Below are 56,410 nucleotides of genomic sequence, written 5' to 3'. Positions count from 1 at the left end.
ACCCACAGTTTCAAGCACTTGCAAAAGACGCAACAGCTCACATCCAATCAAGTGGCATAACAACAGTTGAAGAGCTAAATGCGAGTACTTTAAATGGTGTTAAATTTGAAGATTATTTCAAAACTCAGATCGCAACTATAGGTGAGAACCTTGTAGTTCGCCGCTTTGAGACTATTATTGCTGATGATAAAGGCGTAGTAAATGGTTATGTTCATTCAAATGGCCGTGTTGGTGTGCTTATAGGTGCAGCTTGCGAAAGCGCAGAAGTTGCAAATAAAGCAGCTGAATTTATAAGAAATTTATGTATGCACGCAGCTGCTATGAAGCCAAGTGTTATAAGCTACAAAGATCTTGATAAAGATTTTGTTGAGAAAGAATTTATCGCACTTCGCGCTGAGCTTGAAAAAGAAAATGAAGAGCTAAAACGCCTAGGCAAGCCACTTCACCACATCCCTGAGTATGCTAGCCGCTGCCAGATAGGTGAGGCAGAGCTTGCAAAAGCTACAAAAGCGATCGAAGAAGAGCTAAAAGCTGAGGGCAAACCTGAGAAAATTTGGGACAAGATCATCCCTGGTAAGATCGAGAGATTTTACGCTGACAACACAGTACTTGACCAACGCCTTACACTTTTAGGTCAGTTTTATGTAATGGACGATAAAAAGACTATCGAACAAGTTATCGAAGAGAAGAGCAAAGAGCTTGGCGGTAAGATCGAGATCGTAAAATACGTTCGTTTTGAGCTTGGTGAAGGCTTAGAGAAAAAAGTAGATGACTTTGCTGCAGAAGTTGCTGCTCAAATAGGCTAATGGAAATTTTAAGAGCGTCTAATCTAGGCTTTGCGTATGATTATACGCTCTTTAATAATATAAATTTAAATCTCAATCAAAAACAAAGCATCGCGATAACCGGCGTTAGCGGTTGTGGCAAATCAACGCTCTTACACATACTTTCAACACTTTTAAAACCAAATTTTGGCGAGGTCATCTATCAAGATAGATCGATCTATGAGCTTTCTCAAAACGAGCTTTTGGCCATTAGAAGGCTTCATTTTGGCATTATTTTCCAGTCACACTATCTTTTTAAAGGATTTAGCGCTTATGAAAATATCGAGCTTGCAAGCATCTTATCTGGCGAAAATATAGAAAAAAATGATCTTGAAGCGCTTAAAATTTCAAGTGCGATAAATCAAAAAGTTGGCGAGCTAAGCGGCGGCCAGCAGCAGCGTGTGAGTATCGCTAGAGTACTTACCAAGAAGCCAAAGATCATCTTTGCAGACGAGCCAACGGGCAACCTTGATAAGCAGACGGCAAATGAAGTGATGCAAGTTTTATTTGACTATATAAATGAAAATAGCGCTGCTCTTGTTCTAGTCACTCATGACAACGATCTAGCAGCAAAATGCGATAGCTCATGCAAGCTTGAGAACAAAGAGCTTGTGCAAATTTCTTAAATTTTAAAAACTAAAATTTATTATTTTATCTTTAATATTTTTATAAATTTTTCCAATTTAGATTTATCTCTATCTTTATAATATAAATTTGTATTAAAAAGCTTTACGTAATAGGTAAAATCAGGCAAACTTAAATTACTTGCCTGATTAATAAGAAAGTTTAGACTTATCCTGTCAAAAACCACCAACAGGTTTTGTATTATTCTTATCGGCCTTTTATTTTAAAAATTTCTCTTTCTATTTTGTAGGTTTATACTCATCTTTGAAGAATTTTTTTCTTAGTATTGATTTTTTGCTCTAGCATTTTCTTCTCATAAATTTTATATGTTGACTTCCAATATTCAAAGTAATTTATAAAGCCAGCGCTATGTCCTGCTTCATAGTGGCAACTTACAAATTTTAGTTTTTTGTCACTGTCAAGAATTTTTTATAGTGAGTATACATCTTTTGAGCTTGTGCTGATATTTTATTGCTACCTATCATATTTGTATGGCAGCTAGTACAGTCATTGTCACCGATCTCTTTAAATTTGCTAGGATTATCGCCTTGATTTTGGTGGCAAGCAATACAATCAAAGCTAGATGTTTGTGGTGAGGCTTTAGCTTATATTCGGCTCTTGGCTCGTTGGAGACTACTATTTTTATTACGTTTAGATCGTTATTTGTATGTCAGTACTAATCTCTATTAACAAAAAGTATGTCAATAACTACTAATGCATTATTCTAAAAGAATTTATAAGTAAATAGTCGGACTTTATATCACTAAAGAAATTTTTGTACTTTATGATGAGCCAGTAGGACTTTAAATTTCCTCTTTGATTTTTTTGTAAAGCTCTAAAATCTCATCTTTTTTAATAATAAAGCTATTTTTATTTGCTATTAGATAAGCTGAGCTTTGCATGATATCACCAGCGATCTTTAACCCATTTTGCTTCATGGTTGAGCCAGTCTCGACTACATCAACTATTACATCGCTTAGCCCAACTAATGGTGCAAGTTCGATCGAGCCATAAAGCTTGATGATCTTTACAGCTACGGCTTGTTTTGTAAAATAATTTCTTGTTATATTTGGCATTTTTGTGGCTATTTTTAGCTCTGGCTGGTTTAGATCTAGTTCAGAGTCGTTTTTTATGCCAATACAAACTTTGCACTGTCCGATTTTTAAATCCAGTAGCCTTACAACGTTTGGCTTGTGCTCTTCAAGTACGTCAAGCCCCACTACACCGATATCAGCTGCACCTTCAGTGACGTAAGTTGGGATATCTTGGTTGCGAACCATTAAAAATCTAAAATTTCCTTCTTCAAGGATTAATTTTCTATCTTCAAATAAAAAACTTGAACCAAAAATTTTTCTAAAAATTTCTAGTGTTGCCTCAGCTATTCTTCCCTTTGGTAGTGCTACTGTTATCATATTATCATATCTTTCTTTTCAGTTATTAGCTTTTGCATGGCACGAAAAACTAGCATCTTGTCGCAAATAGCATTTTTAAAAAATTTTGACAAAAAATCGCCATCTCCACCAGTAAAATAGACTTTTTTATCGCCGGCTAGTTTATCTAGTAGAGTTATTATCGGTTTAATAATGCCATAACTCACAGCATCGGCTGTTTTTTGTGGTAGTGCATCTATGTCAATTTGTGAATTTATAGTGATATCAAGTCGTGGCGAGATGCTTTTATAGGCATTTAGCATACTTGAAATGCCTGGCAAGATATATCCTCCAAGGTGAATAGAATTTGCCATAATGTCAACCGTTATGGCACTTCCAGCATCAACGATTACGCCATTATTTATAGAGTAACATGCTGCGATTCTATCTACTCCTAGACCTTGATATATCGTATCAATAGTAAAAAATGGTTCTAGATCCACAAACATCTTATTATCTTTTAAAATATTTAAAATTTCATCATTTACGGATATAAAATATACTTTTTTTTCTGGCTTATAGCTTTTAAACTCAGAAATTTTCATACGTGAGATTTTGCCATCTTCTAAAAATGTAGCGTTAGTATTGCCTATATTACACAAAATCATAACATCGCCAATTATTATCTTGTAGTTCTTTTAAGGCTTTAGAACAAATTTCTGAGCTATAAAATATAGTTTTTTTTCTTAGGCTTGTTTGGAATTTCATCTCTATTTTTTTAGAAATTTCTTCAAGCTCCAAAGCCTCTTTGCGTAGTAATCTACTTTTTGCTGTTCTTAAAAAGACAAGATTGTAAAAGCTCTTATTGTCCACTCCCCAAAAGATATCAAGCGTCTTTTTTGTGCTAAATTCACTTGTATTAAGTGCTTTGATATCTTTTAAAAGGATTTTTTTGGCTTCAAAAAGCTCCCAAATTTTTTGGTTCATTGCCCTAAATTAACAAGTTCATTATCATAATAAAAGGCACCATTGCCCATAAAGCTTTTATCTTTTATCTCATCGCTAAATTCATAAATTTCAGCTCCACTGAGGTCTAAATTTGTCTTTATAACGTAGCCTGTTTTTTCGATTACGTAAAGCTTATTATTGATAATAGTAGCTGCTGAGAAGATGGCAAATTTGAAATTAACTTTATTTTGCTCTTTTAGCATAAGATTTGTTCTTACGATCGTACCATCTTTTTTAAAGATATAAATTTCATCGTTATTAACTAATACATCTTTGATCTCGCCGTCATAATAAACTGTCTGGTTTGGATTTATAACGATTAGTTTTTTCGCTGTTGCTGCAATTAGATTATCGCCCTCAACGCCTAAAAATATGATGTTGTTAAAGAAATTTTCAGAGCTTACGACCACGTCACGTAAAATTCTACCAGTCTCTTTTTGTACTATATAAATTTTGCCATCTAATGCCGGATAAACGATAAGTGAGCTCATAAAAAATGGTGCTACGACCCTTGAATCAACTGCTGCTATATTAGACGAGCTATATTCCATTATTGTTGTTGCGGTATTTATGTCTATTAGATAGATGTGGTTTGCCGCGCTGATAGCTGCTAACAGGTTTTGATCAAGAGAGGCAGCAACGATTGCTGTTGGAAATTTATTGCTATAAACGCTGTGTCCGCTAGGATCTGTCACATTTAGATCGCCATTTATACTAGCTGAGATGATAAGGCCGTTGTTTTCATTTAAGAAATTAAAATTTTCAGGCAACTTAATGTTTGTATTTAGGCCGTTTTTGGTGATAATATTGCCGTTATCAAGAGTGGCACCATTTGCATTTGTTGATTTGATATAAGATGGCATATCTTTTGACAAAGAAATTTTGCCAGAGGTTTGAGCTGGCTCGAAATATTGTCTTTTTGTGCCACATCCGCTTAAAACTAAAGCCAAGGCAAAAGCCAAGAAAAGAGTAATTTTTTTCATTATTTTATTCCCTGATAGTGTTTTAAATTTTTAACTAAAGTTTGAAGTTGAGAGTCGAGTGAAATTTTATTAAACTCATCATTTGCTTCTTTGATTTTATTTTGTTTTAAAAGCTCAAAACCTTTTAAAAGTGTGCTATATTCGCTTAAAATTTGAGTGTTTGCATTACCATTTTGTGAAAGAATGATATCTTTTACTATAGGATTTACTTTTAAATTTGCAAGCTCACTAATGCCATTTGTCTCATTTTTATCAAGCTTTTGCTGAAGTGAAAAAAGTGCATATAAATTTGGTTCTTTTTCTTTTAAAATGCTTAAGGCATTTGTATCATTTGGATTTAAAATGAGCTTTGAGTAAACCAAATTTGCATCTTCAATTCTGTTATCATTTATTATTTTGTTCGAATAAAATCCAATAATTGCAATGACGGCAACAATAATGGCAATTATCATAAATTTTTTATACTTTCTAAAGAAACGCTCACCTTTGATCATGCTTTCTAAAAACTGTTCTTGAGCACCAATCTCTTGTTTTATCTGTGTTAGATCTTCTTTTATAGCCAACGCTTTTCCTTTATTTTTAAAAAATTTTAATTCGCAGATTTTAACATAATTAAATTAAAACTATCCCAAAATTAAAGCTTGAATGTGATATAATGGCTCAAAATTAATTAATAAGGTTACTTACATAATGCAAATAGATGATACTCTTTTAAATAAATTAGAAAAACTTTCTGCCTTACAAATCAGTGATGAAAAAAGAGAAGAAGTAAAAAAACAACTAAGCGAGATTGTATCTTTTGTTGATATTTTAAATGAACTTGATCTAAGTAGCGATGAAGCTGTAGTTAGCTCTATAAAAGGTGGCACGCCTTTAAGAGAAGATGAGCCAAGACCAAGTGATGTGATTGATACGATCTTGAAATACGCTCCTTCACGTGAAGGGCATTTTTTTGCTGTACCAAAAATAATAGAATAATGGTAAAAATATGGATCTAATCGAACAGCTTCAGGCAAAGAATTTAAGTGTAAAAATACCAGAAGATAATAGCCTTAATAATCTTGCTAGCGGTATAAAAACACTTTTAAAAACTGTTGTAAGTGATAAGGCAAGCGATCTTCACCTTGTTTCAAGATCTGAGCCGCAAATAAGAGTAGACGGTGCTTTAAAGCCCATTGATTTTGGCATATTAAGTGGCAAGGATATAGAGAATTTATGTTTTGCTTTGATTACTGATGAACAAAAAAGTGAACTTGAGAATAATAAAGAGCTTGACTTTGCGATTGAGCTTCCAGATATTGGCCGCTTTCGTGGCAACTATTACTATACCATGAATGGCGATTTAGCTGCCGCTTTTCGTATAATCCCAATCAATATCCCATCTCTTGATGAGTTAAATGCCCCACAAATTTTTAAGCATATTATTAAGCGTGAAAAAGGTCTTATTTTGGTTACTGGACCGACAGGAAGTGGTAAATCAACAACTCTCGCAGCCATGCTTAATGAGATAAATTTAAATTATAGAAAGCATATTATTACAATTGAGGATCCAGTCGAATTTGTGCATAACAATAAAAAAGCTCTATTTTCTCATAGAAATATCGGCACTGACGCAACTTCTTATTCAAGGGCTCTAAAATCTGCGGTTCGTGAAGATCCAGATATCATACTTGTGGGCGAGATGAGAGATAGAGAAACGATTTCAACGGCTATTACGGCGGCTGAGACCGGACACTTAGTCTTTGGTACGCTTCACACAAATTCAGCCATTCAAACTATAAATAGGATCGTTGATAGTTTCGATGGAAGTGAGCAATTACAAGTAAGAAATATGCTTAGTGTTTCGCTAACTGCTGTCGTTTCACAAAGCCTGATCCCAAAGATAGGCGGTGGAAGGTGTGTGGTGCATGAAATTTTAATAAACAATATGGCTATCTCAAACTTGATACGTGAAAACAAAATACATCAAATTTACTCTCAGATGCAGCTAAACCAGCAACAAACTGGTATGAGTACGCAAACTCAGGCTTTGATGAAAGTACTAAAAGAGGGTAAGATTACAAAAGAAAATGCGCTAGCTTATTCAACTAGCCAGCAAGAACTTCAAAATTTAATAGGAACTATATAATGGATTTAGTAACGTGGTTTGATATTATTATTATTGCTCTTGTCTTGATGCTTGGCATAAAAGGCATATTAAATGGACTTATCAAAGAAGCTTTCGGACTTATCGGACTTATCGGTGGCTTAATTATAGCTAGTAGATTTTCAGATCTATCTGGTGAGTTTATAACTAAAAATATATATAAATTTGAAAATCCTTCATTTTTACAGTTTGTCGCATTTATCTCTCTTTGGCTAGTTTTTTGGCTAGTTTGCTTGCTAGTTGGTAAATTTTTATCAAAAATAGTTTCAGTAAGCGGACTTGGTTTTTTGGATAGACTTGGTGGATTTGTTATGGGAAGTGGAAAAATTTTCTTAACATTTTCGGCAGTAGTTGCTGTAATATCTGGCACTTCGCTAAATAATATAATTGCTCCTTATTTTGCGAATAGTAAAGTTTATCCGGTTTTGATAGAAACTGGCAAATGGATAACAAATCTTGATGTAAAAAATATCAAAAGTGAGTTAGATGAGATAGTGGCAAGACCAATGGATACAAATAAAACTGACGCATTTATCTCAATGGATGCAAATGCTAGTGTAAATACCGACTCTAATATCACAAAAGGGGAATAAAATGATAGAAAATTTAGAATATGATGCGTTGCTTGAGAAATTCAAAAGAGTGCTTCGCGACAATGGTTTAAAATACACGAAACAGCGTGAAATTTTACTAAAAACACTATACAACAATGGCGAACACTTTACTCCAGAAAGACTTTATCTTTTTATAAAAGAAACGCACCCTGAGCTAAATATTGGTATCGCAACTGTTTATAGAACACTAAATCTACTTGAAGAATCAGAAATGGTGACATCAATCAGCTTTGGTTCACAAGGCAAAAAATTTGAGCTTGCCACAAAGCCACATCACGACCATATGATATGCAGAAAGTGCGGCCTTATCATAGAATTTGAAGATCCAATGATAGAAAAAAGACAAATCAGTATCGCAAAAGATCATGGCTTTAAACTAACTGGTCACATGATGCAGCTTTATGGAATTTGTGAAAAATGCTCAAAAAATAATATAAAGGGAAAGTAAGGTGATATTTGACAACCAACATGAGATTCAACGACTACAAAGCATAGACGAGCTAAGAAATTTAGGCATTAATCCATATCCACATTTTCTTAGAAGAGATATGAATATCTCTAAATTTAGACTAAAATTTAACTATATTAATGATACAGAAGAGAAAAAGGCCGAAGGTCAGCTAGTAGGTCTTGCGGGTAGAATAAAACTCATTCGTGATGCTGGGAAAGCGGTCTTTGCAAATATCGAAGATGAAGATGGAAATTTACAAATTTACTTTAGTAATAAAACACTTGATCCAGAGTGGTTTAAAATCGTTAAAAAATACGTAGAGATAGGCGATATCGTCTATGTTAGAGGTTATGCATTTATAACAAGAACTGGCGAATTTTCTATGCATGTAAGCGAGCTTAGCCTTGCTTCAAAGTCGATAAGCCCACTTCCTGAGAAGTATCATGGTTTAGTTGATGTTGAGACAAGATATCGTCAAAGATATCTTGATATGATAATGAACCCTGAAGTTAGAGCAGATTTTAAAAGACGCTCAGTGATTATTAGTACGATTAGAAGATTTTTTGAAGAAAAGGGCTTTTTAGAAGTTGAAACACCGATGCTGCACCCAATAGCAGGTGGCGCAAATGCTAAGCCATTTATCACTTTTCACAATGCTCTTGGAGTCGAGAGATATCTAAGGATCGCACCTGAGCTATACCTTAAACGCCTTATAGTAGGTGGCTTTGAGGCTGTTTATGAGATGAATAGAAATTTTAGAAACGAAGGTATGGATCTTACCCATAATCCTGAGTTTACAAGTATAGAGTTTTACTGGGCATACCATAACTATCACGATTTAATGGGCATTACAGAGGATCTTTTTAATGTCATTTTAGATAAGCTAGATATGGAAAAAGTTGTAAATTTTGATGGCATGGAGATTGATTTTAGTAAGCCATTTAAGCGAATAAGCTACAAAAAAGCTCTCGTTGAGATTGGCGGACTAGACGATAATATCATAAACGATAAAGATAAAATTTTAGCAAAACTAAGAGCTGATGGCCTTGAAGCAAATGAGAAGCTTGATCTTGGTCACTTACAGGCTGAGTTATTTGATAACTACGTAGAGAGTAAGCTTATACACCCAACATTTGTTATTGATTATCCGATTTCGATCAGTCCACTTTCAAGAAGAAGTGACGCAAATCCTGATGTGGCTGAGAGATTTGAGTTATTTATCGCTGGTCGCGAGCTAGCAAATGGCTTTAACGAGCTAAACGATCCAATCGATCAATACAACCGCTTTAAAGCGCAAATCGATGCTAAAAACGCAGGCGATGACGAGGCACATGAGATGGACGAGGACTATGTAAAAGCCCTAGGATACGGCATGCCACCAGTTGCAGGTGAGGGTATAGGCATTGATAGGCTCGTGATGCTTTTAACGGATAAAAAATCAATTCGCGACGTTGTACTCTTCCCAGCGATGAGGCCACTTAAAAATGAGATAAAGGAGAATGAAAAATGAGTTTGCAAAGCTATGATAAGGATATTTACGATCTAGTAAATTTAGAGCTAAAACGCCAATGTGATCACCTTGAGATGATTGCTAGTGAAAATTTTACATATCCAGAAGTTATGGAAGTAATGGGCTCAATCCTAACAAACAAATACGCTGAAGGCTATCCTGGCAAGAGATATTATGGTGGCTGCGAATTTGTAGATGAGATCGAGCAAATAGCGATTGATAGATGTAAAGAGCTTTTTGGATGTGAATTTGCAAACGTTCAACCAAACTCTGGCTCTCAGGCAAATCAAGGTGTTTACGGCGCTTTGCTTAATCCAGGCGATAAAATTTTAGGAATGGATCTAAGCCATGGTGGACATTTGACACACGGTGCAAAGGTCAGCAGCTCTGGTAAGATGTATGAGAGCTTTTTCTATGGCGTCGAGCTTGATGGCCGCATAAACTACGATAGAGTCATGGATATCGCAAAGATAGTAAAACCAAAAATGATCGTTTGTGGCGCAAGCGCATACACAAGAGAGATTGAGTTTAAAAAATTTCGTGAGATAGCCGATGCTGTTGGGGCGATACTCTTTGCAGATGTTGCTCACATTGCTGGTCTTGTTGTTGCTGGTGAGCATCAAAGTCCTTTTCCATACTGCGACGTCGTAAGTTCAACTACGCATAAAACTCTAAGAGGCCCAAGGGGCGGTATCATCATGACAAACAACGAAGAGTACGCTAAAAAGATAAACTCTTCTATCTTCCCAGGCATCCAGGGTGGTCCACTAGTTCACGTCATTGCTGGCAAGGCTGTTGGCTTTAAGCACAACCTTAGCCCTGAGTGGAAAATTTACGCTAAACAAGTAAAAGCAAATGCTAAAAAATTAGGCGAAGTACTAATAAAAAGAGGCTTTGATCTAGTGAGTGGCGGTACTGATAACCATCTAATTTTAATGAGCTTTTTAAATAGAGATTTTAGCGGTAAAGACGCTGATATCGCTCTTGGAAATGCAGGCATAACAGTAAATAAAAATACGGTTCCAGGCGAGACAAGAAGCCCATTTATCACAAGTGGTATACGTGTTGGTAGTCCTGCGCTTACGGCTCGTGGCATGAAAGAAGCTGAGTTTGAACTAATAGCAAATAAAATAGCTGATGTGCTAAGCGACATAAACAACACATCTTTGCAAGAGAAGACAAAAGCTGAGCTAGTTGAACTTGCTCATAAATTTATAATCTATGATAAAGCGACATTTTGATGCAAAGTATTGATACGGCACTTATAAAGATTATTACAACTCACTACTATATTAAGCGTGATACGATCGTTAATAAAATAGAATACAGAGGCAAAATTTTCTTTGATAAATTTGAAAAGATCAACGAGCCACTAACTTATAGTGTCATGAAAGAGCATGAAGAGGGCAAGGCTGTTATCGCGCACTCTTTAATAAATGCATACGATAAAGTTGAAAATATAGTCTTTGACTATAACGGCAGAACCCCAGATAGATTTTGGCATAAAGCACAGCTTCTTTTAAGAGAAGAGGGATTTATAAATTTTACAGCCTACGAGAGTAAGACGCCAGGACATCTGCATCTTTATGTGCATAAAGGCCACACCACGCTAAATGAGGCTTGCCAGCTAGCAAATATGCTCAACGCAAAGCTTTCACAGAAGCTGCCTAAAGAGTGGAGGATGTTTCCAAATATCGATATGCCAAAAGAATTTAACATACTAACTTTACCTTATAAACTCTATCAAAAAGAGCGCGGGGCAAGTTGGTCAAAATATATGTAATTAAGGATAAAAAGTGGAAAACGATGAGTTAAAAGATATTCTTTTAGAAAGAGATGATGACGCAAGAGGATTGAAGCTAAAAAAACTTCTTATATTTATAGCAGCTCTTATTATACTTTTTTTGATTATTGTAGTGGCTATGAAGCTAGTAAATTCAAGCGATCCTTCACAAGCGCAAAATGAAGCTGATTCAAGACTAGTGCTTCCTCCAGTACCAGCTGAGCAGCCAGTAGATAGACAAGCTCCGATAGCTGATACAAATTCAGACAATAAAAAAGGCGATACACAGCTCTTTGAGCAAGTACCGATCGTGCCTGAAAATAAGCAACAAGATGAATTTGAAGATATGATCAAAAAGCTAAAAGATAAAGAAAACAATAAGCCTGTTTCTAAAACTGAAGAGCCAAAAGAGATAGTTAAGCCTATCGAAAAGCCTGCTGAAATACCAGCAAAAAAAACTGAGACAAAGGTAGATGCTCCAGTTAAAAAAGTCGAAAAAGTAGCAGCTACTGATAAAAAGAGTGAGGCAAAACCAGCTAAGACTGAAAATAAAGTAGATAAAAAGATTGAAAAAAAAGCTGAAACCAAAATAGAAAAAACGGACAAAAAAGCTGAAGTAGCTAAAACTGAACCTGCCACAAAAGGCTCTTATGTTCAAGTATTTGTGACTAGTAAATTTAATCCAAATGCTGAATATATGAAGAAGATCGCTGCTAAGGGATATAGCTACAAGACTATAAAAGTTGGTGAACTGACTAAAATTTTAGTTGGTCCATTTGATGAAAAAACGCTTCAAAAAGCAGTAGGTGATATTAGAAAAGATATCAATAAAGACGCTTTTATCTTTAGAGCAAAATGAAAACATTCGCAGTCTTTGGAGATCCAATAGCTCACTCGGTATCTCCGAGGCTGCACAATAAAGCCATTGCAGACCTGGGCTTAAAAGCACTTTATGCAAGGGTCTTGTTAAAAGATGGTAGCGAATTAATCAATAAATTTAAATCCTTAAAATTAAACGGTGCAAACGTAACTCTTCCACATAAAGAGTGGGCTTTAAATTTAGCCGATGAAGCTTCAGATATAGCTCGTAAAATAGGCTCTGCAAATACGCTTGTGCTTAAAAATGACAAAATTTATGCATACAATACAGATGCGCCCGGGTTTTTAAAGGCAATAAAAAATTTTAAAGATGTAAAAAAAGCTATTGTTCTTGGAGCTGGCGGTACTGCAAATGCCATAACTTATGCATTAAAAGAACAAGGCGTTGATGTTTGCATACTAAATAGAAGCAAAGATAGGCTTGGGAAATTTAAAGATGAGTACAAATGCTTTAGTTGGGATAACTATGAAGAGCAAAAATTTGATCTAGTCATTAACTCGACCTCTGCTGGTTTAAAGGATGATTTTCTACCAGCACCTAAAGAAATTTTAAAAAGCATTTTTAAAGATGCTAAATTCGCATTTGATGTGATTTATGGTAAGCAAACACCATTTTTAGAAATGGCCAAGCAAAGCAGCCTTGGTGTAAAAGATGGTGCCGATATGCTTTTATATCAAGCGGTCTTAGCACTAAATTTATTTTTTAACAATACACTCGATGAGTCAAAGATAGAGCGCTCAATGAGAGAAATTTTCTATCTATAATAGCCGCCAGTATTTATTTTTGTAAAAATTTATGGCTTGTATAAAAACATTTTGATTAAAATTTTTATTGAAAGTAATTGGAGTAAATATAAAAAGCAGGGAAAATCCCTGCTAAATTTTACTATTCGTTTGTTTTGATATAAGCGTAGTCTGAAATTTTAGTCCATTCTCTTGCTTTTTTAAGGAAAGCTCTTTGAGACTCAACGATCTCTTTAAATAACGGATCTTTAGCACTCTCTTCATCAAGAAGCTCATTTGTGGCTTTTTTAAGAGCCGCGATTACTTCTGGTGGGAAAGATTTTACTTGGATGTCTGGATACTCGCTTTTCATTTTATCCCAGTACTCGACATTTGAATAAAATACTTTTGTATTTGCATCTCTTGCTACTTCTGCTGCAGCTGCTTCAAAGATCGCTTTTAGGTCATCTGGAAGCTTCTCGTATGATTTTTTATTAAAGAAAAATTGAGTTTCACCGTTTGGCTCTTGCCAGCCTGTGTAGTAGTATTTTGCCACTTTGTGAAAGCCAAGTGCCATGTCATAAGCTGGGCTTACCCATTCGACTGAGTCGATCGTTCCCATCTCAAGAGCCATGTAAAGCTCACCAGTTGGGATAGTGTTAATGTTAGCGCCAAGTTTAGCGTAAATTTCACCACCAAAGCCCGGAATTCTTATCTTTAAGCCTTTGATATCATCTAATGATTTTATTTCTTTTTTAAACCAGCCACCCATTTGCATGCCGGTATTTCCAGCTCTAAAAATTTTGATATTGTATGGATCGTAAACTTTTGCCTCAAGCTCCTTGCCACCGCCAAATTCATACCAAGCTGTTTGCTCATCAGTATTCATCATAAATGGAGTTGCTGTAAAAAATATAGTTTTAGCATCTTTGCCTTTATAATAATAGCTACTTGTGTAGGTAATGTCGTATTGACCACTTTTAGCAAAATCAAGCATCGCAAAAGGTGATTTATGCTTTGATGGATAATCAATCCTTAGCTCAAGTCTGCCATTACTCATCTTTTCAACTTTATCCTTTAGCTCTTTTGGTACATCACCAAGCACTGGCATAGTGCTCTCCCATGAGCTAGCAAGCTTTAGCTTATAAACTTTATCATCTCCCATAGCAACGCAAGCAACAGCTGCCAAACCAAGAGACGCTAATAAAAATTTATTCATATCTTCTCCTTTAAAATTTTGCCTATTATACAAAAAATTACATTATTAAAATGTGTTATAATCGCAAAAATCAAATTTATGGGGCATAAAATGATAAAAAAGACAAAAATCGTAGCTACTTTGGGGCCAGCAAGTGATAATGAAGAGACAATGGAAGCGATGGTAAAAGCGGGTGTTAATGTCTTTCGTTTAAATTTTAGCCATGGGACACACGAATACCATAAATCAAACATTGACAAGATAAGAAATATCGAAAAAAAGCTAAATAAGAGAATAGGAATTTTACAAGATATCTGCGGTCCAAAGATCAGAGTTGGCAAGCTTAGTGAGCCATTTTATCTACAAGCTGGCGATGAACTAAGTATTTACGCAGATGATATCGTAGGTGAAAAAGTCGAGAAGGGAGTATATAAAGTAAGCCTAAATCAGCCTCAAATTTTGCCAATGCTAAAGGTTGGCGAGTATGTCTATCTCTATGATGGCTCTATAAGAGCAAAGGTCGTTAGTGAAGGTAAAGAAATAGTAAAAACTATCATTGAAAATGATGGAATTTTAAACTCAAACAAAGGCGTAAATTTCCCAAATACAGCTCTTGGTATAGAGATCATCACACCAAAAGATAAAGAAGATATGAAATTTGGCGCAAAGCATGGCGTAAATTTTGTCGCTATTAGCTTCGTGCAAGATGCAAATGACGTAATAAAAGCAAAAAATATCTTAAAAGAATTTGGCTCAAGAGCTGCTGTTTTATCTAAGATCGAGAAATTTGACGCGGTTGAAAATATAGACGACATCATTGCAAAGAGTGATGGTATCATGGTAGCTCGTGGCGATCTTGGCATAGAAGTGCCATTTTATAGGGTTCCAACTATCCAAAAGCTCATCATCAAAAAAGCAAATGCAGCAAGCAAGCCAGTCATCACAGCAACTCAGATGATGCTAAGCATGGCAGAGCATGAGACTGCCACAAGAGCGGAGATCAGCGACGTGGCAAATGCCGTGCTAGACGGTACTGATGCTGTTATGCTAAGCGAGGAGAGCGCGATAGGTAAAAACCCAGTCGCGGTCGTGGAGGCGATGAGTAAAACGATCATCCAAACTCAAAGCATCTATCCATATAATAAATTTGATGAGTTTGACTTTTTTGACGAAACTGATATGGTGGCAAGTAGCGCCGCATCTCTTGCTGTTCGCATAAAAGCAGATGCATTAATCTCAATCACTGGCTCAGGAAAATCGGCTATAAAATTAGCTAGAAACCGCACAAACATTGACATCATTGCAGTCGCTCACGATGAGCAAACAGCACATATACTTACTCTCGCTTGGGGTGTTACGCCAGCACTTGTACTAGAAAAAACAAAACTTAGCTCACTTTTAGCAAACGTCATGAAAAAGGCGTATGAAGAGAGATATGTTGAACACGACAAGACCTATCTTGTCACTGCCGGTCACCCTACGGGCGTTGAGGGTAGCACGAACCTTATACGTATCATCAGGCGCGATCAGCTTGATTATTATTTGGAGCTTGCAACTGAGTAAATTTATATACTCTCTTGCAAATTTTAAAATTTTGCTTGCTCGTAAGAATTGACTGCTAAAATTTGTCTTTGCTTTTTGTTTAGCTCAAATTTTAGAGCCGAAATTACTCGCTCATGAAATTTTAAAATTTGTGTGAAATTTACTTGTAAAAATTAGGATATATAAAATTTATTTTGAAAGAATTTGTGACGTCAAATTTAACGTCACAAATTTAAATTTATTTTTTCTTTTTCTTCTTTGGCTCATCGCCTTTAAACCAGCTTTTTATCTTATCAAAGACGCTTTCATCAGTATTTGATTTGCCCGATTCTATACCAAAGCTAGCTTGAAGCTTATTTAAAAGCTCCTTTTGCTCATCGCTTAGTTTTTCAGGCGTTTGAATAGAAATTTGTGCTACGAGCCTACCTTTTTTACGCGAATTTACGCTTTTAATACCTTCATTTTCAAAGATAAATTGCTGCTTATCTTTTGCTCCAATAGGTAGTTTTAGCTCAGTTTCTCCTCGAAGAGTTGGAATTTTTATACTTTCGCCAAGTATAGCTTGCGTGAAAAAGACAGGAATTTCTAGATAAACATCGTCGTTGTGACGAATAAAATGCTTATCTTCTTTTACGTTTATACTTACATAAAGATCGCCTTGAATACCGTTTGTGCCGATATTGCCTTTGCCAGCTACTCTCATTCTCATACCGCTATCAACACCTTCAGGGATGGTAATCTTTACAGTTTGTTGCTGGATTTTATAAGCTTTTGCGTTACAATCAGGGCATGGCTCGCTTATTACTTCACCGCTTCCGTGGCAATATGGGCACTCTTGGACGATATTCATAAAGCCATTTCCGCGTGTTATCCTGCCACTTCCGCCACAGTGCTGGCATGTCTTACTCTTGCCATCTTTACTGCCAGTTGCATTGCATGTTGGGCAAGGCACTTTTTGATCAAATTTTATCTCTTTTTCGCAACCAAAAATAGCTTCGTTAAACTCCAAATTTATAGGAATTTCAAGATCGGCTGAGTATTTTTCAGAGTATCTTTTTCTCTGCCTAGAACTACTTGCAAAACCGCCACCAAAAAATGAGTCAAAAATATCTGAAAGATCAAAATCGGCACTAAATCCACCACCGCTACCAAATCGACCCTCAAGGCCTTCTTTGCCGTATCTGTCGTAGATAGAGCGTTTTTGTTCGTCGCTTAAAACTTGATAAGCTTCATTTATCTGTTTAAATTTTAGTTCAGCCTCTTTGTCGCCAGAATTTCTATCTGGATGATATTTTAAAGCAAGCCTTCTAAAGGCTTTTTTGATCTCATCTCCGCTTGCATTTCTTGAAATTTCAAGGATTTCGTAATAGTCAAATTCCACATTTTTCCTTGTTAATTAAGCTTATTTTAAATATGGGATTTTACCCAAAAAAGTTTAAATTTAAAAAAGAATTTACATTTTTGCCGTATAATCTCTACTATTTTTAATAAAAAGGATAATTCATGGTTAATGTTTTAATGATAGAAGACGATCCAGAATTTGCACAAATTTTATCTGAATATCTTGATAGTTTTAATATAAAAGTTACGAATTTTGAGGACCCTTATTTAGGGCTTAGCGCTGGGATAAAAAACTATGATTTGTTAATACTTGATCTTACTTTACCGGGCATTGATGGGCTTGAGGTTTGTAAAGAAATTCGCCAAAAATATGACATCCCTATCATCATAAGCTCAGCTAGAAGCGATATTAGTGACAAGGTTGTTGGACTTCAGCTTGGTGCTGATGATTATTTGCCAAAACCATACGATCCAAAAGAGATGTATGCTCGTATCACAAGTCTTATAAGAAGATATAAAAAGACAAATGAAGTACAAGAAGAGGTCGTTGATAGCGCATTTAGGATCGATGATAAACGTCACGAAATTTACTTTAACAATGAGCCATTGGCACTTACTCCAGCTGAGTATGAAATTTTAACTTATCTCATTAAGCAACACAGCTTTTCAGTATCACGCGAACAGCTAGTTTATAATTGCAAAAGCCTAAAAGATAAAGATTCAAAGAGCTTAGATGTTATTATCGGACGCCTTAGATCAAAAATCGGTGATAGCTCAAAAGCCCCAAAACATATATTTTCAGTAAGAGGCATAGGATATAAGCTTATCGGATGAAATATTCCATAACTACGAAGATAACTATTATCTTTGCCATAGCTTTCTCGCTGATGTGCTTGCTCTTTGTAACTTTTGCAAACATTCAGCAAGAAAGCGCTTTAGAAAAACTAAAGGATAGACAAATAAGTGCGATGAACTACCTTGTCGCACTCTATGAACGCGGAAATCCTCCAAGAGATTTGGAGCATTATTTTAAAAATTTTTACTTAGAGTATGTTGGAAATAAAAATTTAGCCACTTCAATAGCTACAAACGGGACTGTTGTTTTTACGCAGCACACACCTCTTGGAGTGGTGCAATCGGTTAATTATAAAGGCGATTTGTATTTGCTTATTAAAAATCCATCTTTTCAGCTGCTTCTTGAAAGTAACGACGCAAGACACGTAAATGACCCGCTTTGGGTCGCATTTTTGATAGTTTCAGCCCTTCTCATCTCACTTTATGTTTCCGTTCTTAGAAGTCTTTCACCACTTAGAAGGCTTAGTAAAGATATCAGAAAATTTGCCAGTGGAAATATGGAAATGGCGATGACGGCTAGGCTAAATGAAAACGAGCAAGACGAGATCGGACAGGTTGCGGTTGAGTTTGATAACGCTGTTTGCAAGATTAGAGAGCTCATCCGCTCAAGGCAGCTATTTTTACGTGCGATCATGCATGAGCTAAAGACTCCGATTGGCAAGGGCAGGATCGTCTCTGAAATGGTCGCAAATGAGACCCAAAAGATGAGGCTCATAAACGTTTTCGAGCGCCTTGAGATGCTAATAAATGAATTTAGTAAGGTCGAGCAGCTCCTTTCTAAAAGCTACGCATTAAACTACCAAGAGTGCCATTTTTCGCTTATTTTGGAGCAGGTGCAAGATATGCTAATGCTTGATAAATTTGAAGAGCGAGTGAGCTGTGATATCAGAGATGACGTCATTTTAAGAGTGGATTTTCAGCTTTTTAGTTTAGCGATTAAAAATTTGATAGACAATGCCCTAAAATACGCAGAGGATAAAAAGGCTATTTTGATCTGCGATAGCGAATTTATAGCGGTTAAAAATTTAGGCAAAAAGCTAAATCATCCGATTGACTACTACAAACAAGCCTTTGTGCGTGGTGACAAGGTAAGTGCGGGAAGCGGTATGGGGCTTGGACTTTATATCATTGAGCAAATTTGTCAGATGCAAAAATTTGAGCTTGTTTATGACTATGAAGACGGCTATCATGTATTTAAAATTTTACTTAGATCAAAGGCGAAGCGAGCATGAAAAGAGGCTTAGAGAAATTTAACGAGCTAACTGAGTCTTTTGCAAAGCTCCCTGGTGTTGGTAAAAAATCAGCCGCAAGGTTTGCCTATTTTGTCTGCATGCAAGATAGCTTTGCAGGGCTAAGGCTCGCTCAAAATATCGAAGATGCGGTTAGATTTATCAAGCGCTGTGAGCGTTGCGGTGGGCTAAGTGAAAATGAAATTTGTGATATTTGTAGCGACGAGAGCAGGGATAGTGAGGTTATATTGCTGGTTGAGAGTCCAAAAGACATCCTAGTCTTTGAGCAAAATGGCATCTACAATGGCCTTTACTTCGTGCTTGACGAGATCGACGAGGACGCCATAGAGAGGCTGCGAAGTGCGATCAAACAAAATGGCTCAAAAGAGGTTGTTTTTGCCTTTACGCCGGGGTTAAATTCAGACGCCCTTATGCTTTACGTCGAGGACAAGCTTGGCTTGAGTGAAATTTCATTTAGCAAGATCGCTCAAGGTGTGCCAACTGGTGTAAATTTAGAAAACGTCGACATGCTTTCACTTTTAAAAGCCTACGAAAGCCGTACAAAAGCCTAATTAAACTTTCTTTTAGTTATAATTTTGCCTAAATTTATAGAAATTTAGCCAAGGCTCAACCGCTGCTAAATTTAAAGGATATAGGTTGATTTTACTCATAGATAATTACGACAGTTTTGTTTTTAATGTTGAGCAATATGTAAAAGAGCTTACAGATGAAGAGGTTAAATGCGTTAGAAACGACAAGATCACGCTTGATGAGATCAAAAAACTAAACCCAAGCAAGATCATTTTAAGCCCAGGGCCAAAGCACCCAAAAGATAGCGGAGTTTGTTTAGAAATTCTAAAAGCCGACCTTGGCGTGCCGGTGCTTGGAATTTGTCTTGGACACCAAGCCATAGGGCTTAGTTTTGGTGCAAAGATAAAAAGGCTAGACGACCCACTTCACGGCAAGACCTCGTTTATTGATGTGAAAAATAAAGAGCCACTTTTTGCAGGGTTGCCTGAGCGCTTTGAGGTTATGCGCTACCACTCGCTTTATGTCGATGAGCTCCCAGCTAGCTTAAGTGCTGACGCGGTCAGTGATGATGGCGTAGTTATGGCACTTAGCGTTAAAGATAAGCCGATCTTTGGCATCCAGTTTCACCCTGAGAGCTACTTCACACAATACGGCAAAAAGATCGTTGAAAATTTTGTAAATTACAAGGCAAAAGAAGAGGCTAAAGAGCCTAAAATTCGCTCACTTAAGCCATATCTTATAAAGCTTCAAGAGAATATCCCGCTTGATGATAGCGACTTTGAACAAATTTGCGAGATAATAGCTAGCAAAGAGTACGAGATCGTGCAGCTCTCAGCCCTTTTGGTGCTAATTAGCGAAAAGAGCCTCTATCCAAAAAGCCTCGCTGCACTTGCAAAAAATATCCTAAAATACTCGCAAACTTACCGCGACGATACGCCTATGATCGATCTTTGTGGCACCGGAGGCGATGGCTTTAAGACGATAAATATCTCAACTACAGTTGCATTTATCCTTGCAAGCCTTGGTATAAAGGTCGCAAAACACGGCAACAAGGCAGTTTCAAGCAAATCAGGTAGCTCTGATGTGCTTGAAATTTTAGGTGTAAAAAGTGAAAAATCACTGGCAAAACAGCGTGAAAATTTAGCTAGTAAAAATTTAGCCTTTTTCCACGCTCCATTTTTCCATCCGCTAGTTGGTGAGGTGAGAGAGGTGCGCCAAAGACTTGGTATAAGGACCGTATTTAACGTCCTTGGACCGCTATTAAATCCAAATTTAAACCTTACAAACCAGCTAGTTGGCGTCTATCACAAGCCTGTCTTAAAACTCTACGCTCAGACGCTTAAAATCCTTGGCAGAAAGCACGCTCTAGTCGTTCGCGGAGATGACGGACTAGATGAGATCACGCTTTGTAGCGAAACAAGCGTTGTTGAGCTAAAAAATGGAGAAATTTTTGAGTACAGTATCACGCCAGAGCAGTTTGGCTTTAAAAGAGCGCTTCACAGCGATATCGAGGGTGGCACGCCTGAAGAAAACGCCAAGACATTGATCCGCACGCTAAAAGGCGAGGAGCAGGGGGCGAAATTTGACATCGTGGTCTTTAACGCGATGTTTGCACTCTACGCAGCTGATGGCGCAAAGAGCCCAGACGAGGCCAAAAAAATGGTGCTTGAGGCGATAAATTCTGGCAAGGCGTATAAATTTTATGAAGAGTTTATAAAGGCTGGGGCTAATGGCGCTAGTTAAAATTTGTGGCATCAAAACGCTAGATGAGGCAAGTGCGGTTTGTGCTTTGGATGTTGATTTTATCGGGCTGATATTTGCCAAAAGTAAAAGAAGGGTCGAGCTAAATTTAGCTAGGCAGATAGCGAAATTTGCTCACAGCAAGGGCAAAAAAGTAGTTGGTGTTTTTGCGGAGCAAAGTGATTGCGAGATAATGGAAATTTGCCAGTTTGTTGGTCTTGACGTGGCTCAGGTGCATGGAGTGGTGAGTGAAAATTTAGGTGCAAATTTAAAAGATATGGGGCTTGAGATTTGGCAGGTTTTTAGTGTGAAAGATAGCTTGCCAGAGGTTGATTTTAAGCATTTTGACATGGCGCTTTTTGACTGCAAGGGTGAAAATGCCGGCGGAAATGGCACTAGCTTTGAGTGGGAAATTTTAAAAGAGGCAGAATTTAAATTCGGTATGGCTGGGGGCATAGGCGAGCACAATATAAAAGAAGCGCTCAAATTTAAGCCATATCTAGTCGATATCAACTCTAAAGTCGAAAATGAAAACGGCATAAAAGATGCGCAAAAGATAGAGAGAATTTTAAATGTAGTAAAATTTAACAACACATTGGAGTGAATGATACAATGTTTAGTAATTTTTGTGGCATAAAAATTCAGGGAAAGTGCTTTCAAAGTGAAGTAAAATTAAATTTTTTTGAGAAAGAGTACCATAGATTTTGTTTAATCTATGGCAAAAACGGAAGCGGTAAAAGCACTATTTCTCAAGCTTTTGATACCGTCGAACAAAACAATCAATCTCTTATTGCTAGCCAAATTATAGACAAAAGCGGCGCAGCAGTAGATTTAACAAACGAAGATCAGAAAAAGAATATTTTTGTATTTAATGAAGAGTATGTAAATAGTAAAGTTAAAATTAAAAATAATGGTTTAGACGCGATAGTTTTACTTGGAAAAGCGAAAGATATAGATGAGAAGCTTGAAAAAGCAAAAAGGATTAATGAAAAATTAAAAGGAAGACAAAGTAAATATCAAGAAGATTTTCAAAAATATAGTGATATACAAAATACAGATAATCCTGAAAAATATAAGTATGACATAATAAAAAGCTTAAAAGATAACTTTGCCGAACGAGAGAAAAATATTTTAGGAAATACAAATAGAAATTTACAAAATAAAACAATAGAATTCGCAAAAAATATCATAGATCATTTTGAAACAGATGTAAGTACAGATGAGCTGAAAAATAACTTTGATGAAAAACTTAAATCCTACGAAGATATGCAAAGCGATTTAAATTTTTCGGAAGATATAAAAAAGTTAAATTTTGAAGAAATTAAGCAGCTTTTGCTACATCAAGTAGAACAAAAGCAATTAACCTCAAGAGAAGAAGAAATAAAACAGGCAATAGCAGAAGCAAGCCATTTGGTAACTAAAAATATAATGGAAAGTGATAAAGATATTTGTCCATATTGCTTTCAAAAACTAACAGACGAATATAAAAAAGAAATTTTATCAAGCTTAGAAACAATCTTTAATCCAGATATACAAAACCATCGAAGGAATTTGGAAAACAAGAAGCAAGAAATCCAGAATTCACTAAATAGTTTAAAAAATTTGCCAGATATGGATAAATTAGATAAAGATTTATTTGATGCCATAAAAATACAAATTAATACTTGCCAAACTGAAATCACTGAAAAACTAAATCAAAAGATACAAAATCCTTTCGTCGCCTTAAATTTAGATGTAAATTTTGACAACTTAGTTAATGAATTAAATCAAAATTTGGACCAGATTGAGCAAAAAAGACAAGTTTTTATGGCACAAAAAGATAGAGCAAACGAGCTAAAACAAGAGCTTGAAGAACTAAATAAACAAATAGCCTACTACGAGATAAAAGATGATTTTAAACATTATGAAGAAAAGCTAGAAGTTAAGAAGACTTTAGACAGTAATAGAGAGCATAATGATAAGCGACTAGGGTGTATAACTAGTAAAATTTCAAAACTAAATGCTCAAAATGAGCAGATAAATATAGCTCAAGATAAGATTAATGAATATCTAAAATATATATTTTTTAAAGAAGGTAGGCTTGAACTTAGCGAAAATCAAGGGCAATATGTCTTAAAATCAAACAGCAATAGAGTAAAAGCCAAAGACGTCTCGACCGGCGAGCGAAACGCTATTGCATTAAGCTATTTTTTTACCGAAATTTTTAAAGGCGAGAATAGTGAGGAATTTTATACAAAACCAAAATTTATAGTTATAGATGATCCGATTTCTAGCTTTGATTTTGAAAATAGAGTTGGGATGATGTCATTTTTAAATTACCAAATTCATAAAATTATGACCGGTTGCAATAAAAGCAAGATGATAATTTTAACTCACGATTTGATGAGCGCGTTTGATATGCAAAAGATTATTGGCTCACTACCACAAATAAAAATCAACGATAAAAATGAAGTAATTTTTATACAAAGAGAACTAAAAAATCAGAAATTAGTTGATTTTGGTAAAAAATATTCAGAATATAAAACTCTTTTGAACGAGATTTATGATTATGCAAATAACTCTATATCAGAAAATGTAAATATTGGCAATAACATGAGAAAAGTACTAGAAACCTTTGGCACATTTAATTATCAGTGTGGCATAGAAGATATCGCAAGAGACAAGACAATAGTAGTCAATTTAAGCCCAGAACAACAAGCATATTTTGAAAATTTAATGTATCGTTTGGTTTTGCACGGTGAAAGTCATGCAGAGGATAAAACAAAAACTCTTGATTTTTTCTCTTGTATTGGCGAAGATGAAAAACAAAAGACTGCAAAAGACATCCTTTCTCTTCTGTACTTACTAAACAAAGCACACCTGCAAAAGTATTTACAAAAAGAACAGGTAGAAAAAATAGAGCAGTGGGTTGGAAATTGTAGGATATCAAACAACAGAATAAATTAAAAGTAAAGGATAAAAATGAATAGCAAGGCGTATTTTGGAAAATTTGGCGGGCAGTTCGTGCCTGAGACGGTGATGTTTGCACTTGATGAGCTAGAAAATGCTTATGAGAGCATCGCAAAGACAAAAGAGTTTAAAGATGAGCTTGATGATCTTTTGAAAAACTACGTTGGCAGGCCTAGTCCGCTCTTTTTTGCAAAGCGCTTAAGCGAGCACTATGGACATGAAATTTACCTAAAAAGAGAGGATCTAAACCACACGGGCGCGCATAAGATAAATAATGCCCTAGCTCAAGCGCTGCTTGCTAAAAAAATGGGTAAAAGGAAAATTTTAGCTGAGACTGGAGCTGGTCAGCATGGCGTGGCAACAGCGACTGCAGCGGCACTTTTGGGCTTAGAGTGTGACGTATATATGGGCGCAACAGACGTTGCTAGACAGCAGCTAAATGCCTTTCGTATGCAGCTTCTTGGCGCAAAAGTGGTGAGCGTAGAAGATGGCTTAAAAACGCTAAAAGAGGCGACTACGGCGGCTATTCAAGCGTGGGTAAATGAGATAGAAAGCGCATTTTACGTCATCGGCTCAGCCGTTGGCCCGCACCCATACCCAAAGATCGTGCGTGACTTCCAAAGCATCATCGGCACAGAGGCCAAAGCTCAGCTTGTAGACTATGGTAAAAAGGCTGACTACGTTATCGCCTGCGTTGGTGGCGGCAGTAATGCTATTGGCATTTTTAGTGCATTTTTGGACGATGAGAGTGTAAATTTAGTAGGCATAGAGGCTGGCGGACTTGGTATAGAGACGCCTTATCACGCAGCTACGCTTAGCAAAGGCAAAACCGGCATCATCCACGGCATGAAAACGACCGTGTTGCAAGATGAGTATGGCATGATCTCGCCAGTTCACAGCATCTCAGCAGGCCTAGACTACCCAGGCATAGGCCCAGAGCACGCTCACCTAAACGATATCAAAAGGGTAAAATACGAAGCCGTGACCGACGATGAGTGCATAAATGCCTTGTATTTTCTAAGCAAGATGGAGGGCATCATCCCAGCCATCGAGAGCGCGCACGCGCTGGCATATCTAGAAAAGCTTTGCCCAAAACTCGATAAAAAAAGCGTCATCGTCGTAAACGTCTCAGGCAGGGGCGATAAGGATATAAACACAGTTATAGGCTACGAAAAAGGAAAAATTTATGGATAAGGTTAGAAGCGCATTTAGTGGCAAAAAGGCAAACATCGGCTACATCGTGGCTGGATATCCAAGCCTAGAAAAAACGAAGGAATTTTTAGAAAATTTGAACGAGAGCACGCTTGATTTAGTCGAGATCGGCATCCCTTACTCTGATCCGCTAGCTGACGGAAAACTCATCGCGCAAGCTAGCTTTGAGACGGTGCAAAATGGCGTAAATACAGACGTTGTCTTTGATATGCTTGAAGGCTGCAAGGCAAAAGTGACAAAGCCACTTGTATTTCTGGTTTATTACAACATCATCTTTGCTTACGGCGTTGATAAATTTCTAAAAAGATCAGTTGAGGCTGGAGTTAGCGGCTTTATCGTTCCGGATCTGCCTTGCGAGGAGTGCGAGGAATTTGCTCTAAAATGTAAGGAGCTAAAATTAAGCCTCGTGCCACTTATCAGTGTTACATCTGGTGGTAGGGCGGATGGAATTTTAAAATTTGGCTCAGGATTTATCTACGCTCTTGGCGCAATCGGCGTTAGCGGCTCAAAAAGAGCTGATGAAGATAGGATAAAAAATTTAGTTCTAGAGCTTAAGAAAAAGAGCGATCTGCCAGTGGCTGTTGGCTTTGGTATAAAAAACAAAGATGATGTTAATGAAGTAAAAAAATATGCTGACGGAGCGATAATAGGCACGCAAATAGTTAAGCTTTGTGCCGATTTTAGCGGTGAAAAGCTAGTAAAAGAGATAGATAAACTCTTTTAAAATGCTTAATAAATTTATAGCTAATTTAGTAAAGCCAAAGTATAATTGAAAATGCATTTCAAGTCTTAAGGAAGAGATATGAGAAAAGTTATAGATGAAGCTACAAGCTATCTTTGCAAGGATACTTTAGGGCTAGATTTAGAGTTTGGCAAGAGTCTAGGTAAAGGATTTTACGGAGCTAGCATACCAGTCTATAAGGGCAAGAGCGAGTATCATTTTTACCTATTTTTTAAAAAAGATACTTTGAAAATTTTCATGAATGCCTTTTTTGGTCACGAAGATGTTGATGGTGGTGATCTAGACGATCTTTGTAAAGAGATAGCAAATCAGATCATTGGCAAAGCTAAAAATTTACTAAATGAAAAAGAGCCAAATGCTTATAAACTTGGAACGCCTGAATTTTTAGGCGAAGTTGAAAATTTTGGCATCAAACTAAAAGATAAATTTGTATATAAAATAAAAAATAGAACATTTCAAATAGGCTATGACATACAATGAGCGAAGAAAGTGCGATAGAGACACTAGAGCAGTTAGGGCTTTTTAAGAGCTATGACGAGCTTTTGGATATCAGTGTTGACTTTATAGCTGAACTAGGAACTACCACGGTTAGTATAAATGAGCTTTTGAAATTTGAAGCTGGTTCGGTCATAGACCTTGAAAAGCCAGCTGGTGAGAGTGTGGAGTTATATATAAATAATAGAATTTTTGGAAAAGGCGAAGTAATGGTTTATGAGAAAAATTTAGCCATCAGGATAAATGAAATTTTGGATTCAAAGTCAGTTATTCAGTACTTCAAAAAAGAACTTTTATGAAATTTATACTATTTTTCTTACTTTTTGCAACTCAAATTTTAGCTTCAAACCTATTAACTTACAATATCTATGAACGTGCTGATAGAGTCGATATTATGCTTAGCTTTGATGCACCTTATGAAGGAAATATCTTTCAAAAGCGCGAAAAAGACACAACGTCTTTGATATTAAATTCGCTAAATTACGATCAAAGTACTAGCAAAGACATAAATTCAAAGATTATTCAAGAGCTTGAGATAGAGCCAAAGCAAAACTCACTTGTCTTAAATCTGCGCTCAAATGATGCTATTATCGTAAATGCTTCAAAGACGACTGATAGTTTTGGGCTCCGCATTCGTGTAACTCTAAAAAATGCAAAACCTCAAATACAAAATATGCCTCAAGCTAGTGCAAAAATAGAAACCCCTAGCACTCCAAAGATGGATGAAGAGCCTATGCTTAATATAGACTCAAGGTATTTTATAGTTTTAAGTGTGCTTATTGCGCTTCTTATATTTTTATATGTATTTAAAAGATATATTACTTCAAAGAGTAGTGATTTTGGTGGATTTAAAACACCTAGAAATCAGTCTCAAAATGATACAAAATCAATGAACTGGCTACTTAAAAATCAAAATAGTGGCGTAAATATCATCTATGAAAAATATCTTGATCGCACTAATAAACTAATGCTATTAAGCTATGAAAATAGGCGTTATTTAGTGATAGTTGGTAGCTCAAATGTAATGCTTGATAGCTTTGGTGAAGACAAGATACAAAATGAGCAGGATTTTGCTATGTTTTTCGAAGAGAACAAGAAAAAGCTAAGCTCATTTTTAGAAGAGCGAAAAAATAGTTTAAGTAACTATAAAGATAAAATGAGCGGAGAATTTTAGTAGTTTTAGCTAAAATTCTCATCCAATAATTAGGTCTTATTCTGAGTAAATTTTTAACCTTACTTGCTTAAAATTTTTATGCGTTAAAGCTAGTTTCAAAATTTATACAAACGAAATAGCAAAAATTTCAGGTTTTGTGATTTTTTTTATCTCTTCTTTTGCCATAGCAAATTCTTTTGCACCTTCTATTTTTAACGTGTGCCCACTAAATTCGAAGTTTAAATTTAGCCTTTCACAGGTTAGATCAAGTGCCTTTGCTAGTGAGAGTATAAAACTCAGCCATCTTATACACTCGGCTTTTGGAAGTAAATTTTTATACCGTTCAAATTCATAGATATTTTTCTTTCCGTTTGTGCCAATTACTACTGCAATCAATGCTTTTTGCTCATGCGAAAAGCCATAATTTAAGGCATTTAAGACTATATAGGCTGAGTTTTTATGATCGCCATAAAAGCCAATCTCTTGACCGACATTGTGAAGTTTTGCAGCAACTAAAAGCACTTCAAGATAGTTATCGCTTAGACCGTGAAGCTTTTTTAATACCATAAATATATCTTTTGCATACTTTGTGACCGATTTATTGCATGATAATATAAAACGATCTTGCAAACTTTTGATACTTGGATTAAAATTTTGCGGAAATTTAAGGCTAGGGCGTAAAAAATCTTTTAAGAACACTCCCTCTCTTACGCCAACCCCACTTGTTATAATATTTTTGGCATTTAGAGCTTTGGCGAGGGCCAAAAAGATATGTGCACCCTCTCTAATGGTGTCGTATCTATCTTTTTTTATAGGAAATTTATTTAGCTCAAGCACGCTAACATTTGCAATGCTCTCGATGTAGGCTTGCTCGTCGCTAAGCTTATAGCAAAAGCCATGAAGCGAAGAAAGAGGGTATGAATTTTTGCTCATTATAGCAGATGATATCGCTCTAAGAGAGCCACCAATAGCGATTATATTTTGGCATTTAAATCGCTCGTCTATCTGTTTTGCAACTTGTTCTAGAAATTTTGGCAATTTATTTAAGTTTTTTTTATCAAAAAAAAGCTCTTTTAATCTAACTGTGCCAATGTCAAGCGAGAGCGTATCTATTATTTTGCCTTTGCTTATTCTAGCAAGTTCAGTTGATCCGCCACCGATATCGATAGTGACGCATTCATCGATATTATGGAGTAAATTTTTGGCTGCGATCGCACCAAAAGTAGCCTCTTCTTTGCCGTCTATGACTTTTAAATTTATGCCAAGTTTTTTTCTTAAAAGAGAGATCAAAACATTTGCGTTTGGAGCGTCCCTAAGCGCTGAAGTACCAACACATAAGACTTTATTGCATTTGTAGCTTTTTATGATATTTGAAAATTCGCTAAAGGCTTTTAGCGCTTTTTCCATTGAGCTTTCGGATATTTCATTGTTTGAGCCATATCCACCTTCGCCTAGACGCACTTTTGTTTTATATTCAGCTAGTATAAAAAACGCTAAGCGTGACGTTCTCTCAAATATCGCCATTCGCATAGAATTTGAGCCAAGGTCGATTACTGCGGTTCTCTTTGCCATTTTTATCCTTTTATATTTAAAACTAGGCTTGCGACTGCACCGCTTCTATCGTTTCTATTTTTAATGTCTACTTCGCCACCAAGAGCCTGTGCTGCACCTTTAGCTAGAAACAACCCAAGTCCAGCACCACCTTTGTCGCCATATCTTTTAAATGGGGCAAATAAATCTTTGCTCTCATCTATGCCTATTCCTTCATCTATTACTTCGACGATAAATTTATTTTTTATAAGCTTAGAGCTAATCGTAATGGTGCTATTCTTTGGTGAAAATTTAATGGCATTTTGAACAAAATTTTGCACAATGTGTGTTAGTAAGCTAGTTTGTATTTTTAGATTTAAAATTTCTGGTTTTAGGTCTAGTTTTATATTTTTTTCATCATTTTTTGCAAGTATCTCATAGTTTTTTGCAAGTTTTTTTAAAAATCCTATGACATCGGTATTTACTGGCTCTTCAAACTGAGCTCCCTCTTGGCGGCCGATCTCAAGCACAGAACTTATCATCGCGTTCATGCCGTTTATAGCTTCATTATTTGATTTTAGAGCCTCGATATATTTTTCGCTCTCGCGTGGCTTTAAAAGTGTAACTTCATTTTTTGTTTTCATTACAGCCAGCGGTGTTTTTAGCTCATGTGCCACACCTACAAAAAGTTCTTTTTGGTATAAGACAAATGTTTGGATGCGAGAGATTAGCCTATTTATGCTCTGTCCAAGTGGTAAAAACTCATCTGGTAGACTTTTTATATCGATCTCATGAAGAAATTTTTCGTCTAAATTTGTAAGTTTGTGACTCAAAATTTTTATAGGTATTAAAAGCATTCTTGATAAAAATAGTGCATAAAAAAGCACCAAAAGTATCGCTGATACATTTACGATTATAATATCTATAAAAATTTCTTCTACTATATGAGCTTGAAGTGTAGTATCTTTTTCTAGGCTTAAATAACTGCTTTCATCAAGTTTTGTTATTAAAATAGTTTTACTTTGATCCTTTGATTTTTGTGTTACGATATATGTTTCTTTATCTTGTGGCTCGTCTGTTTTTATCGTTGCTAGAGTTTTATTTGGATTTTCTATCGTAAATGTTTTTGAATTTAAAGGATTGAAATTCTGAGGATTTTTTTTATAAGCTTCGGCTTGATAGTTTAGCTCATTAACTACATTTTGAAAAACGGTAACCCTTATATAGTGATAAAGCATTACCGAAATAACTACAATTAGCATCATAGCACCAGATGCTAATTGTAGTATAAATCTATTCCTTAGGCTTTTTTTGGAAAACAAAATCTATATCCGCGTCTTCTAACAGTTTCAATTGTTGAAATATTTAGCGGTTTGTCCATTTTTTGGCGGATTTGGTTGATAGCGACTTCAATGACGTTTGGAGTTACAAGCTCTGGCTCTTCCCAGATGGCATCAAGCAGTTGCTCTTTAGATACGATCTGATCTGAGTGTCTTGCAAGGTGAGTTAAGACTTCAAAAGGTTTGCCCTTAAGCTCAATATCACGACCCAAATATGTGATTTTTTCCTCATCTGGGTTGATGATGAGCTCATCGATTTTTATAATATTTGTACCGCCAAAGCGTAGTCTTGCTTCAAGTCTAGCTACTAAGATATCAAAATCAAATGGTTTTTTGATATAGTCATCAGCACCAGCTCTAAGTGCTTTTATTTCGCTTTCTTTGTCATCTTTTGCAGAAAGAACTACAACTGAAGTGCGTGGAGATTTATGTTTGATGATGTTTATAAGATCTATGCCATCGCCATCTTGGAGCATCCAATCAGTCAAAACCAGATCATAGTTTCTAATGCCTATATAGTACTCAGCATCTTTAAAATTTTCAGAGCTATCAGTTTGATAGCCAAACTCCTGCAAGCCCTCAGCAATCGTCTTATTTAGCGTCACTTCATCTTCAACTATTAAAATACGCATTTTGCTTCCTTAAACTAAAATTTATGGGCGATTGTATCATAAATTAAGCAATATTTCAAGATAGTTTAATAAATTTTTAAAAAATAGTGTTTATTTTTGCTCCAACAACTGCGTTTGGTAAAATTTCAGTTTTTAAAATTTCCATTTTAAGGCTAGTTAGTGAGCCAAATTTCTCTTTTAACGCTTTGCTAGTTTCTTCAAGCGACTCTTCAACGCTTTGAAACTGTCTTTCATTATAAAAATTTTTAACAAAGTCAATAATTAAAACATAATCAATAAAACCAGTTGAGCAAATTTCTAGATTCATTTGCACCTCTTGCTTAGCGACTCGCTCAAAATCAAGCATTCCGATGATCGTTTCAAATTTATAATCTTTAATGATCGTCGTCATCTCGCTTTTCATACGACTTTTTTCTCCTTACCGGATATTAAACGAATGATATTTGGTATGTGTTTATAAACCACCAAAAATGCGATGATTAGTATTGGAGCGTGTGTGTAAATTTCATCTAACTCTGGGTGGATTATAAAGCTTGATGCTATGAGAGCTATCAACGCGCAAAGCGAAGCAAGAGAGCTAATTTTTAAAAATTTTCCGACCACAAACCAAACAGCTAGAGCGATAATGATCTCAACTGGTAAGAAAAATGCGATCACTCCAGCTCCAGTTGCCACGCCTTTGCCGCCTTGAAAGCCCAAAAATATAGAAAAACAATGTCCAGCCACGCTTAAAACCGCCATAGTCCAAAGCACACTTTGACTAGCTCCTAAATATGAAGCGACAATAAGTGGCAAAACACCTTTTAAAACATCACAGACTATCGTTAAAATGGCTAGTTTTTTGGCTAATTTTGGATCTTTTTGTTTTAAAACTCTTAAAACATTTGTTGCACCGATGCTCTTGCTACCTTCGTTTTTTATATCAACATGCCCAAAAATTTTTGCAAGAATAAGACCAGACGGAATGCTTCCAAGTAAATAACTAATGGCATAAAGTATTAAATTTTGCATATTTTACCTTTTAAATTTAAAGAGAAATGATAGTAAAAAAATACTAATTGTTTTATAAATCATCTCCACAAAAGTACGACCTTTTCGTCATAGATATCGCTTTTCTTTGGTGAAATTTGTATTTCATTTATGTTGATATTTTTTATATCGTTTGCTTCTTTTAACGCATCGCACTCTTGTGCAAATTTCTCTTCAAGTTCGCTTATAGCTAAATTTATATCATTTACGCTTTGCTCGCTAAGTTTTACATCACTTCTTTCTTTTAAGACTCTATTTGCGCTTCTTGCACTCGATGCGATTTTACCCGCATTTTGACGAGATAAAAGCTTGTTGCCAAATATCGCTCCAAGTATGCTAGCGCCTATATTTATGGCAGCATCAAGCCCACTTGTGGTCATCTCTTTTTGCTCTTTATCAAGCTTTGTTAGAGCCTTGTTTAGCTTATCTTGTAAGCTTTTTCGTTCTTTTTCAAATTTTGCTGTGAGTTTTGCAGTTTGTTCTTCTAAAATTTCATTGCACTTATCTTGAAGCCTGATATAAAACTGCTCCTTTGTTTCATTTTTTTTTGAATAAATTCCCAATGCTTCAAAGGTGTTAAATTTGAAATTTCTATACAGATATTCTTTAAAATCTTTTTGGATATTGTCAAAATTTTTAGCTTTTAAGATGAAATTTGGCACAGCTGCAAAGCTTGCGTCACTTGGCTCATTTTCGCTTGCATCAACGTGCATGCCTTCGCTAGCCTCGCTCCAGTTTGGCTCTTTGTCATTTTCGCTAAGCTCGTAAAGGTAGCTTATTTCATAAACGCTATCGATGCCCTTTTTGGCGTCATAAATTCTTACCTTCGCACTTGCAAATAAATTTGGCGTGAGGCTTTTTGAGTTAGCATAAAGTTGCGTTATTTCATTTGAGATTATGGGCTTTATACTAAATTTCATCTCACTTTTATCGATCCTTGTATCAGATAAATTTTCTTTTTGCTCTTTCATCAAATTTGAAATTTGCTCACGGCTTAGCGGGCCTTTTAGATAGCTAAGTGCCCAGCGCGTGGAGATGACACTTAGTCCGTCTTCGTTTATATTTTTAACTAAAAAATTTCTCTTTGCCAAATTTGATATGAGATTTTCAAGCGAGGCTTTATCTAGGTTTGAGCCAGAGATACCACTTAGTCCACCTATAACGCGTGCTTTGTCCTGGGCTGTTTGGAGGCGGCCGATGAACCAAGTGCCGATGTTGCTAAGGCCTTTGTAGTCAAGATCTACTGGGTTTTGCGTGCTTAATACGCAGCCAAGACCAAATGCACGAGCTTGCTTTAAAAGTGTGAGCATAGGCATTTTTGATGGCGGATTTGCGTTTGGCGGAAAAAAGCCAAAAATTTCATCCATATAAAGGATCGCTCTAAGTGAGCTTGTGCCCTCGGTGCCGCGCATCCACGCGATGATCTCGTTTAGTAAAAGGGTGACAAAAAACATCCTCTCAGCGTCATTTAGGTGTGAGATCGTAAAGATATTGCACTTTGCTTTGCCGTTTTCGTCAAAGAGCATCTTTGAAATTTCTAGTCTAATGCCTTGAGTCCAACCTTTAAAACTTGGGCTTGCGATGAGAGCGTTTATTTTCATGGCAAGCTTTAGGCGCTCACTGCTTGGATAGAATGTATCGACGTCAAAAACGCCTATCTTTTTAAAAGGCGGATTTGCGATGAAATTTATGAGCTCTTCGATGCTGACATCTTTTTGCTCTTTAAATTTAGTATCAAATATGGTTGAGATGAGAAGCTGTTCTTTTGAATTCATGTCCTCGGAATTTATACCTACAAGAGATAATACCGAGGCCGCGAGCGAATTTATATAGTTGCTAAAAATTTCTTCGTCATTGATATTTGGGCAGGCAAAGTCGCTAAGTAGCGCCACGCCTATACCAGCTGAGCTTTTTGGGGTGTAGATGTTAAAGCTAGCGCTCTCTTTTAAAATTTTTACTCGCTCAAGATCTTGAAAACTCGACTCTATGCCGTTTTTCCAAAGCTCGGCTTGAGCAGCGGCAAATTCCTCTACACTTTGACCTTTATTAGCTACTTCTGCTTCATCTATGTATGGTAAAAAATCCTCCGGCCTCATCTGCGGAAAGGTGAGGGCCAAATTTGTGATATCGCCCTTTGGATCGATGATAATGGAAGGGATATTGTCTATGCAGGCCTCTTCTAAAAGCGTGATGCCAAGGCCTGTTTTGCCGCTACCAGTCATACCGATAATGGCTGCGTGAGTGGTTAAGTCCTTGTTTTTATAAAAAAATGGCTCTTTATCTTTTAGTCCGATGTAAAAAAGTTTTAAATTTTCTTGTATGGTTTTCACTAATTGCCTTATTCGTATAAATTTATACGTGAGCGAAGCTCGTCAAGCGTCTCTTTTATGCGCTTTTGCGTAAAATCTTTTATCGTTTCATCATCATCAATGAGTTTCATACAGTATCTAATGTAACCTTTATAGGTTATTTCAGTAACTAATTTTAGCCTTAAAGAAACTCTTTTTACTATTTTTTCAGACATCAAGAGATCAAAATTGACTTCTAATTCTTCGTTATCTTTAAAATTTGCAGATTGTGAACTTAATACACTTATGCCGCCTTCGGAAACATCATAAAGGCTACCTTCGATCTTGTCTTGTTTGCCTTTGATAATAGTTTTAGTAAAACGATTTGGTAAAATACGTTGGAATTTTCTTTTGTACGCATACATTGTTGTATTTAGCGAGAAATTTGAAAAAGTAACACTTTTATCTGTTATATTATAATTTATGATATCTGCACACAAAGGCTTTGAGAAAAAGCTATTTGGCAAAATAAAACCTTTGCCGTCTTGCTTCATAGCTAAAATTTGCATCATATCCACGCGAAAAACGACACTATCTTCTTTAACTTCTAAAATTTCAGCCTCATATTTTATATTTAGTCCATCATATAAATTTAAAAGCTCTGGCCTTACCTTGGCTTTTTTCATGCGAGTGAATGTATTGATCGGATCTTCATAAAAAAATGTTCCGGTTTCAATCATGTCTTTTACATTTGTTTCTTGCTGGTCTTTGGCACCACATAAAATTTCTTTGATTCTTGAAACGGCATTTACGAAATAACCTACGAAGGTGCTATTGTCGCAAGAGTGACTAAAATTTAAAGTCAAATTTAAAAGTAGGAAATTTATTAATTCGTCTCTTGCGTTTGATTTTGGTATTAGAATATTTAAATCATCTTGTAGCTGCGTAGCATTTGGCTTTTGAATAAGCAGTGTATCAAAGATGTTTTCAAGACAAATTTTTACCTGATCGTGCGGTACGATAAATGTTAGCTGTCTACAAAATTTGATACCATCGTCGATAAATTTATCTCTTAATTTAAGTATGCTATCTTCGCAATTTATTACAAGCTCTTGCCTGCCTTTAAAATCCATGTAGTCTCCGGAATGTTGTTGATTAAAGCCAAGGCTATGATATAAAAAGTTATATTAAAAAAGTATTTAAATTTATTTGGAGGAGAAATTTCTAGGTAAAGATACCTAGAAATTTCTATTGATTATAGTTTGCTTTCGTTGTGTGAAAGGTAGTCGGCAACACCTTCAGTGCTTGGTTTCATGCCAGCATCACCTTTATTCCAGCCAGCTGGGCAAACTTCGCCGTGCTCATTTGTAAATAGCATAGTATCAACCATTCTTATCATCTCATCGATGTTTCTGCCAAGTGGAAGATCGTTGATAACTGCATGGCGAACAGTGCCATCTTTATCTAGTAAGAATGAGCCACGAAGTGCTACACCAGCATCTTCTAGAAGTACGTCAAATCCGCGAGCGATTGATTTTGTCATATCAGCTACGATAGGGAAGCGAACTTTGCCAATACCGCCTTTGTTTACTGGAGTCTCTTTCCATGCAAAATGTGAGAATTGGTTGTCGCATGAAACCGCGATAACTTCGATACCACGTGACTTGAACTCGTCATATCTTTTGTCAAATGCGATAATTTCGCTTGGGCAAACAAAAGTAAAGTCCATTGGATAGAAAAATACAACCGCGCCTTTCTCGCCAATATTTTTATAAAGATTAAAATCATTTACAATTTGATTATTTCCTAAAACTGCTGCAGCTGTAAAATCAGGTGCTTTTTTTGTTACTAACATTTGTTCTCCTTAATAATAAATTTTATTGATTGCGAAATTATATCTATTCAAAATTAAATTTAGTTTAAATATATTTTAGAAATTTTTGTGTAGTAAATTTATTGTTATTGGTAAAAGCAGAAAATGGATTTTGTTAAAAGTTGTAAAAATTTGAATTTTTAAAAAATTATTGATGAGAATACTTGAAAGAAATTAGTAAAAGCGTTGCTAAAAATTTAGAAGATTACTTGCTGTAATTATTGTAAGTCGCTAAAATTTTTTCCACCAAATTTTAGAATCGCTGATCCCCATGTAAAACCGCCACCAAATGCATCAAGAAGTAAAACTGAACCATTTTTGATGCGGCCGTCTTCATAGGCATCATTCATAGCCATCGGAATTGAAGCAGAGCTTGTATTGCCATATTTAGCAACAGTTAAGACACACTGCTCATCCTTAAAATTTAATCTATTTTTTACTGCATCTATTATTCTTATATTTGCTTGATGAGGTATAAAAAAATCGATATCTTCGCTTTGCATTTTATTTGCATGCAGAATTTCTATTACGCTTTTGCTAAGTGTTTGAACTGCTATTTTAAAAACTTCATTTCCACTCATATGGATGAAATTTAGTCTATTTTTTAGTGTTTCCTCGCTGGCTGGAAATACACTCCCGCATCCTGGAGTTATTAAAAGTTCAGCTTGCTTACCGTCACTTGCTGTATGGATATCGATGATCTCATTTTCATTGCCACTACTAATTACAGCTGCACCTGCTCCATCACCAAATAGTATACAAGTGCTTCTATCTGTATAGTCAACAATAGAGCTTAATTTTTCGGCTCCGATAATTAATACATTTTTTTTGGCACCGCTAACAATGAGAGAATTTGCAAGCTCTAAAAGATAAATAAAACCTGTACAAGCCGCACTTATATCAAATGCTGTAACTCCATAGTTTAAACCCAAATTTGCAGCTATTTTGCAAGCAGTAGAAGGCATACAAAGATGATCTGGAGATATTGTAGCACAGATGATTGCATCTATTTGAGATTTGTCAAGTCCTGAGCGTTTTATGGCTAATTCACCAGCTTTTGTACCAAGGTCACTTGTTGTTTCGTTAGTTGCAATATGCCTTTGCTCGATACCTGTTCGCTTTACTATCCATTCATCACTTGTTTCAACCATTTTCTCAAAGTCAAAATTTGTTAAAATTTTTTCTGGAATGTAAGAAGCGATAGAAATCAGTGAAGCTTTTGGCATATTTTACCTTGCAAAGTGCGAAAGTTCTTCTTCGATAACTTTATTTATATTTGAATTAGCAAATTTTATTGCTTGAAAAATTGCATTTTTTATAGCTTTTGAATTACTTTTACCATGACTTATGATAACGCAACCATTTACGCCAAGAAGCGGTGCGCCGCCATATTCGTCATAGCTAACCTGCTTTTTAAGTGTCTTAAAAACTTTTCTCATGAGTACAGAGCCAGCTATAGCAAGAGGTGATTTTTTAATTTGTTTTTTGATAATTTTACCTATAGCATCTGCAACGCCTTCGCTAGTTTTTAAAAGAATATTTCCCATAAAACCATCACAAACCATTACGTCTATACTGCCATCAAAAATTTGATTACCTTCTGCATTGCCAACAAAGCTATCAAGTCTAGAAACTAATTTAAATGCTTCTTTGCTAACTTCATTACCTTTGCTTTCTTCTTCACCATTTGATAAAAGACCAACTTTTGGTTCTTTTCTACCTAAAATTTCTTTTGCATAGGCTTCACCCATTATGGCAAATTGAAACAAATGCTCGCTTCTGCAATCAACATTTGCACCAACATCTAAAACCAAAGTCGCAGATTCTTTTGAATTTGGCATAAGTGTTGCAATTGCTGGACGAGAAATATTTTTTAGTCTACCAATTCTTAGAGTAGCTAAGCTCATAGTTGCACCACTATGACCAGCAGAAACTACAGCATCAACTTCCTTATTTTTTAAGAGCTCAATTGCTTTGTAGATCGTACTATCTTTTCTTTTAAGCGCATCAGTTGCGCCATCTGCCATTGAGATAACTTCGCTAGCTTCTAAAAATTCGATATTTTTTAAATAAGACTGTGGAATGAGTGGTTTGATGACATTGCTATCGCCAACTAATACAGCTTTAAATTTTGTCTCTTTTAGTGCATCAATAACACCAGATATTATAGGATCTGCACCAAAATCACCACCCATAGCATCGATAGCAATGCGAATCATATTTTAATATTCACCTGTAGTTTTGTTTATGCGGTGAGGCATTTTCCAAGAACCATCTTTGTCTTTTACAGGTACTGGAAGTGTAACTTTATAATGTGTTCTGCGTTTTGCTGCACGAGAATGACTCACTCTTCGCTTTGGTACTGCCATTTTTACTCTCCTTTATAAATTTTTACATTTTTCACAATAGAAATAATCGCTTTTAAAAGCTTCTAACTCACTCTCAAAGACTTCTTTTAAATCAATATTGCCATCAAAAAATTCCATCGTATCGCTAAGCTCATTTTCGCTATCTTTATAAATACCGTCACTTAAATTTAGCTCTACATCTTGATCGATAGGTAACATAAATGCTTCACCGCATCGATCACAAACATAATTTATATTCCCTTTTATTTTGCCTTGGCATTTTACCAAAAAAGGGTCTTTTCTTTTTAAAATTCCAATAAAAACTAAATTATCATTTCCTACTAGCTCAAAGTTTATATCTTTGTTTGCTATTTTAGAAAAAGATATAATCAATTTTCTTGACCTAAAATTAGCAAATTTCTCTTGAAGCAAAAAAGAAATTTATTTCATTCACAGCATTTTCTAGACTATCACTTCCGTGAACTGCATTTGCATCAATGCTATCGGCAAAATCAGCCCTTATAGTACCAGGAGTTGCTTCTTTTGGGTTGGTAGCACCCATAAGCTCACGGTTTTTAGCAACAGCATTTTCACCTTCAAGTACCATAACCACAACTGGTCCACTAATCATAAATTCAACCAAATCATTAAAAAATGGTCTATCTTTATGAACAGCGTAAAATGCTTTTGCATCGCATTTGCTAAGTTGGATTTTCTTTGCAGCTGCGATCCTTAAGCCATTACTTTCGAATCTATCTATAATCTTTCCAACAACATTTTTCTTAACAGCATCAGGCTTAATAATAGAAAGTGTTCTTTGCATAAATTTTTCCTCAAATCTAGGTTATTTAAATTGAAGTTGGCAATTATATCAAATAAAGCTTAAAAATAAAATAGGCTCAAATTGAGCCCAAAATTTATCAATTTATTGAATAACTGGAATAGAACCATTGCGTGCATCAGCACCGATCTGATCGCGTGAAGGTTGTCCCGCTACAACAGCGTCCCATACAATACAACCATCAGTTGGACAGGCGGATGCACAGGCTGGCTCATCGTTGTAGCCTACGCACTCAACGCATTTGTTTGAATAAACATAGTATGTATCTGCTCCAGTTGGGTTGTCGCTATCATCAACGATAGCTGAAACTGGGCATTCATCAATACATGAACCACAGCTTATGCATATATCAGTTATTTTTACAGACATTTTTTCTCCTTAGATTAAAATTTGGCGTAGAATATCAAAAAAAGCTGAAAATGATATAAATAAGCCCTTAAATTTAACTACGATCTTAAATTTTAGAAAAACTACTTTATAAATCTTTTATCACTTTTAGACTAAATTTACAGATTAAAATTTTAAAAAGGTTGTATAAATTTAATGAACGATATTATTGAAATAACTGGCGCAAGGGAACATAACTTAAAAAATATAAATCTTAAAATTCCTAAAAATAAATTAGTAGTTTTTACCGGTCTTAGCGGAAGCGGCAAGAGCACGCTAGCCTTTGACACGCTCTATGCTGAGGGGCAGCGCAGATACATGGAGAGCCTTAGCAGCTATGCTAGGCAGTTTTTAGATCGTGTAGGCAAGCCAGATGTTGATAAGATCGAGGGTTTGACGCCTGCAATCGCGATCGATCAAAAGACGACTTCTAAAAACCCTCGTTCGACGGTTGGCACGATCACTGAAATTTATGATTATCTAAGGCTTTTATACGCAAGGGTTGGCGTGCAGCACTGCCATAAATGTGGCAAACCTATCTCAAAAATGAGTGCAAGCGACATCATAAATGAAATTTCAAAGCTCCCACTTGGCGCAAAAGTGATCATCTATGCGCCGCTAGTTCGTGAGAAAAAGGGCACATGGGCGGATTTGATCGAAAATTTACGCCAAAAAGGCTTTGTCAGAGCGCAAATAGATGGCGTGGTGGTGAGGCTTGATGAGGAGATCGAGCTAGCTAAAACGAAAAAACACACGATAAAGGTCATCGTTGATAGGATCGCTATTGATGAGCAAAATCACGAGCGCCTTGCAAGCGACGTGGAAAAGGCGCTAAATGAGAGCTTTGGCGAGGTCGAGATAGAGATCGCAAATGCTGATGAGCTGGGCTTAAAAGAGAGCTTTATACATTACAGCGAGCACATGGCTTGTTTTGATTGTAAAATTTCATTTACGCCGCTTGAGCCACTTAGTTTTAGCTTTAACTCACCAAAGGGTGCTTGCGAGCACTGCGACGGACTTGGCATAAGATATAGCCTAGATATGAGCAAGATCATCGATGAAGAAAAGTCGATAGAAAACGGTGCTATCAAGCTACTTTATGGCTATAACATGAGCTATTATTATAAATTTTTACTTGCTTTTTGCGAGCAAAATGGCATCGATATCAAAAAGCCTTATTGTGAGCTTAGCGAAGATGAAAAGAGGCTTGTTTTATATGGAAATGTCAAAGAAGTTGAGTTTTTTTGGAAGCGAAATAAACTACTTAGAAAGTTTGATGGTGTTGTTAAAATTTCACACGGGCTTTTGAAGGATTATAAAGACTTTGATGAGTATATGAGTGAGAAAATTTGTGATGCTTGTAACGGTCACAGGCTAAAGCCTCAAAGTTTAGCAGTCAAGGTCGCTGGCCTTGGACTTGGTGAAATTTTAGATATGAGCATAGAAAACTGCACCGCTTTTTTCTCGAATGAGAAAAATTTCGCATATCTTAGCGACTATGACAAGGCGATCGCAAAGCCTATCTTAAAAGAGATCAACGAGAGGCTTTTCTTTTTGTATGACGTGGGGCTTGGCTACTTGTCGCTTGGACGTGATGCTAGGACGATCAGCGGTGGCGAGGCACAGCGCATCAGGATCGCCAGCCAGATAGGAAGTGGGCTAAGTGGCGTCATGTACGTGCTTGATGAGCCAAGTATTGGCCTACACGAGCGAGATACACTAAAACTCATAAAAACGCTTAGAAATTTACAAGCCAAAGGCAACTCTGTAATCGTCGTCGAGCATGATAAAAAGACGATAGAAGAGGCTGATTTTATCGTAGATATCGGCCCTGGAGCTGGTAAATTTGGTGGTAATGTGGTCTTTGCTGGCATGGCAAAAGAGCTTTTAAGCTCAAACACTCAGACCGCACAATACATAAACGGTAAGAAAAAGATCGACTATCAAAAAAATAGAAAAGCTGAGAAGTGGCTCGAAATTTCAAATGTAAATATCAATAATATCTCAAATTTAACCGCGAAATTTCCGCTTAGAAACCTTGTAGGTATCACTGGCGTTTCAGGATCTGGCAAGAGCTCGCTAATACTTCAGACCTTGCTTCCAGAGGCGCAGGAACAGCTAAATAGAGCAAAAAAGGTAAAAAAGATAGCTGGGGTAAATTTAAGTGGACTTGAAAATTTAGACAAGGTCATATACCTCGATCAAAGCCCGATCGGCCGTACTCCACGATCAAATCCAGCGACATATACTGGTGTGATGGATGAGATAAGAAATTTGTTTGCACAGACCAAAGAGGCCAAGCTTAGAGGCTATAAAATAGGGCGCTTTAGCTTTAACGTCAAAGGTGGGCGCTGCGAGAAGTGCCAAGGTGAGGGTGAGATCACGATCGAGATGCATTTTTTACCTGATATAAACGTGGTTTGTGACGTTTGTAATGGCGCTAGATACAACGCCCAAACCTTGGAAATTTTATACAAAGGCAAAAACATCGCCGAAGTACTAAATATGAGCATAGATGAGGCGGTTGAGTTTTTCAAGGCTGTGCCAAAGATCGCTTCAAAACTTACCACACTGCAAGACGTGGGGCTTGGCTACATCACGCTTGGACAAAATGCAGTCACACTTAGCGGCGGCGAGGCGCAGCGCGTAAAGCTAGCAAAAGAGCTTAGCAGAAGCGATACCGGAAATACGCTTTATATCCTTGATGAGCCAACGACTGGGCTTCATTTTGCCGATGTCGATAGGCTAGTAAAGGTGCTAAATCACTTAGTTGATCTTGGAAATTCAGTCTTTGTGATCGAGCATAATATGGATGTTATCAAAAACTGCGACTATATCGTAGATATGGGACCAGAGGGCGGCGCAAAGGGCGGTAAAGTGATAGCGTGCGGCAACGTAAAAGAAGTAGCTAAAAACTATAAAAAAACTGGTAGCTACACTGGAGAATTTCTGGCACAAGAGCTTGAGGAAATGAAGAAAAAGTAGAAATTTAGCTCAACCGTTTCTTTGTAAAATTTGAAACGGTTGAGGCGTGTTGGAGCATTAGCTAATTTTTAAGGTCGATTTTTCATCTATCGCACTTAAAGCTAGAGCCCAAAATAGTAGCATTAAAAGTGCATTTTCATGGTGAAATGTTGTATTTGCAAGTGAAATTATATTATTAGCCATAAGCATTAAAAGTGCAAGAAAAACTATGCTATTTTGTCTAAAATCTTTAATGAATTTTATAAATAGTGATAGTTGAAATACCAAATATGCAAGCAAGGCAACGATGCCCTTTTCTGTTAAAAATGTTAAAAAGGTATTGTGTGCATGACTAACATGAACTTCAACATTGCCTGGAAAATATTTTGTTATATCAATGATCTTAAACTCACCAGAACCTATCCCAAATAAAGGGTGTTCTAACCACGTATAAAATGCACTAGCAAAGATTGGATATCTAGTCTCTGATCCAGTGACCCCCTTTGTTAGTTGACTATACAATCTTTGATCTTGAGTGATATTTGTTGATATGTACATATAAGAAATAGCTATTACACCAAATAAAATTATCAAACTTAATAAAAATTTTATTTTTATCTGTTTATTTAAAATTTCAAAAAGCAAGTAAGTAAAAATAATGATTGGCAAAAGATACATTGTAGCTCTAGAGCCAGCTATCATTATTCCAAGGACGCAAATTCCGGCAACACTTATGCCTATATACTTTTCAAAAATTTCTTTGCTATTTATCGAAACTAATGCTACACAAAAAACTAGTAGCATAAAAATAGCGCTATGATTTACGTGTCCTATTGATTTAAGCTCAAAAAGTGCAGTCGGATCACTTGAAGTAAATTTCTTAACACAAGCTGGAATAAATGCAACGATAAAACCAGCAAATAAGGCAAAAAATAAAAATTTAAAATTTATTTTTTCTATGCCAACACTTCTGGCTACAAAGAAAAATAGCATACACCTTAGTGGATCAAGCGCTCTTGATGCAGAAACTCCATTTACAAGGCAACTTATAAAAGTAGCCAAAACAAAGATAAAAAGTGAGATACTTATGAGATCAAATTTAAATTGCCTTTTTTCTTTGACGCAAATATAAATTCCAGCCAAGACAAAAAGTGTAAGTGAAATTTGTTTTAAACCTTCAGTTACTGGTAGCGTAAATAAGATGATAACTAAAAAGAGATTGTAGAGCTTAGACACAATATCGTTTTTCATGCAGATCCTTTAAATTTTAAGTGGGCATTTTATCATTGCTGAACTAAAAATAATATACAATTAAACAAAAATTAAAAGGAAGTATCATGCCTGATGTGAAAATAAGCTTTGTAGTGCCTGTTTTTAACAAAAAAGAGCACATTAGGGATTGTTTAAATTCGCTTATATCTCAAGACATGGATGATATTGAGATTATAGTTATTAATGATGGAAGTACTGACAATACGCTAGAAATATTAGAAGAATATAAAGATAAAATAATATTAAAAACAAAGAGCAATGCTGGTGTCAGTGCTGCCAGAAATGACGGTATATTACTAGCTAGTGGGAAATATACTATCTGCGTAGATGCTGATGACTATGTGGAAAAAGATTATGCTTCATGCGTTTATGATATCTCAGAAAAATTTGATGCCGACATAGTGATAACAGATATGTGTAAGGTCTATGGTCATAAAAAGCTCCTTTTAAAGGATTTTGAGACAAAAGAGGATGGCGTAATCGATAAAAACGAGTATTTAAAAAGGCTTTTGGCCTCAAGGCACAACAAAGTCTTGCATAATGCGGCAAACAAGGCGATTAGGACTAAAATTTTAAAAGAAAATTTATTTCCAGTTGGGATCACGCAAGCTGAAGATTTTCACGCTATAGTGAGAAATGTTATCGCTTCAAAAACTCTTGTAAAGTTAAATAAAGCATTTTATTATTATAAGATCGGAGACAACAACACTGCTGGTTTTGAAAAGCTAAAAGCTGTGATGGATCATAAATTTGTTTATGACGATATAATCTCAATTTTAAAAAACAAAAATTTAGCTCTTGAAATGGTGCCTGATCTAGAATTTAGAAAGATAAAAAGCGTCTATATGCCAGCTATTTCGGCGAGACCAAATCTAAAAAATAGTAGCTATGTAAAGGCACTTGATCTTTTTTATGAAGATATCGATATCATCATAAACTCATCTGGTTTTTCAAAGCTTAGATTAAAACAAAGAATTTTGCTTAAAGTGCTAAAAAATATAAAATCGTACGAAAATGTATCAAAAATTTTAAAAATCTTTAATACAATAAATGGCTTTTTGTCAAATAAAAAAATGAAAGAATTTAAAGAGTAAAAAATGATAAATATACTTGAGCTTGAAAGCTCTCTTGGATTTGGTGGGCAAGAACACCGTACACAGCGTGTGATAAATGGGCTAGATAAGAGTAAATTTAAGGTTTTTTATGGGCTAAATCCTGGCTCAAAAAGCTTTGAGAAGCAAATAGAGTGTGAATTCGTTGAGTTTAATCTCAAAAAGTCTTTTAATATCTTTGAAATTTTAAAAATTTGCAAATTTGTAAAACAAAATAATATAAAAATCATCTCAACGCACTCAGGAAAGGACGGTACCATAGGCGCTATCGTAGGCAAAATTTGTGGTGTTAGTGTGGTTCGCACTAGGCATTTGCAGCTACCTATAACATCGCCTTTGCCTTATAATCTAAGTACAAAAGTAGTCGGCGTGTGTGACTCAGTATGCGAGGATCTTATAAAAAGAGGCGTGAAAAAGGAAAAAGTTATCAAAATTTATACAGGTATCGATACTCAAAAATATACGCCAGAATTTAAGATAAATATGAAAAAAGAATTTGGCTTAAATGACGACGTAGTTGGAGTTTGCATCGTTGCAGTGTTAAGAGCTGCTAAAAATCATAAGCTCTTAATCGATGCATTTAGCGAGTTAAATTTAGAAAAATCAGCCCTTTTTATCGTAGGTGATGGCCCACAAAATAAAAATTTACACGAATATATAAAAGATAAAAAAAATATCTTTATGCTCGGAAATAGAACCGATGTGAGCGATTTTTTGGGCTCTCTTGATATTTGTGTGTTGCCTTCAGAGATGGAGGCGATCGGTGGAGCGCTACTTGAAGCGTCTTCTTGCAAGTTAGCCACTATCGGAAGCGACGTGGGCGGTCTTGGTGAGGCAGTGAGTGATGGAAAGAGTGGATTTTTATTTAAAAATGGCGATAAAGAGGGACTAAAAAAAGTACTTGAAAGGCTCATCTTGGATAAAAATTTAAGAAAACAGATGGGTGAGTTTGGCAGAGAGTACGTAAAAGAGGTTTTTAGTATCGAAAAAATGATAGAAAACACACAAAATTTATATATGGAACTTGCAAAATGAGCGTAACAGTTTTAATGTATCATCATGTGCTTAAAAAAAGTGGGTTTATTGCAAGTAGCGTAGATGAGTTTAGAGATCAGATGAAATTTTTGGCTCAAAATGGCTACAAATCGCTAAGCTCTGCTGAGTTTGTGGCATATAAAAAAGGTGAGCTTAGCGTGCCTAAAAAGAGTGTCTTTATCACATTTGATGATGGCTGGAAGGATAATTTTATCTACGCATATCCTATTATCAAGGAATTTAATCTTAAAGCGACTATTTTTCTAGTTGCTGGCTGGATAGAGCAGGCGAGTAGAAAAAGTGGCGAGTTTATAGAGCTAGATCATAACGAATACAAAAATGCTGCACCAACTAGACCTGAAGATGTCTTTTTAAACTACGAAGAAATAACAAAGATGAAAGAGTGCTTCGACTTTCACTCGCATACTTACACACATTTTGATGATTATTTTGGTATTTGTGAAATGAAAGAAAATTTTACAAAGTGCAAAGAATTTATGTATAAAAATTTTGGCTTTGATGACAAGCTACTTTGCTGGCCAAGAGGTAAATTTAATGATGAGATAAAAAATGTGGCAAAAAGCATTGGCTATGAGGTTTTTTTCACAACAAAGCGTGGGATAAATAAACCTGATGGTGTGCTTGATGACATAAGGCGTATAGCTGTAAAAAAAGATGCAAGTTGGCTAAAAAAGACACTATTTATCTATCAAAATGACTTTTTGGGCTCAATATATTCAACACTAAAATCTTAGGAGAAATTTTACTTTGTAAAAATTCTCTCATTTTTAGCTATATGTTTTTCATAAAATCTTGAAATTTTGTATGAGAAATTTTTATTACATCTTTTAAAAAGAGAATTTATCTTCTCTTTTTGCTTTCTTTGGATTTCCAAGCTAGAGCTATTTAGCTCCTCTGGATGAGAAAAGATATTGCTAAAATACATTTTTAGATCAGTATTTTTTAGGATCGCTTCCCATTTATCGGCTCCGTAAAGGCCATCTTTGTAAAAATCAAGCAGAGCTTTTGCACTCTTTCTTGTTAGAATGTAAGCAGCCGTTCTATATATACTAGCGTATGAGTATGGTGAGATAAGATATAAATTTTCTTTTATTTTTTTGCCAAAAGCACGAAATCTACTATTTAATCCATCTTGTACACCGCATATCAAAATGCTATCACTACTTATATCTTTGCATAGCAAAAAGGCCTCATTTATTAACTCGTCATTTCCAATAACATCATCCTCTAATATTAAAGTAAATTCCGCGTTGCCTTGTAAAAAATCCTCATAAGCTTTTATGTGTGACATTGTGCATGCTAGCTCACCTGGTGTCGCAATTAATGGCGGTATCTTAAATTTATAATCTTCATTGCAAGATTTTAACAAGCAATCTATCATGGCGCTGTAATACTCATTGACGCTAAAATTTTTAGCATCAACTGCATCTATTATTTTAAATTCATCATATCTTTTAAATTGTCTTTGTAAATTTTGCCTTCGCTCTTCATCTCTTTTTAATGATATTACATAGATGGGATTATTCATTTTTTGCTCCAACTTTTGAGTCAAATTCTAACTTGACTTTATATGCAAGGCCTGCTAGATCAAGCTCTTTTTTGTTTATATGCTTTTGGGTGTTGATAAAATCGTCTCTAGAATTTCTTTTATAAATTCTAGCGATTCGAGCTTCTTCATCAGTGTTTAAAATACAAAGAATGTCACATTTACTTATACGTAAAAGTGGATTTGTGCTTACGTATATTAAGACTTTTACAAATGGCATGATAAATTTAAAGAATGGCTTTAACTCGTCTTGATGATCACTTTTGATTTTTATCTTTGGACGAGCTATAAATAAATTTAGGCTCATTACATCATCATCGATTACAGCGATTTGATAAGGTTTAAAGTTTTTAAATCCATTTTTTCTAATTTGTTTTGCAAGTGTGCTTTTGCCACTACCATGAAGCCCAGTAAGAGCGATTAAGGCTCGTTTTTTATCTTTTAAAATTTCTTTACAAGCCTCATTTAATGCTCCAAGCATTATTTATAGCCTCTATTTCTAAAATTTGAATATAAATTTCCTAGCACCGGCGTAGAATAGATAAAAAGCTTCTTTTTGATCCTAAAAATGTAGTCGCTCTCGCTTTTTGCATTGTTTGATATGTCTATGCGTCTTATCTTAAATTTATCATCTCCTACGCAAAATCCACCATCTATCACACTAAAAGCAAAGTCATAATACTCTCTTACAACTTTTAGTGAAAGCTCGTTAAAGTGCCCTTTGGGAAAGCAAAAGCCAAATTCTTGTTTTTCGGGAAATAGCTCTTTTATCTTAGCCAGCGAGCTAGAAAATTCCTCTCTTAACTTTGTTTCATCATTGCTTTTACAAGAAAAGTGGCTCGCTGTATGGCTATCAAACTCAAAAAGCCCGCTCTCTTGCATCTGCCTAATCTCGTCTAAATTTAAAAAATACTCCGCGTCTTTATCATAATCGATCTCTTTATGTTTTTTAAATGCAAAGTCGTAATCTTGTCTTTTAAAATCCTTGATCTTATCTGTTATCAAAAAGCAAACAGCTGGAATATTTAGCTCTTTCAAGATAGGAAATGCAAATTTATAATTATCAAAATATCCATCATCAAAAGTTAGTAAAATGCTCTTTTTTGAAGCTTTTGCTCGGCCACTAGTTATATCTTTAAACTGGCTGTAGTTTATAAATTTATAGCCCTCATTTAACGCCATCAAAAGCGCCTTTTTAAATAGCTCTGGCTTAATGGCAAAGTCGTTTTTATTGTTATTACAGTGGTGCATCGTTAGCACGCAAACTGGGTAGTTCATTTTTGCTCCAGTAAATTTTTAATAGCCTCTTTTAGCGCCTTGTGGCTAAAGTTTTCATCCACAAATTTAAAGGCGTTTTGTGAGTAAATTTTGGCTTTTTCAGGCTCATTTATCAGCTCCAAAATGCACTCTCTTAGCGAAATTTCATCTAAATTTTTAGCACAAAGCCCACGCTCTTTGTTTTTAACTAGTACATTCATTGGTGCGTTATCGTAGACTACGACTGGTACTTTTGAGCTCATTGCCTCAAGTAGGACTGTACCAAGCCCCTCAGAGTGCGAAGCAAAGACATAGATATCAAAACTTTTTATAACATTTGCCGCGTCATTTCTAAAGCCAGTGAAGATGATCCTGTCTTTTTCGTCAAACATAGAGGCGATCTGCTCTTTTGTGCTGTCGCTAATGTTGCCAGAAAATACAATAGTCGCATCCTTTGACTTTAAAATTTCTTTTGCGGCACTTGCAAAGTCAAAGACGCCTTTTTTGCGGTAAAGAGAGGTGAAAGTACCGATGACTAGCTCATCTTTTGCGACATGAAACTCATCTCTAAAAGTGCTTTTTGTGCTATCAATCTTTTCAACATCAACCGTGCTTGGCATAAAAACTAGCCTATCTTCGCTAACGCCGATGCTTAACAAGTACTCTTTGACGCTATCTGAGATGTATAAAATTTTATCAAATAGCTTTTTGTGCATGAGTTTTGAAAGAAAGCCTTTTATAGGAAAAAGATTATGCCTTTCCTTGTAAAATTTAACGCCCTTGCTTCGGTAAAATAGTCCAGCAACGGCGCCGACCCAGCTATCAGTCGAGCCATGTGTGATTACGATATCTATCTTGTTTGAGCTTATCGCTTCGCAAAGTGCTGGCACGCTTTTATGAAAATTTTTCTTATTCATCTCTTGTGCTATAACACTAAAGCTTTCTTCTTTTGCAATGCTTTCTATCTGAGAGTTTGGGTTGCAAAAAAGTATGACATTATGACCCATCTCGCGCATAAAACGCATCTCATTTAGCGTCTTATTTTGCTCGCCACCCCAGTTAAAAAGTGTCTGCGTGTGAAGAATATTCATCTACCTATCCTAAAATTTCTTTTATTTTGGCTTTTATTTTTGGCATTTCGTCGCTAAAATCCATCAATGTCTTTTCTATGCCATGCTTTGCTATGCCCTCTTTATCGCAAGGCACAAAGTCCCAATCTTTTTGATAGACGATATGCTTGCCCATGCTTTGTATGCCATTTTGCGCTGTGTAGCCATTTTCCATAAGTGAGTTATCCCAAGGCCCCCACTCAAAAGCATTGCTTGGACCAAAAAAGGCTATGACTGGCACGTCATTTGCCGCAGCGATGTGCATTATAGCAGTATCAACACCGATAAAAAGGCTTGAGTGCTTTGATATGGCGATCGTTTGTTTCAAATTTAGCTTACCACCTAAATTTATAGGCTCGCTCTTACAAATTTTTAGTACGCTTGCTAGCTTTTCTAGCTCATTTTCTTTATTATCACTTGTTAGCACGACCTTTACGCCAAGCTCATTTTCGCAGTAGTCTATGAGCTCTGCCATGCTCTCATCATTTGCGCATTTAAACATCCAGCGGCTTGTAAGATGCATATGTACAAAGTATTTTGGTAAATTTAGATGCTCCACGCTCTCGTCTGAAAATACACTCACCTTTTTGCTCACTGGTTCAAACCCCAAAGCCCTTAAAGCGTTTAGATTATGATCGATCGTATGTGAAAAATTTTCATAGTATTTCGCTTTGACGTTTAGAAGTTTATTTATTGATTGATTTTTGCCAAGAAAGCCTACTATTTTTTTGATCTTTGCATATTTTGAGATGATGATGCCGCGGTCTCCCGTGGTTGTTTGCACCGCCATATCGTATTTTTCTTTTTTGATGGCTTTTATAAATTTTATCTCGGTAATTAGTTTTTTTAAAAAGCCAGAATTTGCACTTTGTCTATCGTAAATGTGGATTTTGTTTATGTAAGGATTTCCTTCTATCATCGCTTCTGTGCCTTTATTTAGGGCAAAGTCGATGGTTGCGTCTGGGTAGTAGTGGTGTAAATTTTCAATGAGCGGCGTAGTCAAAAGTACGTCGCCGATGTTTCTAAATTTAATTACAAGTATTTTCATTTTATGTATTTCCAAAATGTGTACTGAGCGTAAAGTCTGGCTATGACGTAGCCAGTAAAGCCCTCTTTAAAGCCGCCTTTTAGCACATAAAGCTTAAAAAATGTCCACGCTGGGCTTGTTAGAGCTTTAAATAAATTCTTTTTTGCGCCCATGCTTGAGTAGCGATTTTGTTTAGCTATAAACTGCTCGATGCTCTCATATGCGTAGTGTAAGAAGTGATTTTTAAGTGCTCCAAGCTTTTGCGAGCCGTCATTTAAAACGACCTTTTCATGCACAGCTCTGCCATCAAATTTGGCAAAATTTTTGTTAAAAAGCCTCACTGTGTAGTCTGGATAGAGCCCCATATTTTTGATCGATTTGCCAAAGAAAAAATTTAGCCTAGCTACGTTGTAAGCCATAAATTTTGGCTCTTTTAGTGTATCTATGATCTCGTTTTTAAGTTCATCCGTGATCACCTCGTCGCTGTCAAGCACAAAGATCCACTCATTTTTAGATAGATCCACGCCCTTTTGCTTTTGCGTGCCAAATCCCAGCCAAGTTTGCTCGTGAAATCTCACGTTGCTAAAGCCATCACAAATTTGCCTTGTGCTATCTTTTGAGCCGCTGTCAACCACGATGACCTCATCAGCAAAATTTGTACTTTCTAGCACTTCTTGTAGATATTTTTGGCTGTTGAAAGTTAAGATGACGACACTTAGCATTTATACTCATTTTCGTAAAATCTCTTAAACCTTTGGTGAAACCAAAAGTACTCCTCAGGCCTTGCTCTAACCATCTCTTCGCACGCGCTACACTGCATTTGCGTTACTTTTCGTACCGCCTCTTCTTTGTCAAATTTATTTATATCAATGGCTGGCGAAAAGCAAATTTCGCTTATATTTTCATCTTTTTGATAAATAAATGCATTAATTATTAGGGCATTTGTTTTTTGAGCTAGTACGCTCGCAGCTGGCGTGTGAAGCACATCTTTGTCAAAAAATTTCACCTTTATGCCATCTTTTGGAGCGGTATTTTGATCGACTAAAATTCCCACTATTCGCCTAGCTTTTAGCGCTTTTAAAATATCTTTTGCGCCGCCATCTTTGTTGATGAGCTCCACGTTAAACTGTGATCTGTTGGCTCTTAAAATTTTATCCATGACGCTACTATCAAGCCTTCTGCCAAGTACTGAGACTGCACCAAAACGAGCAGCCATTGCTAAGCTAAAAAGCTCCCACTGCCCAAAATGCGCGGTCGTCACGATAATCGGACGATCAAGCTTAAGCGCTTCAAGCAGATTATGCTCATTTTTAAAACTAACTTTTTCAAGCACTTTTTGCTTTGTCGTGTTTTGATTGAGGATAAAATTTATACCAAGATATTTTGCAAAGTTGTAGTAACATTTTTTAGTGATCTCTAGCTTCTCTTCCTTGGTTTTTGACTCACCAAATGCAAGAGTTAAATTTGTCATAACGACGTGAAGTCGCTTTTTATTAAGCTTCATATACGAAAAAGCTAAAAATTTAGCGAGCAAATCTCTAAGTGAGCTAGGTAGTAAAAATATAAAAAATTTTAAAGTATAAAAGCCAGCCAGATAGAGCCTATCCATTTAGTAGCCTTTTTGCAAAATTTGCAATCGTTTCTGGGAAAATCTCTCTTATGCAAAAGTCGTTTTTATCGATACTTCTGGCGTCTATTTGCTTGCCCATATCTATAACTAAATTTTTATCCGTGATGTAAGCATTTCTGTGGCTTGGACGGTTGCCAAAAAGTGTGATAGAAGGCCTATTCATCGCCCAAGCAAGGTGTGTTAGACCACTATCGTTGCCGATTATCAGATCACAGCTTGCAATGAAGCTTATCATCTCTTTTATGCTAAGTTTTTCAAGTAGCTTTGCTGAGGTGCCTGAGATGATCGCCTCAGCCCTTACTTTCTCGCTCTCACTTCCGTAACAAAGGTAAATTTCACACCCTTCAAGGAGCCTAATCACGTCTTTAAATTTGTTATAAATTTTGCTCTCTTCGCTTGCAAAGGCAGCGATTAAAACGCGCTTTTTACCACTTTCATTTTTATAAATTTTACTTGCTTCAAAACAAGGTACTTTTTCTAAAATTTCACTTGCTTCAAAGCTAAAATTTAGAGCGTATCCAACAAGGCTTAAATTTCTAACTATGATATTTTCATTGTAGTCGATCTTAAATTTATGCTTGTAAAGCCTAGCTGCGATCTTTTCTTTGACACTTTCTCTACTAAAGCCATAAGTTTGCTTGCCTATTATTTTTGCGACGACAGCTGATTTAAAAAGTCCTTGCAGATCGATCACTTTGTCAAATTTACTAAGAGTTTTTAGTATCTTGTAGCTTTGTTTAAAGCTTTGTTTAAGCGGTAAAACGACTAGCTCGTCGATAAGCGGATGATCTTTTAAAAGGCTTGCGAAACGAGCATCAACCAGCCACGTGATATGGGCATTTGGGTAGTGCTTTTTGATAAACTGAAGCACAATAGCTGCGTGCACGATGTCCCCAAGAGCGGAGAGTTTGACGATGGCTATTTTTAGTTGATTTTTGTTTTGCATTGATCACTTTAGATATAAATTTTTGGTATGATTTTAAAAAAAAATGCTTAAAAAAGGGCTAAAATGGCGAAAAGTTACATCTGTGTCTTTGACTGCGAAACGATACCTGATGCAAATTTGATAAGAAAAATTTATGGCATTGATGGGAGCGATGAAGATGTGAGCATGCAAGCGATGGTGCTGCAAAAAGAGGCCAGCGGGAGTGAGTTTTTACCTGTGATGTTTCATAGAGTTGTGGCGATCTCTGCAGTAATGGCCGATGAATACGGCAAATTTTTAAAAGTTAGCACGATGGAGGGTAAGGACGAGCGCGAGATCATCGCTAAATTTTTAAAATTTATAAATGATTATAACCCAAGGCTTGTTAGCTTTAATGGCCGTGGCTTTGACCTACCGATGCTAATGGTACGTGCGATGCGCTACAACCTAAATGCGGCAGCGTATTACGAGAGCGAAAACAAAGAGCTAAATAAAAATAAATGGGAAAACTATAGAGCCAGATATTCGCCTAAATTTCACCTTGATCTGCTTGATTTTATAAGCGATTTTGGAAGCGTAAGAGGGCTAAAGCTTGATACGCTTTGCGCTAGCTTAAATTTACCTGGCAAGTACGATGTGCACGGCGATCAAGTGCTTGAACTCTACTACGCGGGCGAGCTTGATAAGATAAACGAGTACTGCGAAAGCGACGTGCTTAACACCTACTGGCTCTTTTTAAAATTTGAACTTTTACAGGCAAATATCTTACAAGATGACTATATAAATCACCTAAACGTGATGAGTGAATTTCTAGCCAAAAACTGCGCTCACAGAGGATACACTGAGGTCTTTTGCACTGCGATAAGCGACGAGCTAGCTAGACTTAATGGCAAGCTTGATTACGAGATAAAGATCCAAAAAGAAGACGATGAAGAATTTGACGATTTTAGCGATCTTGATGGTGTGAAAGATACACCAGAGCAGCTAAATGAGCGTTTGGTAAGACAAGGGCTTGATGGGCTTTTAAAAAAAGCTAGCGAGGTTGCGTCAGCTGCCAAAAAAGATAAGAGTTTTGCCGAAGAGAAACTACCTGAAATAAATTTGGAGGAAGAATAGAAAATCTACGCTTTTAGGCCGTAAAATATCTTTTGCTACTCTATGGAATTAATATCCTGATCCGCGGAATATCACGGGTACTCAAATCCAAATTCATACTCTTTTAAAACTCCATTAGAAAAGATGAATTTCTCGTAGTAGAGTAGCATATCAAATTCTTGCAAAAGTTTGCTTTCATTTTGCTCAGTGATGTAGGTGACAATAGAAATGGCATTTTCTTCTTGCAGATCGTTTGGCTTACCTAGCTTCTTTAAAATTTGCTCTTGTTTGTCGCCAAGTTTGATACCAGAATTTGTAGTAAAATCTTTTATTTTGCTGGAATTTATATAATCTTTAGTCAAATTTTTATCAAAAAATTTAACATTTATCCTTTGGACCTCACCGCTACTACCACAACAAAAATCGAGCGTCATTATCTGTGTTCTTGATAAATTTATGAAGCTTGCCTTTTCGCCATCTAAGAAATATTTGATTTTTTTAGATGATAAATTACTTGTAGGTAAAATTTTACCTACTTTGATTTTGTCTATGCTTGTTGTGCGCGGTAAATTTTCACTAGCTGTTAAATTTAGAAAACCTAAAATTAGAGATAGTATTAAAAAATGTCTTATCATATTATTCCTTTACTGTAATTTTTTTTGGAGGCTTAGAGTTATTTGGATTATTTTTCATGTTAATAGTAGCATGAATGCTCTTTTCGTGTTTTAATAAATTTTTCATAATTTCTTCAAACTCCAAAAGCTCTTTTTGGGTGCCAGTAACTCCAATACAACCAAGTGTTCCTTTGCTGTTACCATCGGGATGAATTCTTAGAAGTGATCTTTCAGTTTTAAATTGTGGATTTAGGTTAAAACTAAAACCTACTCCATGAATATTCATACCAGGATTATAATCTTTGTCTTTTCTTCTGTCTCTATATGTATCAACTGTATATTCTCCATTTTGTGGAGCACCGCTTCCAAATCCACCAGCTACCATTGCAATGGACAGTATAATGTCATCATTTTCTTTTAAATATAAAAGTCCATTTCCCATTTTACCATTTTCCATTATTCCCTCGATTAATATGTCGTATATCTTATTATTGACATCAACCCCAACCCCCTCATCCCCATCTTTCCACATACCTTTATCTACTCTAGTTAAACTCTTTGATTCATTAAAAGAGTTAATAAATTTATCCATATTCTCTTTATTTAATAAATTTATACCAAGCTTATCATCTT

At 35.9% G+C, this 56,410-nt stretch carries 61 protein-coding genes (1 of these 61 cut by a window edge); 28 read left to right on the top strand and 33 right to left on the bottom strand.

Annotated features, from left to right (window positions below; translation table 11 throughout):
- Positions 1-806: the 3' portion of a translation elongation factor Ts gene (tsf, locus tag G6W45_RS06810; RefSeq protein WP_194167974.1), read on the top strand. 259 nt of this gene lie to the left of the window's left edge; the window shows 806 of its 1,065 coding nt (coding positions 260-1,065); the start codon falls outside the window, past its left edge; the stop codon is at positions 804-806.
- The gene (locus tag G6W45_RS06805) at positions 806-1,450 is read left to right on the top strand and encodes an ABC transporter ATP-binding protein (RefSeq protein ID WP_194167973.1); all 645 of its coding nucleotides are present in this window, start codon (positions 806-808) and stop codon (positions 1,448-1,450) included. Before tsf ends, G6W45_RS06805 begins: the two co-directional genes overlap by 1 nt.
- Before the next feature lie 399 nt (positions 1,451-1,849).
- On the opposite strand, the gene G6W45_RS09850 is transcribed toward G6W45_RS06805, so the two are convergent.
- The 6 genes from G6W45_RS09850 to G6W45_RS06780 all read right to left on the bottom strand — a co-directional run bounded on the left by G6W45_RS09850 (position 1,850) and on the right by G6W45_RS06780 (position 5,372).
- Complete coding sequence (locus tag G6W45_RS09850) at positions 1,850-2,017, bottom strand: hypothetical protein (protein WP_346265367.1); 168 nt, start codon at positions 2,015-2,017, stop codon at positions 1,850-1,852.
- Positions 2,018-2,251: 234 nt separating this feature from the next.
- A complete protein-coding gene (hisG, locus tag G6W45_RS06800; RefSeq protein ID WP_194167972.1) occupies positions 2,252-2,860 on the bottom strand; it encodes an ATP phosphoribosyltransferase in 609 nt (202 codons plus the stop codon).
- Positions 2,857-3,486, bottom strand: a complete 630-nt coding sequence (locus G6W45_RS06795; protein WP_084041953.1) for a type III pantothenate kinase — start codon at positions 3,484-3,486, stop codon at positions 2,857-2,859. The genes hisG and G6W45_RS06795 overlap by 4 nt, the downstream gene beginning before the upstream one ends.
- On the bottom strand, positions 3,473-3,805 hold the full coding sequence (locus G6W45_RS06790; protein WP_103577002.1) for a hypothetical protein: 333 nt from the start codon (positions 3,803-3,805) through the stop codon (positions 3,473-3,475). The genes G6W45_RS06795 and G6W45_RS06790 overlap by 14 nt, the downstream gene beginning before the upstream one ends.
- Entirely contained in the window at positions 3,802-4,809 is a 1,008-nt protein-coding gene (locus G6W45_RS06785; protein ID WP_194167971.1) for an L-seryl-tRNA selenium transferase, read from the bottom strand. The genes G6W45_RS06790 and G6W45_RS06785 overlap by 4 nt, the downstream gene beginning before the upstream one ends.
- Positions 4,809-5,372: a hypothetical protein gene (locus G6W45_RS06780; RefSeq protein WP_194167970.1), complete on the bottom strand. Its 564-nt coding sequence runs from the start codon at positions 5,370-5,372 to the stop codon at positions 4,809-4,811. The genes G6W45_RS06785 and G6W45_RS06780 overlap by 1 nt, the downstream gene beginning before the upstream one ends.
- Before the next feature lie 127 nt (positions 5,373-5,499).
- Here G6W45_RS06780 and gatC point away from each other — a divergent pair, with 127 nt between their 5' ends.
- The 9 genes from gatC to G6W45_RS06735 are packed head-to-tail and all read left to right on the top strand — an operon-like array spanning position 5,500 to position 12,957.
- Positions 5,500-5,787, top strand: a complete 288-nt coding sequence (gatC, locus tag G6W45_RS06775) for an Asp-tRNA(Asn)/Glu-tRNA(Gln) amidotransferase subunit GatC (protein ID WP_072594515.1) — start codon at positions 5,500-5,502, stop codon at positions 5,785-5,787.
- 10 nt (positions 5,788-5,797) lie between these two features.
- Positions 5,798-6,937, top strand: coding sequence for a type IV pilus twitching motility protein PilT (locus G6W45_RS06770; RefSeq protein WP_194167969.1), 1,140 nt, complete (start codon positions 5,798-5,800; stop codon positions 6,935-6,937).
- Positions 6,937-7,548: a CvpA family protein gene (locus tag G6W45_RS06765; protein WP_084041229.1), complete on the top strand. Its 612-nt coding sequence runs from the start codon at positions 6,937-6,939 to the stop codon at positions 7,546-7,548. The genes G6W45_RS06770 and G6W45_RS06765 overlap by 1 nt, the downstream gene beginning before the upstream one ends.
- 1 nt (position 7,549) lies before the next feature.
- Complete coding sequence (locus tag G6W45_RS06760; RefSeq protein WP_021091630.1) at positions 7,550-8,017, top strand: Fur family transcriptional regulator; 468 nt, start codon at positions 7,550-7,552, stop codon at positions 8,015-8,017.
- 4 nt (positions 8,018-8,021) lie between these two features.
- Positions 8,022-9,530, top strand: a complete 1,509-nt coding sequence (gene lysS / locus G6W45_RS06755) for a lysine--tRNA ligase (protein WP_234401426.1) — start codon at positions 8,022-8,024, stop codon at positions 9,528-9,530.
- On the top strand, positions 9,527-10,771 hold the full coding sequence (gene glyA / locus G6W45_RS06750) for a serine hydroxymethyltransferase (protein WP_194167968.1): 1,245 nt from the start codon (positions 9,527-9,529) through the stop codon (positions 10,769-10,771). The genes lysS and glyA overlap by 4 nt, the downstream gene beginning before the upstream one ends.
- Positions 10,771-11,313: a DUF1882 domain-containing protein gene (locus G6W45_RS06745; protein ID WP_103644328.1), complete on the top strand. Its 543-nt coding sequence runs from the start codon at positions 10,771-10,773 to the stop codon at positions 11,311-11,313. Before glyA ends, G6W45_RS06745 begins: the two co-directional genes overlap by 1 nt.
- A gap of 13 nt (positions 11,314-11,326) precedes the next feature.
- Positions 11,327-12,172: an SPOR domain-containing protein gene (locus G6W45_RS06740; RefSeq protein ID WP_107770644.1), complete on the top strand. Its 846-nt coding sequence runs from the start codon at positions 11,327-11,329 to the stop codon at positions 12,170-12,172.
- Positions 12,169-12,957: a shikimate dehydrogenase gene (locus tag G6W45_RS06735; protein ID WP_194167967.1), complete on the top strand. Its 789-nt coding sequence runs from the start codon at positions 12,169-12,171 to the stop codon at positions 12,955-12,957. Before G6W45_RS06740 ends, G6W45_RS06735 begins: the two co-directional genes overlap by 4 nt.
- 121 nt (positions 12,958-13,078) lie before the next feature.
- Here the strand turns inward: G6W45_RS06735 and G6W45_RS06730 are convergent, their stop codons facing one another.
- A complete protein-coding gene (locus tag G6W45_RS06730) occupies positions 13,079-14,134 on the bottom strand; it encodes a TRAP transporter substrate-binding protein (RefSeq protein ID WP_021091622.1) in 1,056 nt (351 codons plus the stop codon).
- Positions 14,135-14,224: 90 nt separating this feature from the next.
- Here G6W45_RS06730 and pyk point away from each other — a divergent pair, with 90 nt between their 5' ends.
- Entirely contained in the window at positions 14,225-15,676 is a 1,452-nt protein-coding gene (gene pyk / locus G6W45_RS06725) for a pyruvate kinase (RefSeq protein WP_194167966.1), read from the top strand.
- A 217-nt stretch (positions 15,677-15,893) separates the two neighbouring features.
- On the opposite strand, the gene dnaJ is transcribed toward pyk, so the two are convergent.
- Entirely contained in the window at positions 15,894-17,036 is a 1,143-nt protein-coding gene (dnaJ, locus tag G6W45_RS06720) for a molecular chaperone DnaJ (protein ID WP_194167965.1), read from the bottom strand.
- A gap of 122 nt (positions 17,037-17,158) precedes the next feature.
- Between dnaJ and G6W45_RS06715 the strand changes: the two genes are divergently transcribed.
- The 11 genes from G6W45_RS06715 to G6W45_RS06665 all read left to right on the top strand — a co-directional run bounded on the left by G6W45_RS06715 (position 17,159) and on the right by G6W45_RS06665 (position 27,923).
- Positions 17,159-17,830, top strand: coding sequence for a response regulator transcription factor (locus tag G6W45_RS06715; protein ID WP_021091583.1), 672 nt, complete (start codon positions 17,159-17,161; stop codon positions 17,828-17,830).
- Positions 17,827-19,083 carry an ArsS family sensor histidine kinase gene (locus G6W45_RS06710; protein WP_021091798.1) on the top strand — a complete coding sequence of 419 codons (1,257 nt, stop codon included), beginning with the start codon at positions 17,827-17,829 and terminating at the stop codon, positions 19,081-19,083. Before G6W45_RS06715 ends, G6W45_RS06710 begins: the two co-directional genes overlap by 4 nt.
- Complete coding sequence (recR, locus tag G6W45_RS06705; RefSeq protein WP_194167964.1) at positions 19,080-19,652, top strand: recombination mediator RecR; 573 nt, start codon at positions 19,080-19,082, stop codon at positions 19,650-19,652. Before G6W45_RS06710 ends, recR begins: the two co-directional genes overlap by 4 nt.
- An 85-nt stretch (positions 19,653-19,737) precedes the next feature.
- Positions 19,738-21,354 carry an anthranilate phosphoribosyltransferase gene (gene trpD, locus G6W45_RS06700; RefSeq protein ID WP_194167963.1) on the top strand — a complete coding sequence of 539 codons (1,617 nt, stop codon included), beginning with the start codon at positions 19,738-19,740 and terminating at the stop codon, positions 21,352-21,354.
- Positions 21,341-21,955: a phosphoribosylanthranilate isomerase gene (locus G6W45_RS06695; protein ID WP_194167962.1), complete on the top strand. Its 615-nt coding sequence runs from the start codon at positions 21,341-21,343 to the stop codon at positions 21,953-21,955. The genes trpD and G6W45_RS06695 overlap by 14 nt, the downstream gene beginning before the upstream one ends.
- An 8-nt stretch (positions 21,956-21,963) precedes the next feature.
- The gene (locus G6W45_RS06690; RefSeq protein ID WP_194167961.1) at positions 21,964-24,297 is read left to right on the top strand and encodes an AAA family ATPase; all 2,334 of its coding nucleotides are present in this window, start codon (positions 21,964-21,966) and stop codon (positions 24,295-24,297) included.
- A gap of 15 nt (positions 24,298-24,312) precedes the next feature.
- On the top strand, positions 24,313-25,494 hold the full coding sequence (gene trpB, locus G6W45_RS06685) for a tryptophan synthase subunit beta (protein ID WP_194167960.1): 1,182 nt from the start codon (positions 24,313-24,315) through the stop codon (positions 25,492-25,494).
- Entirely contained in the window at positions 25,487-26,236 is a 750-nt protein-coding gene (gene trpA / locus G6W45_RS06680) for a tryptophan synthase subunit alpha (RefSeq protein ID WP_194167959.1), read from the top strand. Before trpB ends, trpA begins: the two co-directional genes overlap by 8 nt.
- 78 nt (positions 26,237-26,314) lie before the next feature.
- Positions 26,315-26,734 (top strand): chemotaxis protein CheX, encoded by a 420-nt coding sequence (locus G6W45_RS06675; RefSeq protein WP_194167958.1) that lies wholly within the window; start codon positions 26,315-26,317, stop codon positions 26,732-26,734.
- Complete coding sequence (fliN, locus tag G6W45_RS06670; protein ID WP_087586144.1) at positions 26,731-27,048, top strand: flagellar motor switch protein FliN; 318 nt, start codon at positions 26,731-26,733, stop codon at positions 27,046-27,048. The genes G6W45_RS06675 and fliN overlap by 4 nt, the downstream gene beginning before the upstream one ends.
- On the top strand, positions 27,045-27,923 hold the full coding sequence (locus tag G6W45_RS06665) for an excinuclease ABC subunit A (protein ID WP_194167957.1): 879 nt from the start codon (positions 27,045-27,047) through the stop codon (positions 27,921-27,923). Before fliN ends, G6W45_RS06665 begins: the two co-directional genes overlap by 4 nt.
- A 102-nt stretch (positions 27,924-28,025) precedes the next feature.
- Here the strand turns inward: G6W45_RS06665 and G6W45_RS06660 are convergent, their stop codons facing one another.
- The 14 genes from G6W45_RS06660 to G6W45_RS06595 form a co-directional block, all read right to left on the bottom strand.
- The gene (locus tag G6W45_RS06660) at positions 28,026-29,474 is read right to left on the bottom strand and encodes a Ppx/GppA phosphatase family protein (RefSeq protein ID WP_194167956.1); all 1,449 of its coding nucleotides are present in this window, start codon (positions 29,472-29,474) and stop codon (positions 28,026-28,028) included.
- A gap of 2 nt (positions 29,475-29,476) precedes the next feature.
- The gene (locus G6W45_RS06655) at positions 29,477-30,694 is read right to left on the bottom strand and encodes a sensor histidine kinase (RefSeq protein ID WP_194167955.1); all 1,218 of its coding nucleotides are present in this window, start codon (positions 30,692-30,694) and stop codon (positions 29,477-29,479) included.
- Between the two features lie 38 nt (positions 30,695-30,732).
- Positions 30,733-31,404, bottom strand: a complete 672-nt coding sequence (gene hsrA, locus G6W45_RS06650) for a homeostatic response regulator transcription factor HsrA (RefSeq protein WP_021091657.1) — start codon at positions 31,402-31,404, stop codon at positions 30,733-30,735.
- A gap of 76 nt (positions 31,405-31,480) precedes the next feature.
- Complete coding sequence (locus G6W45_RS06645; RefSeq protein WP_084109539.1) at positions 31,481-31,807, bottom strand: dihydroneopterin aldolase; 327 nt, start codon at positions 31,805-31,807, stop codon at positions 31,481-31,483.
- Positions 31,804-32,415, bottom strand: a complete 612-nt coding sequence (gene plsY, locus G6W45_RS06640) for a glycerol-3-phosphate 1-O-acyltransferase PlsY (RefSeq protein WP_194167954.1) — start codon at positions 32,413-32,415, stop codon at positions 31,804-31,806. The genes G6W45_RS06645 and plsY overlap by 4 nt, the downstream gene beginning before the upstream one ends.
- A 59-nt stretch (positions 32,416-32,474) precedes the next feature.
- Positions 32,475-34,763: a helicase HerA domain-containing protein gene (locus G6W45_RS06635; protein WP_194167953.1), complete on the bottom strand. Its 2,289-nt coding sequence runs from the start codon at positions 34,761-34,763 to the stop codon at positions 32,475-32,477.
- 8 nt (positions 34,764-34,771) lie between these two features.
- Entirely contained in the window at positions 34,772-35,854 is a 1,083-nt protein-coding gene (locus G6W45_RS06630) for a PilZ domain-containing protein (RefSeq protein WP_194167952.1), read from the bottom strand.
- A 122-nt stretch (positions 35,855-35,976) separates the two neighbouring features.
- Positions 35,977-36,576 (bottom strand): peroxiredoxin, encoded by a 600-nt coding sequence (locus tag G6W45_RS06625; protein WP_103570590.1) that lies wholly within the window; start codon positions 36,574-36,576, stop codon positions 35,977-35,979.
- Positions 36,577-36,812: 236 nt separating this feature from the next.
- Entirely contained in the window at positions 36,813-37,820 is a 1,008-nt protein-coding gene (locus G6W45_RS06620; RefSeq protein WP_194167951.1) for a beta-ketoacyl-ACP synthase III, read from the bottom strand.
- 3 nt (positions 37,821-37,823) lie between these two features.
- Complete coding sequence (gene plsX, locus G6W45_RS06615) at positions 37,824-38,813, bottom strand: phosphate acyltransferase PlsX (protein WP_194167950.1); 990 nt, start codon at positions 38,811-38,813, stop codon at positions 37,824-37,826.
- Positions 38,814-38,816: 3 nt separating this feature from the next.
- A complete protein-coding gene (gene rpmF / locus G6W45_RS06610; protein WP_002942540.1) occupies positions 38,817-38,963 on the bottom strand; it encodes a 50S ribosomal protein L32 in 147 nt (48 codons plus the stop codon).
- Between the two features lie 12 nt (positions 38,964-38,975).
- On the bottom strand, positions 38,976-39,335 hold the full coding sequence (locus G6W45_RS06605; RefSeq protein ID WP_194168058.1) for a DUF177 domain-containing protein: 360 nt from the start codon (positions 39,333-39,335) through the stop codon (positions 38,976-38,978).
- A 16-nt stretch (positions 39,336-39,351) separates the two neighbouring features.
- Positions 39,352-39,765 carry a nucleoside-diphosphate kinase gene (gene ndk / locus G6W45_RS06600; RefSeq protein WP_072594491.1) on the bottom strand — a complete coding sequence of 138 codons (414 nt, stop codon included), beginning with the start codon at positions 39,763-39,765 and terminating at the stop codon, positions 39,352-39,354.
- Positions 39,766-39,867: 102 nt separating this feature from the next.
- Positions 39,868-40,152 (bottom strand): NADH-quinone oxidoreductase subunit I, encoded by a 285-nt coding sequence (locus G6W45_RS06595; protein WP_021091598.1) that lies wholly within the window; start codon positions 40,150-40,152, stop codon positions 39,868-39,870.
- Between the two features lie 174 nt (positions 40,153-40,326).
- On the opposite strand from G6W45_RS06595, the gene uvrA reads away from it, so the two are divergent.
- Complete coding sequence (gene uvrA, locus G6W45_RS06590; RefSeq protein ID WP_194167949.1) at positions 40,327-43,155, top strand: excinuclease ABC subunit UvrA; 2,829 nt, start codon at positions 40,327-40,329, stop codon at positions 43,153-43,155.
- 57 nt (positions 43,156-43,212) lie between these two features.
- On the opposite strand, the gene G6W45_RS06585 is transcribed toward uvrA, so the two are convergent.
- Complete coding sequence (locus G6W45_RS06585; RefSeq protein ID WP_194167948.1) at positions 43,213-44,385, bottom strand: O-antigen ligase family protein; 1,173 nt, start codon at positions 44,383-44,385, stop codon at positions 43,213-43,215.
- A gap of 86 nt (positions 44,386-44,471) precedes the next feature.
- On the opposite strand from G6W45_RS06585, the gene G6W45_RS06580 reads away from it, so the two are divergent.
- Genes G6W45_RS06580 through G6W45_RS06570 form a run of 3 tightly spaced genes read left to right on the top strand, consistent with a single transcriptional unit; the run spans position 44,472 to position 47,308 of the window.
- Positions 44,472-45,500, top strand: a complete 1,029-nt coding sequence (locus tag G6W45_RS06580; RefSeq protein WP_194167947.1) for a glycosyltransferase family 2 protein — start codon at positions 44,472-44,474, stop codon at positions 45,498-45,500.
- A gap of 3 nt (positions 45,501-45,503) precedes the next feature.
- Positions 45,504-46,553: a glycosyltransferase family 4 protein gene (locus tag G6W45_RS06575; protein ID WP_194167946.1), complete on the top strand. Its 1,050-nt coding sequence runs from the start codon at positions 45,504-45,506 to the stop codon at positions 46,551-46,553.
- On the top strand, positions 46,550-47,308 hold the full coding sequence (locus G6W45_RS06570; protein ID WP_194167945.1) for a polysaccharide deacetylase family protein: 759 nt from the start codon (positions 46,550-46,552) through the stop codon (positions 47,306-47,308). The genes G6W45_RS06575 and G6W45_RS06570 overlap by 4 nt, the downstream gene beginning before the upstream one ends.
- A gap of 8 nt (positions 47,309-47,316) precedes the next feature.
- Here G6W45_RS06570 and G6W45_RS06565 read toward each other — a convergent pair whose 3' ends face one another.
- The 8 genes from G6W45_RS06565 to waaC are packed head-to-tail and all read right to left on the bottom strand — an operon-like array spanning position 47,317 to position 54,089.
- Positions 47,317-48,102, bottom strand: a complete 786-nt coding sequence (locus G6W45_RS06565) for a glycosyltransferase family 25 protein (protein WP_194167944.1) — start codon at positions 48,100-48,102, stop codon at positions 47,317-47,319.
- Complete coding sequence (locus G6W45_RS06560; RefSeq protein ID WP_194167943.1) at positions 48,095-48,601, bottom strand: nucleoside/nucleotide kinase family protein; 507 nt, start codon at positions 48,599-48,601, stop codon at positions 48,095-48,097. The genes G6W45_RS06565 and G6W45_RS06560 overlap by 8 nt, the downstream gene beginning before the upstream one ends.
- Entirely contained in the window at positions 48,601-49,398 is a 798-nt protein-coding gene (locus G6W45_RS06555) for a polysaccharide deacetylase family protein (RefSeq protein ID WP_194167942.1), read from the bottom strand. Before G6W45_RS06555 ends, G6W45_RS06560 begins: the two co-directional genes overlap by 1 nt.
- On the bottom strand, positions 49,395-50,468 hold the full coding sequence (locus tag G6W45_RS06550) for a glycosyltransferase family 4 protein (RefSeq protein ID WP_194167941.1): 1,074 nt from the start codon (positions 50,466-50,468) through the stop codon (positions 49,395-49,397). The genes G6W45_RS06555 and G6W45_RS06550 overlap by 4 nt, the downstream gene beginning before the upstream one ends.
- Before the next feature lie 4 nt (positions 50,469-50,472).
- Positions 50,473-51,534: a putative lipopolysaccharide heptosyltransferase III gene (gene rfaQ, locus G6W45_RS06545; RefSeq protein ID WP_194167940.1), complete on the bottom strand. Its 1,062-nt coding sequence runs from the start codon at positions 51,532-51,534 to the stop codon at positions 50,473-50,475.
- Positions 51,531-52,235, bottom strand: a complete 705-nt coding sequence (locus G6W45_RS06540) for a glycosyltransferase family 2 protein (protein WP_194167939.1) — start codon at positions 52,233-52,235, stop codon at positions 51,531-51,533. The genes rfaQ and G6W45_RS06540 overlap by 4 nt, the downstream gene beginning before the upstream one ends.
- Complete coding sequence (locus G6W45_RS06535) at positions 52,229-53,122, bottom strand: lipid A biosynthesis lauroyl acyltransferase (protein WP_194167938.1); 894 nt, start codon at positions 53,120-53,122, stop codon at positions 52,229-52,231. Before G6W45_RS06535 ends, G6W45_RS06540 begins: the two co-directional genes overlap by 7 nt.
- Entirely contained in the window at positions 53,115-54,089 is a 975-nt protein-coding gene (gene waaC, locus G6W45_RS06530) for a lipopolysaccharide heptosyltransferase I (protein ID WP_194167937.1), read from the bottom strand. Before waaC ends, G6W45_RS06535 begins: the two co-directional genes overlap by 8 nt.
- A 63-nt stretch (positions 54,090-54,152) precedes the next feature.
- Between waaC and G6W45_RS06525 the strand changes: the two genes are divergently transcribed.
- Entirely contained in the window at positions 54,153-55,184 is a 1,032-nt protein-coding gene (locus tag G6W45_RS06525; RefSeq protein WP_194167936.1) for a 3'-5' exonuclease, read from the top strand.
- A 71-nt stretch (positions 55,185-55,255) separates the two neighbouring features.
- Here the strand turns inward: G6W45_RS06525 and G6W45_RS09665 are convergent, their stop codons facing one another.
- Both G6W45_RS09665 and G6W45_RS06515 read right to left on the bottom strand, forming a co-directional pair.
- Entirely contained in the window at positions 55,256-55,798 is a 543-nt protein-coding gene (locus G6W45_RS09665) for a hypothetical protein (protein WP_196780152.1), read from the bottom strand.
- Position 55,799: 1 nt separating this feature from the next.
- A partial coding sequence (locus tag G6W45_RS06515; RefSeq protein WP_194167935.1) for a hypothetical protein occupies positions 55,800-56,410 on the bottom strand: 611 nt, incomplete at its 5' end.

Source organism: Campylobacter concisus (assembly GCF_015229955.1).
Classification (GTDB): Bacteria; Campylobacterota; Campylobacteria; order Campylobacterales; family Campylobacteraceae; genus Campylobacter_A; species Campylobacter_A concisus_AT.
The sequence above is the reverse complement of the archived record's forward strand: the minus strand, read 5'-3'. Positions and strand labels throughout refer to the sequence as shown.

What these genes read in the sequence shown, in the direction of transcription:
- G6W45_RS06805 (WP_194167973.1), top strand. Translation starts at nt 806, where the DNA reads ATGGAAATTTTAAGAGCGTCTAATCTAGGCTTTGCGTATGATTATACG.
- hisG (WP_194167972.1), bottom strand. Translation starts at nt 2,860, where the DNA reads ATGATAACAGTAGCACTACCAAAGGGAAGAATAGCTGAGGCAACACTA.
- G6W45_RS06795 (WP_084041953.1), bottom strand. Translation starts at nt 3,486, where the DNA reads ATGATTTTGTGTAATATAGGCAATACTAACGCTACATTTTTAGAAGAT.
- G6W45_RS06790 (WP_103577002.1), bottom strand. Translation starts at nt 3,805, where the DNA reads ATGAACCAAAAAATTTGGGAGCTTTTTGAAGCCAAAAAAATCCTTTTA.
- G6W45_RS06785 (WP_194167971.1), bottom strand. Translation starts at nt 4,809, where the DNA reads ATGAAAAAAATTACTCTTTTCTTGGCTTTTGCCTTGGCTTTAGTTTTA.
- gatC (WP_072594515.1), top strand. Translation starts at nt 5,500, where the DNA reads ATGCAAATAGATGATACTCTTTTAAATAAATTAGAAAAACTTTCTGCC.
- G6W45_RS06770 (WP_194167969.1), top strand. Translation starts at nt 5,798, where the DNA reads ATGGATCTAATCGAACAGCTTCAGGCAAAGAATTTAAGTGTAAAAATA.
- G6W45_RS06765 (WP_084041229.1), top strand. Translation starts at nt 6,937, where the DNA reads ATGGATTTAGTAACGTGGTTTGATATTATTATTATTGCTCTTGTCTTG.
- G6W45_RS06760 (WP_021091630.1), top strand. Translation starts at nt 7,550, where the DNA reads ATGATAGAAAATTTAGAATATGATGCGTTGCTTGAGAAATTCAAAAGA.
- glyA (WP_194167968.1), top strand. Translation starts at nt 9,527, where the DNA reads ATGAGTTTGCAAAGCTATGATAAGGATATTTACGATCTAGTAAATTTA.
- G6W45_RS06745 (WP_103644328.1), top strand. Translation starts at nt 10,771, where the DNA reads ATGCAAAGTATTGATACGGCACTTATAAAGATTATTACAACTCACTAC.
- G6W45_RS06735 (WP_194167967.1), top strand. Translation starts at nt 12,169, where the DNA reads ATGAAAACATTCGCAGTCTTTGGAGATCCAATAGCTCACTCGGTATCT.
- G6W45_RS06730 (WP_021091622.1), bottom strand. Translation starts at nt 14,134, where the DNA reads ATGAATAAATTTTTATTAGCGTCTCTTGGTTTGGCAGCTGTTGCTTGC.
- pyk (WP_194167966.1), top strand. Translation starts at nt 14,225, where the DNA reads ATGATAAAAAAGACAAAAATCGTAGCTACTTTGGGGCCAGCAAGTGAT.
- G6W45_RS06715 (WP_021091583.1), top strand. Translation starts at nt 17,159, where the DNA reads ATGGTTAATGTTTTAATGATAGAAGACGATCCAGAATTTGCACAAATT.
- G6W45_RS06710 (WP_021091798.1), top strand. Translation starts at nt 17,827, where the DNA reads ATGAAATATTCCATAACTACGAAGATAACTATTATCTTTGCCATAGCT.
- recR (WP_194167964.1), top strand. Translation starts at nt 19,080, where the DNA reads ATGAAAAGAGGCTTAGAGAAATTTAACGAGCTAACTGAGTCTTTTGCA.
- G6W45_RS06695 (WP_194167962.1), top strand. Translation starts at nt 21,341, where the DNA reads ATGGCGCTAGTTAAAATTTGTGGCATCAAAACGCTAGATGAGGCAAGT.
- G6W45_RS06690 (WP_194167961.1), top strand. Translation starts at nt 21,964, where the DNA reads ATGTTTAGTAATTTTTGTGGCATAAAAATTCAGGGAAAGTGCTTTCAA.
- trpB (WP_194167960.1), top strand. Translation starts at nt 24,313, where the DNA reads ATGAATAGCAAGGCGTATTTTGGAAAATTTGGCGGGCAGTTCGTGCCT.
- trpA (WP_194167959.1), top strand. Translation starts at nt 25,487, where the DNA reads ATGGATAAGGTTAGAAGCGCATTTAGTGGCAAAAAGGCAAACATCGGC.
- G6W45_RS06675 (WP_194167958.1), top strand. Translation starts at nt 26,315, where the DNA reads ATGAGAAAAGTTATAGATGAAGCTACAAGCTATCTTTGCAAGGATACT.
- fliN (WP_087586144.1), top strand. Translation starts at nt 26,731, where the DNA reads ATGAGCGAAGAAAGTGCGATAGAGACACTAGAGCAGTTAGGGCTTTTT.
- G6W45_RS06665 (WP_194167957.1), top strand. Translation starts at nt 27,045, where the DNA reads ATGAAATTTATACTATTTTTCTTACTTTTTGCAACTCAAATTTTAGCT.
- G6W45_RS06660 (WP_194167956.1), bottom strand. Translation starts at nt 29,474, where the DNA reads ATGGCAAAGAGAACCGCAGTAATCGACCTTGGCTCAAATTCTATGCGA.
- G6W45_RS06655 (WP_194167955.1), bottom strand. Translation starts at nt 30,694, where the DNA reads ATGCTAATTGTAGTTATTTCGGTAATGCTTTATCACTATATAAGGGTT.
- hsrA (WP_021091657.1), bottom strand. Translation starts at nt 31,404, where the DNA reads ATGCGTATTTTAATAGTTGAAGATGAAGTGACGCTAAATAAGACGATT.
- G6W45_RS06645 (WP_084109539.1), bottom strand. Translation starts at nt 31,807, where the DNA reads ATGAAAAGCGAGATGACGACGATCATTAAAGATTATAAATTTGAAACG.
- plsY (WP_194167954.1), bottom strand. Translation starts at nt 32,415, where the DNA reads ATGCAAAATTTAATACTTTATGCCATTAGTTATTTACTTGGAAGCATT.
- G6W45_RS06630 (WP_194167952.1), bottom strand. Translation starts at nt 35,854, where the DNA reads ATGGATTTTAAAGGCAGGCAAGAGCTTGTAATAAATTGCGAAGATAGC.
- G6W45_RS06625 (WP_103570590.1), bottom strand. Translation starts at nt 36,576, where the DNA reads ATGTTAGTAACAAAAAAAGCACCTGATTTTACAGCTGCAGCAGTTTTA.
- G6W45_RS06620 (WP_194167951.1), bottom strand. Translation starts at nt 37,820, where the DNA reads ATGCCAAAAGCTTCACTGATTTCTATCGCTTCTTACATTCCAGAAAAA.
- plsX (WP_194167950.1), bottom strand. Translation starts at nt 38,813, where the DNA reads ATGATTCGCATTGCTATCGATGCTATGGGTGGTGATTTTGGTGCAGAT.
- rpmF (WP_002942540.1), bottom strand. Translation starts at nt 38,963, where the DNA reads ATGGCAGTACCAAAGCGAAGAGTGAGTCATTCTCGTGCAGCAAAACGC.
- ndk (WP_072594491.1), bottom strand. Translation starts at nt 39,765, where the DNA reads ATGCAAAGAACACTTTCTATTATTAAGCCTGATGCTGTTAAGAAAAAT.
- G6W45_RS06595 (WP_021091598.1), bottom strand. Translation starts at nt 40,152, where the DNA reads ATGTCTGTAAAAATAACTGATATATGCATAAGCTGTGGTTCATGTATT.
- uvrA (WP_194167949.1), top strand. Translation starts at nt 40,327, where the DNA reads ATGAACGATATTATTGAAATAACTGGCGCAAGGGAACATAACTTAAAA.
- G6W45_RS06585 (WP_194167948.1), bottom strand. Translation starts at nt 44,385, where the DNA reads ATGAAAAACGATATTGTGTCTAAGCTCTACAATCTCTTTTTAGTTATC.
- G6W45_RS06580 (WP_194167947.1), top strand. Translation starts at nt 44,472, where the DNA reads ATGCCTGATGTGAAAATAAGCTTTGTAGTGCCTGTTTTTAACAAAAAA.
- G6W45_RS06575 (WP_194167946.1), top strand. Translation starts at nt 45,504, where the DNA reads ATGATAAATATACTTGAGCTTGAAAGCTCTCTTGGATTTGGTGGGCAA.
- G6W45_RS06570 (WP_194167945.1), top strand. Translation starts at nt 46,550, where the DNA reads ATGAGCGTAACAGTTTTAATGTATCATCATGTGCTTAAAAAAAGTGGG.
- G6W45_RS06565 (WP_194167944.1), bottom strand. Translation starts at nt 48,102, where the DNA reads ATGAATAATCCCATCTATGTAATATCATTAAAAAGAGATGAAGAGCGA.
- G6W45_RS06560 (WP_194167943.1), bottom strand. Translation starts at nt 48,601, where the DNA reads ATGCTTGGAGCATTAAATGAGGCTTGTAAAGAAATTTTAAAAGATAAA.
- G6W45_RS06555 (WP_194167942.1), bottom strand. Translation starts at nt 49,398, where the DNA reads ATGAACTACCCAGTTTGCGTGCTAACGATGCACCACTGTAATAACAAT.
- G6W45_RS06550 (WP_194167941.1), bottom strand. Translation starts at nt 50,468, where the DNA reads ATGAATATTCTTCACACGCAGACACTTTTTAACTGGGGTGGCGAGCAA.
- rfaQ (WP_194167940.1), bottom strand. Translation starts at nt 51,534, where the DNA reads ATGAAAATACTTGTAATTAAATTTAGAAACATCGGCGACGTACTTTTG.
- G6W45_RS06540 (WP_194167939.1), bottom strand. Translation starts at nt 52,235, where the DNA reads ATGCTAAGTGTCGTCATCTTAACTTTCAACAGCCAAAAATATCTACAA.
- G6W45_RS06535 (WP_194167938.1), bottom strand. Translation starts at nt 53,122, where the DNA reads ATGGATAGGCTCTATCTGGCTGGCTTTTATACTTTAAAATTTTTTATA.
- waaC (WP_194167937.1), bottom strand. Translation starts at nt 54,089, where the DNA reads ATGCAAAACAAAAATCAACTAAAAATAGCCATCGTCAAACTCTCCGCT.
- G6W45_RS06525 (WP_194167936.1), top strand. Translation starts at nt 54,153, where the DNA reads ATGGCGAAAAGTTACATCTGTGTCTTTGACTGCGAAACGATACCTGAT.
- G6W45_RS09665 (WP_196780152.1), bottom strand. Translation starts at nt 55,798, where the DNA reads ATGATAAGACATTTTTTAATACTATCTCTAATTTTAGGTTTTCTAAAT.